The 47,316-nt window shown below is 38.2% G+C and carries 24 protein-coding genes and 2 pseudogenes (1 of these 26 only partly in view); 24 read left to right on the top strand and 2 right to left on the bottom strand.

Translation table 11 applies throughout. The features are described 5' to 3' along the window. From DWZ44_RS06120 to DWZ44_RS06135, 5 genes are all read left to right on the top strand, one after another. Positions 1–5,845, top strand: partial view of a SpaA isopeptide-forming pilin-related protein gene (locus DWZ44_RS06120; protein ID WP_117804413.1) — the 3' portion only. Its footprint begins 449 nt before the window's first position; the window shows 5,845 of its 6,294 coding nt (coding positions 450–6,294); its start codon lies off the left edge, out of view; the stop codon is at positions 5,843–5,845. A gap of 85 nt (positions 5,846–5,930) precedes the next feature. Next, positions 5,931–6,071, top strand: a complete 141-nt coding sequence (locus DWZ44_RS18405) for a hypothetical protein (RefSeq protein ID WP_015528458.1) — start codon at positions 5,931–5,933, stop codon at positions 6,069–6,071. A 6-nt stretch (positions 6,072–6,077) separates the two neighbouring features. Then, complete coding sequence (locus tag DWZ44_RS06125; RefSeq protein ID WP_015528459.1) at positions 6,078–7,166, top strand: DUF5688 family protein; 1,089 nt, start codon at positions 6,078–6,080, stop codon at positions 7,164–7,166. Between the two features lie 68 nt (positions 7,167–7,234). Then, a complete protein-coding gene (locus DWZ44_RS06130) occupies positions 7,235–14,917 on the top strand; it encodes a DEAD/DEAH box helicase family protein (RefSeq protein WP_074108857.1) in 7,683 nt (2,560 codons plus the stop codon). Positions 14,918–14,998: 81 nt separating this feature from the next. Continuing rightward, a complete protein-coding gene (locus DWZ44_RS06135) occupies positions 14,999–17,755 on the top strand; it encodes a YodL domain-containing protein (RefSeq protein ID WP_074108855.1) in 2,757 nt (918 codons plus the stop codon). A 1,092-nt stretch (positions 17,756–18,847) separates the two neighbouring features. Here DWZ44_RS06135 and DWZ44_RS06140 read toward each other — a convergent pair. After that, positions 18,848–19,366 (bottom strand): nitroreductase family protein, encoded by a 519-nt coding sequence (locus tag DWZ44_RS06140; protein WP_015528463.1) that lies wholly within the window; start codon positions 19,364–19,366, stop codon positions 18,848–18,850. A 219-nt stretch (positions 19,367–19,585) separates the two neighbouring features. Between DWZ44_RS06140 and DWZ44_RS06145 the strand changes: the two genes are divergently transcribed. The 10 genes and pseudogenes from DWZ44_RS06145 to DWZ44_RS06185 all read left to right on the top strand — a co-directional run bounded on the left by DWZ44_RS06145 (position 19,586) and on the right by DWZ44_RS06185 (position 26,997). Then, positions 19,586–19,918 (top strand): winged helix-turn-helix transcriptional regulator, encoded by a 333-nt coding sequence (locus DWZ44_RS06145; protein ID WP_015528464.1) that lies wholly within the window; start codon positions 19,586–19,588, stop codon positions 19,916–19,918. A 337-nt stretch (positions 19,919–20,255) separates the two neighbouring features. Further along, positions 20,256–20,600, top strand: coding sequence for a cupin domain-containing protein (locus DWZ44_RS06150; RefSeq protein ID WP_015528465.1), 345 nt, complete (start codon positions 20,256–20,258; stop codon positions 20,598–20,600). Positions 20,601–20,610: 10 nt separating this feature from the next. Further along, positions 20,611–21,087 carry a sugar O-acetyltransferase gene (locus DWZ44_RS06155; protein ID WP_117804414.1) on the top strand — a complete coding sequence of 159 codons (477 nt, stop codon included), beginning with the start codon at positions 20,611–20,613 and terminating at the stop codon, positions 21,085–21,087. 85 nt (positions 21,088–21,172) lie between these two features. Continuing rightward, positions 21,173–22,345, top strand: coding sequence for an IS256-like element IS256 family transposase (locus DWZ44_RS06160; protein WP_000195429.1), 1,173 nt, complete (start codon positions 21,173–21,175; stop codon positions 22,343–22,345). Positions 22,346–22,389: 44 nt separating this feature from the next. Then, positions 22,390–22,782 carry a GNAT family N-acetyltransferase gene (locus DWZ44_RS06165; RefSeq protein ID WP_053019407.1) on the top strand — a complete coding sequence of 131 codons (393 nt, stop codon included), beginning with the start codon at positions 22,390–22,392 and terminating at the stop codon, positions 22,780–22,782. After that, the gene (locus DWZ44_RS06170) at positions 22,783–24,222 is read left to right on the top strand and encodes a bifunctional aminoglycoside N-acetyltransferase AAC(6')-Ie/aminoglycoside O-phosphotransferase APH(2'')-Ia (RefSeq protein WP_001028144.1); all 1,440 of its coding nucleotides are present in this window, start codon (positions 22,783–22,785) and stop codon (positions 24,220–24,222) included. It abuts the gene before it with no gap. 72 nt (positions 24,223–24,294) lie between these two features. After that, a pseudogene (locus tag DWZ44_RS19280) lies at positions 24,295–24,405 on the top strand (sugar O-acetyltransferase); the annotation flags it as partial. Positions 24,406–24,423: 18 nt separating this feature from the next. Beyond that, on the top strand, positions 24,424–24,987 hold the full coding sequence (locus DWZ44_RS06175; protein ID WP_092073436.1) for a VOC family protein: 564 nt from the start codon (positions 24,424–24,426) through the stop codon (positions 24,985–24,987). Positions 24,988–25,007: 20 nt separating this feature from the next. Next, positions 25,008–25,841, top strand: coding sequence for a Cof-type HAD-IIB family hydrolase (locus tag DWZ44_RS06180; RefSeq protein ID WP_092073430.1), 834 nt, complete (start codon positions 25,008–25,010; stop codon positions 25,839–25,841). A 127-nt stretch (positions 25,842–25,968) separates the two neighbouring features. Further along, positions 25,969–26,997 (top strand): radical SAM protein, encoded by a 1,029-nt coding sequence (locus tag DWZ44_RS06185; RefSeq protein WP_181986590.1) that lies wholly within the window; start codon positions 25,969–25,971, stop codon positions 26,995–26,997. Positions 26,998–27,040: 43 nt separating this feature from the next. Here the strand turns inward: DWZ44_RS06185 and DWZ44_RS06190 are convergent, their stop codons facing one another. Further along, positions 27,041–27,748 carry a LytR/AlgR family response regulator transcription factor gene (locus tag DWZ44_RS06190; protein WP_015528469.1) on the bottom strand — a complete coding sequence of 236 codons (708 nt, stop codon included), beginning with the start codon at positions 27,746–27,748 and terminating at the stop codon, positions 27,041–27,043. 415 nt (positions 27,749–28,163) lie between these two features. Between DWZ44_RS06190 and DWZ44_RS06195 the strand changes: the two genes are divergently transcribed. The 9 genes and pseudogenes from DWZ44_RS06195 (at position 28,164) to DWZ44_RS06235 (ending at position 47,211) form a co-directional block, all read left to right on the top strand. Continuing rightward, positions 28,164–29,357 carry a dicarboxylate/amino acid:cation symporter gene (locus tag DWZ44_RS06195; RefSeq protein ID WP_117804416.1) on the top strand — a complete coding sequence of 398 codons (1,194 nt, stop codon included), beginning with the start codon at positions 28,164–28,166 and terminating at the stop codon, positions 29,355–29,357. Between the two features lie 68 nt (positions 29,358–29,425). Then, positions 29,426–29,886: pseudogene (epsC, locus tag DWZ44_RS06200) on the top strand (serine O-acetyltransferase EpsC); the annotation flags it as partial. Positions 29,887–29,939: 53 nt separating this feature from the next. Continuing rightward, positions 29,940–30,686 carry a thioesterase II family protein gene (locus DWZ44_RS06205; protein ID WP_109273668.1) on the top strand — a complete coding sequence of 249 codons (747 nt, stop codon included), beginning with the start codon at positions 29,940–29,942 and terminating at the stop codon, positions 30,684–30,686. Next, positions 30,679–31,392: a 4'-phosphopantetheinyl transferase family protein gene (locus DWZ44_RS06210; protein ID WP_015528472.1), complete on the top strand. Its 714-nt coding sequence runs from the start codon at positions 30,679–30,681 to the stop codon at positions 31,390–31,392. The genes DWZ44_RS06205 and DWZ44_RS06210 overlap by 8 nt, the downstream gene beginning before the upstream one ends. Before the next feature lie 21 nt (positions 31,393–31,413). Further along, positions 31,414–32,949 carry an AMP-binding protein gene (locus tag DWZ44_RS06215; protein ID WP_015528473.1) on the top strand — a complete coding sequence of 512 codons (1,536 nt, stop codon included), beginning with the start codon at positions 31,414–31,416 and terminating at the stop codon, positions 32,947–32,949. 10 nt (positions 32,950–32,959) lie between these two features. Beyond that, complete coding sequence (locus DWZ44_RS06220) at positions 32,960–40,822, top strand: non-ribosomal peptide synthetase (protein ID WP_117804417.1); 7,863 nt, start codon at positions 32,960–32,962, stop codon at positions 40,820–40,822. Further along, positions 40,822–45,147, top strand: coding sequence for a non-ribosomal peptide synthetase (locus tag DWZ44_RS06225; protein ID WP_117804418.1), 4,326 nt, complete (start codon positions 40,822–40,824; stop codon positions 45,145–45,147). Before DWZ44_RS06220 ends, DWZ44_RS06225 begins: the two co-directional genes overlap by 1 nt. Next, on the top strand, positions 45,144–46,220 hold the full coding sequence (locus DWZ44_RS06230) for a Gfo/Idh/MocA family oxidoreductase (RefSeq protein ID WP_015528476.1): 1,077 nt from the start codon (positions 45,144–45,146) through the stop codon (positions 46,218–46,220). The genes DWZ44_RS06225 and DWZ44_RS06230 overlap by 4 nt, the downstream gene beginning before the upstream one ends. 133 nt (positions 46,221–46,353) lie before the next feature. Further along, positions 46,354–47,211 (top strand): hypothetical protein, encoded by an 858-nt coding sequence (locus DWZ44_RS06235; protein ID WP_117804419.1) that lies wholly within the window; start codon positions 46,354–46,356, stop codon positions 47,209–47,211. Positions 47,212–47,316 lie beyond the last annotated feature (105 nt).

Below are 47,316 nucleotides of genomic sequence, written 5' to 3' on the forward strand. Positions count from 1 at the left end.
GGTAACCGAATCCGAAACAGCTGGCAGTGAACAGCAGACAGAAGAAGCGGAGGATTCCGAAGCAGACTCGGAGATTACCGATATTGATGCTGATGAATTTGATGATTTAGTCGAGCAGGCACAGAATCAGGACACCTATGATGAAGAATCAGGGTTAGAGCTTCACGATGTTTTGGAACAGGCAGGAGACGAAGGTGTGGATCTTGATTCTATGGAAGAGGGAGAGATTGCAACATTTGAAGCAGTTTCGGCTTATTCAGCAAGAACTACACAGCAGGTAACGATTGAAAAAGGACCTCTGTATAGATATGCAGATTATAATCTTGGAACCTATCTGACAGAGCCGTACTATATCAGCTACGGAAGCGTCAGAGCAACTGCGTATTGTGTACAGCCAGCAAAACCAGGACCAGGATCTGGAAATTATACAATCACAAAGATCGGGGACAATCAGGCGTTAGCAAAAGTGTGTTATTACGGTACAGATGCCGCAGGGAGCGAAAGTTTTTTTGCGAATAAACACACGGATTTCTCAGAAGGAAAAAGATTCATTATTATTCACATGGCTGCATCGTATGCCAATGGAAGCAGTGATGCATTCTATGGAACAAATGCTACAGGCGAGGCTTTGGCAAAAGAACTCTATAATTATTGTGTGAATAAGCCGGAAATACCAGATGTAGCGATGTCATTTTCAAAACCGAATGTAAAAGCTTATGTAGATGGAAATGTTCAGAGAACGGAGAACATTAAGTTCAATGCATCTTCCCAGCAGAAAATTACAATGGACTTACCAAAGGGTGTAAAGCTCCATAATGTATCTACTGGAAATGTAAGTGCGGCAGGTGCAAGCGTAACAATTGGAGGAGGAACTACGTTTTATCTTTCAGCACCTCTGACACAGACAAAAGATGTAAGTGCTACTTTTTCTGCAAAAATGAAGGGTAGTATTACAAAAGATTATTCAGCATATAAACTGACTACGAATGCAAGTGTTCAGGACCTGGCATTTGTGTTTGGAGAAGGTGTCGCTGATGAAAAATATGTAAGCTTAAAGGTGTCCTGGATTGAACAGGCTACGATCGAAATCGTAAAGAAAGACGATACAGATGATGTCAATCTTGCAGGTGCAGTATTCGGTGTATACAGCGATGAGGCTTGTACAAAGCTGATCACTCAGATGCCGGCAACAGATAAGAATGGAAAATCTTCTGTTACGATCATCAAGACACAGGATACCGTTTATCTGAAAGAGATCACAGCACCACAGGGATATGTAGTAAATGCAACGGCAACAAATGTAAAACTGGTAGCAAGTAAGACTTCCTCTGTGACTGTAGAAAATAAAGAACAGCTTGCAGAGCTTACCATTTACAAAGAAGGACAGGTGCTTTCTGGAGCAGATGTCAGTGAAAATGGAACGGTATTTCAGTATGAAAACCGCAGACAGAAAAATGCAGTGTATAACGTGTATGCCGGGGCAGATATCGTAACTGCTTATGGCACAAAAGTGTACAGCAAAGGAGACCTGGTAAAAGAAAATCTGACAACAGGTGAGAATGGTTCTGTTACACTGAAGAACCTGCATCTTGGAAGCTATGTGGTGAAAGAAGCAAAAGCACCGGACAATTTCTATAACGGCAGCGAAGAAAAGCCAGTGACTCTGACCTATGCCGGACAGAATAAAGAAGTTGTATTTGCAGATGTGACTTTTAACAACGAGAGACAGAAAGCAGATGTTTCCGTAGTAAAACAGGATAAAGATACCAAGAAACCACTGAATGGCGGTATTTTTGCTCTATATGCATCCGATGATATTAGAAATGCAGACGGAACCGTTGTTGTGAAAAAAGGAACATTGATTGAGAAAGCAACTACTGGAGCAGATGGAACTGCAAAATTCACAGCAGATCTTCCGATTCGATATTCCTATTCTGTAAAAGAAGATCAGGCGCCGGAAGGCTATGTAAGAAATACAGAAGATGTGTATACGTTCAAGTTTTCTTATACCAATGATAAAGAAGCAACCGTATCATTTGCCCATACCTTCAGCAATGACCGTGTGACAGCAAAGATCAATTTATTCAAAGTTGATAAAGAGACAGGAAAAGCAGTACCACAGGGAGATGCCACACTGAAAGGTGCAGTTTATGGTCTGTATGCCCGTGAAGATATCGTGCATCCGGACGGAGCAACTGGAACTATTTATAAAGCAGGAGAACAGGTAGCTTCTCTTACAACCGATGACAAAGGACAGGCTTCTGTAAATGGCTTATATCTTGGCAAATATTATATCAAAGAGATCACACCGCCGACCGGATACCTGGCAGATACAGAAGAGCATGATCTTACGTGCAGTTATGAAGGAGATATGACAGCAGAAGTGAAAAGAGAGTGCACTTCCAGTGAGCAGGTCATCAAACAGCCATTTCAGATCATCAAAGCAGCCAACAATGGAAAGACCGATGCAGATCTGTTATCCGGAGCCGGATTTACAGTTTATCTGAAATCTTCCCTTACAAAGAAAGCAGATGGAAGCTATGATTTTGATTCTGCCAAACCAGTAGTGAGTGGAGAAAATGGAGCAACTGAGATTTTCACAGATGAAAAAGGGTATGCCTGCAGTATTCCATTACCATTTGGAAGCTATATCGTGCGTGAAACTACAACACCGCACAATTACAAGCCAGTCGATGATTTTGAAGTGAATATCACAGAACATCATCCAAACGAGCCACAGATCTGGCGAGTGCTTCTGGATGAAGAGTTTAAGGCAAAACTGAAAATCGTGAAAAAAGACGATGAAACAAAGAAATCTGTATTGATTGCCGGAACAGAATTTAAGGTATATGACCTGGACAACAAGAAGTATGTGGAGCAGGTAACAACTTACCCAGTGACAACTACTCACAAGTCCTATTTTACGGACAGCCAGGGATATCTGATTATGCCGAAGAATCTGAAGATCGGACATTACCGGATTGAGGAAGTCAACGCACCGGAAGGGTACACAATCAATAAGAACTATGTAGAGATTGCGGTGGATGCAAATACAGCATACCAGATGGATTCTGAGAGCGGAGATGCCATTATTACGGTAGACTACGAGAACCATCCGGTAAAAGGAAAGCTGACGATCTATAAAAAAGGTGAGATGCTGACCGGATTTAAAAAGGATTTTGTTTATGAAGAAAGATACCTGAAGGGTGCATCATTTCATGTCTATGCAGCTGAAAATATCTATACACCGGATTATCAGAAAGATGAAAACGGAAACAGACAGCTGATCTATGCAAAAGATGCACTGGTAACAACGGTAACGACCGGGGAAGACGGAAAAGCAGTTGCTGATAATCTGCCGCTTGGTTCTTACTATGTAGTAGAAAAGACTGCACCGGAAGGATTTGTCCTGAACCATGACAGATCGGATGTCGCATTTGTCTATGCAGATCAGGATACACCTGTAATCGAACAGGAAGTGACTGTTGGCGATGACCGCCAGAAAGTTGTAATCCAGGTAGAAAAACAGGATGCAGAAAATGGTGCAACCGTAGCAGGAGCTGTCTTTGGTATCTATAACAAAGCGGATATTAAGGCAGATGGAAAAGTGATCGTGAAAGCAGACACACTCTTACAGGAAATGACTTCTGATAACGATGGTCTTGCAACATGTACGCTGGATCTGCCACTTGGACAGTATTATGTGAAAGAGTTAAAAGCACCGGCGGGATTTGTATCCTCTGATGAAGTTCTGAATCTGGATGCTTCTTACCAGGGACAGGATGTGAAGACAGTAAAACTGAAAACAGTGAAAAAGAACCAGCCGACAACAGTAGAAATTACAAAATCTGATGTAACAACAGGTGTGGAACTGGATGGAGCAAAACTCACTGTTCTTGATAAAGAAGGAAATGTTGTGGATCAGTGGACTTCTGTAAAAGATCAGCCACATGTGATCAAACGACTGACAGTTGGAGAGGAATACACTCTTCGTGAGGAAATGGCACCGTATGGATATCTGAAAGCAACGGATGTGAAGTTCACGCTGGAAGATAGAGCCGAGATTCAGAAAGTAGAGATGAAAGATGAAGTTCCAACAGGACTTCTGATCATCAACAAAAATGGAGAATTTCTGGATAAGATAACACTTCTGGATCATGTAAAAGGTACCGTGGAGCATCTCTTTGAGTATGTAACCGGAAGCCTTTCAGATGTGACGTTCGATGTATTTGCTGCGGAAGATATCAAAGCGGCAGATGGTGTCAGTGAAGATTATTTCAAAGCAGATGAAAAAGTGGGAACCATTACCACAGATTCCAATGGTATTGCACAGATGGGAGATCTCCCGGCTGGAAAATACTATGTGAAGGAAGTGAAAACAGCCCATGGTTATGTGCTGGACAAAGAGCCGAGATATGTTGACCTTTCCTACCGTGATCAGGACACACCAGTCATCACTTATGATGAGAAATGGCAGAATGCCCGTCAGAAAGTAAAGGTTACGGTTCTGAAGAAAGAAAAAGATACAGACCGTGTTCTTGCAGGTGGTGTCTTCGGTCTTTATACCAGTGAAGATATCAAAAATGCAAAGGGCGAGGTACTTCTTGAGAAAGACAGTCTGATCGAGCAGCGGGTAACGGATGAAAAAGGACAGATTATTTTTACGGCAGATCTTCCGGTAGACGGAAAATACTATGTGAAAGAAATCTTTGCGCCGGACGGATTTGTTACAACAGAAGAAGTACAGGAATTTACCTTTGAATATGCCGGAGAAGACCAGGCAGAAGTAAGCTACGACTTTACTTTTGAAAATCAGCCAACCACAGTGGAGCTGTCCAAAACAGACCTGACAACAGGTAAAGAACTTCCAGGTGCACACCTGAAAGTAACGGATTCAGATGGCAATACAGTAGATGAATGGACTTCTACGGAAGAATCCCATGTGATCAAAGAACTGGTTGTTGGTAAGAAATACACCATGACAGAGACAAAACCGGCAGATGGATATGTCACTGCAGAAAGTATTACTTTCACAGTAGAGAATACAGCAGAGGTTCAGAAGCATGAGATGAAAGATGATGTGACAAAAGTAGAGATCAGTAAGACGGATATCACAGGAGAAACTGAGATTCCAGGTGCGAAACTGACGATTCTCGATAAGGATGATCAGGTAGTAGAGAGCTGGACTTCCACAGAGGAAGCACACTATATCGAAAAACTTCCAATCGGTAAATATACCTTACGTGAAGAGCAGGCACCGAAAGGATATATTCTGACATCGGATGTTAGTTTTGAAGTAAAGGATACTGGAGAGATCCAGAAAGTAGCTATGAAAGATGACACTGCCAAGGGAAAAGTGATTCTCAATAAGACAGATAAATCATCAGGAGAACCGCTGAAAGGGGTAGAATTTGAACTTCGTGACAGCAAAGGAAAAGTTCTGGAAACCTTAAAGACAGATGCTGCCGGTCATGCAGAAAGTAAGCTGTATGAGATTGCCACATTTAAGAACGGCAAATATGATACCGCTATCAAGTATTATCTGGTGGAAACAAAGACACTGGACGGATACACACTGGATCAGACCAAGCATGAAGTGACATTTGCCTATGCAGATGACAGTACACCGGTTGTAGAAGTTACCTTTAATCTGACAAATGAGAAACCGGAAGTTCCAGAAACACCGAAAACACCGGATACACCACAGTCCCATGAAGAGACAAAGGTATCAAATGCACCGAAAACAGGTGACAGCACGAATATTTGGCTGCCGATTCTTCTTCTGGTAATCTCCACAGGAGGTATGGCAGGACTTTATATCAGAAAAAAGAAAAACAGAAAATAGTAAAGTAATTAATTTGTAGTAAAGGGGGGCCCTGAATCAGGGCTCCCTTTTCAATACAACTAATAAAAGAAAGGAACAGAAAACTATGATGAAAACAATGGGAAAAAGACAGGAAGCAAAAAAGAACCAGGAGAAAACTTTAAAGAGAATGATGGCTTATCAGAAGAAAGCCGAGCAGATGGTCAGTAGAAAAAGAATGAACCATCACATGATCAGAAAGGGGTAAAAGCGTATGATGAACAGAAAAGAATTTTATGAATATGTCAAAGACAATGTAAAGGAGTATCTGCCAAAGTCTTATAAGGACGCAGAAATTAAACTGCAGGAAGTAGAAAAAAACAACGGTTTGAAGCTGACAGGTATTACGATTCCAAACGGAGATCAGAGAATCGTACCGACAGTCTATCTGGATTCCCTCTACCAGGAATATATCCATGGAAAAGATGTAGACTCTTGTGTTGGCGATGTGGCTGATATGCGTATTGAGGCACAGGGAAAAGCAGAATTTTTTGATATGGGAGTTCCAGATATTCTGGATTATGAAAAGATGAAGGACAAATTACAGATGAGAATTTGTGATAAGGAATGGAATACCGATCTTCTTGCAGATAAAGTAGTCACAGAACACGGAGATTTTGCAGCTTATTATGCAGTAAATCTGGAGGAAAATGGAGAAGGGATCAGCAGTATTCCGGTAACTGTTTCTCTGATGAACGAGTGGGGAGTATCTGCCGAACAGATTCAAGCGGATGCGATGGTGGCAGACCGAAAACGTGGTGTCACACTTATGGATATGAATGAGATTATCAAATCTATGATTTTTGGTGAAGAACCAGAAAACCTGCTGAATGAAAAAATGGATATGGAAGCCATGGAAAACCCAATGTTCTGTCTGACAAACAAAGCTAAGATGAATGGAGCTTCCCTGTTACTGCAGGAAGATATTCGTAAACAGATTGGGGAATGCCTGGGAAGTGATTACTTTGTCATCCCATCTTCCATTCATGAAGTGCTGATTCTTCCTGATAACGGCATTTTTCAGGTTCCGGAATTAAATGCGATGGTACAGGAAGTCAATGAGACAAAGGTGGAGAGACAGGAGCAGCTTTCCGATAAAGTTCAGTTTTGTGATGGGAAAACGGCAGTTATGGAAAATGCTGAGCGTAGGGAAGCTCGTTTGGAGAAAGAAAAAGCAGCCGAAAAAGCGGAAGTAAAAGGTGGAATCCATGGAAGACTGGAGAAAGCTAAGGCAGAAATCAAGGCAAAAGAGGGAGACAAAGTGCCAAAGAATAAGTCAAAAGAGCTTGCCACAGCATTATAAAGAGTAACAACGATGATTTTAAGGGGACTGTGCTAAGCAGTCCCTGATTTTATGAAAAGGAGTAGCGCATGGCAAATAAATTATATGCAATGGAACAGCTGACGGAAGAGGTGGCAAAAGATGTAGCTGCCAGTCCGCAGGAATGGATGCGGTTCCTAAACACTGCATCCAGACTGTACAAATACACTTTTCCAGAACAGCTTTTAATTTATGCACAGCGACCGGAAGCAACTGCCGTAGCATCCATGGAAATCTGGAATCAGAAGATGTACCGCTGGATCAAAAAGGGATCCAAAGGGATTGCCTTGATTGACAATACTTCCGGACCGAAAACGAAACTTCGGTATGTATTTGATGTGCAGGACACTTATAAAGTGCGGAATCTTGGAAAGGATCCTCAGTTATGGAATCTTCCGGTGGAAGGAGAACAGCTGGTGGCAGATTATCTGCAGGAGCAGTTATCACTGGAAGATACAGAAGGAGGACTTGCTGAAAGTCTGTATCAGGCAGCGAAGGAGAGTATGCAAGAATGGCTTCCAGATGCATTGGAAGAACTGAGACTGGACGTAACAGGGACATTTCTGGAAGAACTGGACGAACAGAATCAGGAAGTCGAATTTCGGGAACTGATGACCAATAGTGTCTGGTATGTATTACTAAACCGGTGTGGACTGGATGCACAGGAATATCTGGATGCAGAGGATTTTCGGCATATTACGGACTTTAATCAGCTGATAGTATTAGGACATCTGGGAAGTGCAGTCAATGAGATCAGCAGACCAGTCCTGATGCAGATTGGACGATATGTGCTGAATAATCTGGAAAATGACCTGAAAACGGTTGCAAAAGAAAAAGAAGTAGTCTATAATGAATTTAACACGTTAATTCGTGAAAGCGGTACAAATAAAACAGAAGATAGAGAAGAAAATAAGGAGGAAACAGACTATGAGAGAGATCACTTACAGCCAGAACGGAGAGTATCAGATTCCAGATATCAGCCTGGAAGAGACGAGAGGAACCATCGGGAAGTATGGAATGATGAGGAAAGAGTATCTGAGAAATCACAAGGTAGCAAGGTTCAACATTCTGACTCTGCAGAACCGTCTGGACAGTCATCTGATGGAGATCGACAGTCAGGCAAGACAGAGAGTAGACAACCTGATGAACGAACTTCTGGAGAAAGATCCGGCACCGGACAAGATGGCAGACACAATGGCGTGGACCAGACACATGAACCAGATCAAAGCACAGGCAGAGGAACTGGTGATTCAGGAGATTATTTACAGTTAAGCCTGTTCCCAACAGAAGAGGAACAGTTAGGGGAAATAAGGAAAGCGGCAGCTGCATTAGAACAGCCAGCCGCTTTTCTTATTTCTGATGAAGTGGTAGACGATATTCTCCGAACAGGAAGCGGACAGAAAAATACGCTGTTTCACATTACTGCAAGATTGATTGAGGGTCTGGACAATGAAGAAATGCAAAGCTTCCTGAAAGATGAATATAGAACTGGAGGAAAAGGATTTACCATAGATGGTCAGAAAATCAGTATCTGGTACGACAACGATGGTATCCGTATCCGGAGAGGTGATTCTGCAAGAAGAAACTTTGACCGTATCGTTACGTGGGAAGAAGCCGCTGACAGAATCCGAGATATGTATGAGGAGGGAAATTACGTTGATAATCTTATCTCCAATAATGCTATCGAGCAGGAACAGAAAGAAATGACAGATCTTCTGGCACTCCATTTCCGTGATACGAGCAGAAACAGAGAAGAACTGTTGTCTTATTCTGACTGGCAGGATGTAGTAGGGGCGGCTTGGACAGATTCGGAAGAAGCAGCTGCGACAGCCTATCGTTTTGAATGGCTTCAGGAAGATATGGAAAAGAATCCAGAAGATTATCATCGCTGGGAAATACAGCATAATCCTGAATATTTCCAACGTTATAAAGATCTCCAGAGGGAGCGTTCCTGGGTGGATCAACAGTTTAAAGTAGAGCGACCGGCTCTATCCTTTATCACACAGGATGAAATTGATGCAGTGTTAAGAAGAGGCGGTATTACTGCCGGAGGACGTAACCGAATCTATGAGTATTTCATGGAGCACCATGATATGAAAGATGCAGCTGAGTTCCTGAAAAATGAATATGGAACAGGTGGTTCTTCACCCGGAATACCAGGAGCAGATGCTTCTGACGCATCCCACGATGCAAAAGGATTAAAGCTTGGAAAAGGGAAGATTGGCAATCCAGAGGTAGAAGTTTTATTAAAGTGGAATAAGGTTGCAGAACGTGTTCGCCAGTTAATCCGCACAGATGATTATTTGTCACCGGAAGAAATGGAAAAGTACGAAGAGCGACAGGAAGCACAAAGACTGGCAGACCTGGAAGAAGCACAGCAGATATTAGGAGAACAGCTGGAACAGGATACTTTTACAGCGGAAGATATAACGGATCTGCGACTAGTTGATTCAGAATATATGTCCGGTACCAGAACAAAAATCTATGATTTTGCTTGCAAAGTTAAGGGAGAAGAGAATCGACTTCAATACACATTAGAATATCATGATGATGGAGAAGGTTTCACGATTCATACGGAAAAAGATGATATTTGGGAGCGGATGTCAACACAAGAATTGGAACGTCTGGATGTAAAACTTGGACAAGAAGTACTTTATTATCATTATCACAACAAAACAGTAAATGCGGATACCTTAGATAAATTACGGGAAATCAAGGAAGAAATCATGGAGGAAGAGTCTTCCTATTTTACTGCTATTTCTAAACGTGTGTGGACAGATTATGATAAAAAAGAAAAAGAACTGTCGGGAGAAGTTGAGGTATCGGAAGAAAAAGAATCATTGGAAGAGATTAACGGAATAGCAGAACTGATTCCAGCAACGAACTTCCATATCACAGATGATGAACTTGGACAGGGAACACCGAAGGAGAAATTCCGAGCCAATATTATGGCTATTCAGCTGTTAAAAAAATGTGAGGATGAGAACCGCAATGCGACACCAGAGGAACAGGAAATCTTATCCAGGTACGTCGGCTGGGGAGGTCTTGCAGATGCATTTGATGAGACAAAATCTGCATGGGAGACAGAATATCTGGAATTAAAGACCGTCCTTACACCGGAAGAATATGCTGCAGCCAGAGCTTCCACATTAAATGCTCATTATACACAGCCGATTGTGATTGAAAGTATGTATCAGGTGTTGGAGAATCTGGGATTTACAAAGGGAAATATCCTGGAGCCATCTATGGGAGTCGGGAACTTCTTTGGAAAGCTTCCGGAGAATCTAAACCAGTCCAAACTCTATGGAGTGGAACTGGACAGCATCAGTGGTAGAATTGCTAAACTTCTCTATCCAGATGCCAATATCCAGATCAAAGGCTTTGAGAAGACGGATTATCCCAATGATTTCTTTGACGTGGCAATCGGAAATGTGCCATTCGGTGCATATAAGGTCAATGACCGTCAGTATGACCGCTACAATTTTATGATTCATGATTACTTTCTTGCCAAGACTATAGATCAGTTACGTCCAGGTGGTGTAGCTGCGTTGATCACAACAAAGGGAACTATGGATAAGGCATCACCGGAAGTCCGGAAATATTTGGCAGAGCGTGCAGACTTGCTGGGGGCAATCCGACTGCCGAACACAGCTTTTAAGGCAAATGCAGGAACAGAAGTCAGTGCTGATATTTTGTTTTTCCAGAAGCGTGAGAGTTTCACAAAAGAGATGCCAGACTGGGTGAATTTGGAGAGTGATGCAAAAGGGATTACCATTAACAAGTATTTTGTTCAGCATCCGGGAATGATTCTTGGTGAGATGAAAGAAGTGTCCGGTCCGTATGGTATGGAAACAACCTGTGCTCCAATGGAAGGAGCTGTTCTGGAATTACAGTTACAAGAAGCTGTAAAACACATCAAGGGAAGCATGGTAGCGGCAGTAGATATAGAGGCAGAACTGGATGAGATGCCAGAGAGTATTCCGGCAGATCCGAATGTCCGAAATTACAGCTATACGGTGGTAGATGATCAGGTATATTACCGTGTTAATTCTTTGATGAATCAGGTGAAAATGCCTGCAGCCACTGCAGAACGTGTAAAAGGCATGGTTGCAATCCGTGATACCGTTCGTGAACTGATCGCCATGCAGATGGAAGAATTTGTCACAGACGAAGAAATCCAGAAACAGCAGAAAAAACTGAATCAGGTGTATGATACCTACACAGCAAAGTATGGAGTTATTGGAAGTAATGCTAACAAACGTGCATTTTCTGATGACTCTTCTTATTGTCTGCTGTGTTCCCTGGAAGACTTGAATGAAGATGGAACATTGAAGCGGAAAGCGGACATGTTCACCAAACGAACCATTAAAAAGGCGGTCGCTGTGACAAGTGTGGAGACAGCCACAGAAGCACTTGCTCTGTCCCTAAATGAAAAGGCTCAAGTAGATCTCCCATATATGGCACAGTTGACCGGAAAGACCGAAGAGAAAATCACAGAAGAGCTGGTTGGAGTTATCTTCAAAAATCCACTGACAGACCAGTGGGAAAGCGGAGATGAATATCTGTCTGGAAACGTCAGAGACAAATTAAATACAGCGAGAACTTTTGCAGAGAATCATCCAGAATTCACACCGAATGTGCGTGCATTGGAGGCAGTTCAGCCAAGAGATCTGGAAGCGTCGGAGATTGAAGTGCGTATTGGAGCCACCTGGATTGAACCTTCGGATTATCAGGATTTTATGGTGGAACTGCTTCATACACCGAGGTATCTTGCACAGAAGGAAATACAGGTAAAATTCTCTGAGGTAAATGGTGAGTGGAGGATTACAGGAAAGAACGCCGACAGTCCAAGAAATGCGTTTGCCTATGCAACGTATGGAACGGAGAGAGCAAATGCCTACCGGATTCTGGAAGATACCTTGAATCTAAAAGATGTTAGAATCTATGATAAAGTTGTAAATGACAATGGGGATGAAGTGCGAGTTTTGAATAAAAAAGAAACTATGTTGGCATCACAAAAGCAGGATGCCTTAAAGGCTGCATTCCAAGATTGGATTTTTAAGGATCAGCAGAGGAGAGAAAGACTGGTAAGCGTGTACAATGAACGTTTTAATAGTATCCGTCCCCGTGAATACGATGGAAGTCATCTGACTTTCCCAGGGATGAATCCGGAAATAGAACTTCGACCGCATCAGAAAAATGCAGTCGCACATCAGCTATATGGTGATAATGTGCTTCTTGCTCATGTGGTAGGTGCTGGGAAGACCTACGAAATGGTAGCGGCGGCAATGGAGAGCAAACGTCTGGGATTATCTCAGAAAAATCTTTTTGTAGTTCCGAACCATCTGACAGAGCAGTGGGGAGCTGAGTTCCTACAGCTATATCCAGGGGCGAACATTCTGGTAGCAACCAAAAAAGATTTTGAACCGGCAAACCGGAAAAAGTTCTGTGCCAGGATCGCTATGGGAAACTATGATGCCATTATTATCGGTCATTCTCAGTTTGAGCGTATTCCAATCTCTGATGAGAAACAAGAAGCCATGCTTCAGAGGCAGATTGATGATCTGGAAATGGCAATCCAGAGTGCAAGATATGAACAGGATGGTGGACGTTATACCGTCAAACAGATTGAAAAGACAAGAAAAACACTGCAGACAAGGCTGGAGAAACTGAATCAGAAAGAGAAAAAAGATCAGGTAGTTACTTTTGAAGAACTGGGAGTGGATCACTTGTATGTAGATGAAGCACACAGCTATAAAAATGCGTTTCTTTATACAAAAATGAGAAACGTAGCCGGGATTGCACAGAACGAAGCACAGAAATCCGCAGATATGTTCAATAAATGTCAGTATCTGGATGAGATTACCGGAGGAAAAGGCATTACCTTTGCTACGGGCACACCAATCAGCAATAGTATGACGGAATTATATGTTATGCAGCGGTATCTGCAGAACAGCAAATTACAAAATATGGGACTTGGACTGTTTGATTCCTGGGCCTCCACCTTTGGAGAGGTAGTCACGAGCATTGAGCTTGCACCGGAAGGAACAGGCTACCGTGCAAAATCAAGATTTGCAAGATTTTATAATATTCCGGAACTGATGAATATGTTTAAGGAGATTGCAGATATCAAGACTTCCGATCAGTTAAAACTTCCTGTGCCGGAAGCAGAATATGAAACAGTGGTGCTGAAACCAACGGAACAGCAGAAAGAAATCGTAGAAAGTCTGGGGGAACGTGCAGAAGTTGTCAGAAGCGGAGGGGTAGATGCCTCAGTTGATAATATGCTGAAAATCACCAATGATGGAAGAAAATTAGCATTGGATCAGCGTTTGGTGAACGAATTATTGCCAGATAATCCAGAAAGCAAAATATCAGTCTGTGCAGAGAAAAGCTATGAGATCTGGAAAGACACAGCAGCACAGAAATCGGCACAGCTGATTTTTTGTGACTTGAGCACACCGAAAGGTGATGGCAGTTTCAATGTTTATGACGACTTGAAGCAGAAACTGATGGAAAAAGGTGTACCGGAAAAAGAGATTGCATTCATTCATGATGCAAATACAGAAGCAAAGAAGACGGAGTTGTTTGGAAAAGTGAAATCCGGGCAGGTTCGTTTTTTGATTGGTTCGACAGCAAAGATGGGTGCCGGGACCAACGTGCAGGATCGTCTGATTGCGTTGCACCATCTGGATATTGGCTGGAAACCATCTGACTTGGAACAGAGGGAAGGGCGTATTATCCGCCAGGGAAATCATAATAAAAAGGTTCATATCTTCCGATATGTAACAGAATCCACATTCGACAGCTACATGTGGCAGCTGATCGAGAATAAGCAGAAATTCATTTCTCAGATTATGACCAGCAAAGCACCTGTGCGAAGCTGTGAAGATGTGGACGAAGCGGCACTTTCCTATGCAGAGGTCAAAGCTCTTGCAACCGGAAATCCAGCAGTAAAAGAGAAGATGGCATTGGATGTTGATGTGGCAAAATTAAAACTTTTAAAAGCCAACCACATGAATAACCAGTACCGCCTGGAAGATGATATTGCAAGAAATTTTCCACAACAGATTGCAAAACTGACAGAAATCATTGACAGCTACAAGGCAGACATCGCTCATTACTCAGAGCATAAAATCACAGATCCAGAGCAGTTTACTATGGAGATTGGTGGCAAAGAGTTCACAGAAAAGAAAGAGGCAGGAGTAGCACTTCTGGCGGTATGTAAAGATATTAAAGCTGTAGATGCTGCGATGGATATCGGAAACTATCAGGGATTCAATATGAGGATTCAGTTTGATGGATGGAGTAAAGAATTTATTCTATCTGTCAAACATGAGTCTGTCTCGAAAGTTCATCTTGGAGCAGATGCACTTGGAAATATTACTCGTATCAACAATCTGTTGGACAGTTATCCAGAGAAGCTTTCAGAAGCACAACAAAGACTGGAAACAGTATATGAACAGCTTGCAAATGCAAAAGAAGAGGTTGGAAAGCCATTTCCAAAAGAAGAGGAGTTGAACCAGAAACTGGAGCGACTGTCAGAATTAAATGCATTGCTCAATATGGATGAACGGGAAGATGCAGAAGCAGAGGTGTCTGAATCAGATGAGAAAGAAGAAAGACCGACACGTGGTTCTATCCATGAAAAACTGCAGATTTATAAAGAAAAGAGTCAGCGGGAAAGTGAAACTGGCAAGGATAACAGAAAACGGGACTTCGGTCTGGAATAAGTAAACAGGAAAGATGGCATAATCTGGCAGAAAGAATGTTCTGTGGGTTATGCCATTTTTCAGAATACAGGAGGAACTTATATGGCAAGAAATAGGATAACAGGTAGAGAAACACAGAAAATGCAGGAATATACGCAGGAACGGATCGCTCAGGCAGAGCGTAGAGATATAGAATTTCCAACAGATGTAAAAGAACAGATTTTTGAATATGCGAATCTGATCGGCGAGGAAGAGAAAGTTAGGACTTTGGTAAGAAATCTGGCAGATGCATTTAGCCAGGCGGATCAAGAAGGTGTAGAGGATTTGCTGGATGACGTAAGAATGGATATTCAGGAACTGCCAGATCCAACCATAGGTAAGCTGGAATTACGTGACTATGGATATATGGAAGAAGATATGGTACCACTTAGAAAAGAAGCAGCCTTGGATTATCACAGAATGGGTTCTAAGATTTATTGCCTTGGCAGTGATGGCATTAAAGGTGAATATGCGAGTAAAGAAATGATACAGGCACACGACGGTTTGTTTGGAATGGAATCGCAGATGTGGGAACGGATTAAGGATAACAACCTGGATTATGCAGAAGAAAATTTAGGAGCATTTCAGGAGCCTATGAGTGTCATTGAGCAGGAAGAAGCACTGAAATTATACGATGCCGGAGCAGATATCTATCTGATTACTAATTTTTCATCACCGATGTATGTCACAGAACGCATGGAAATTGAACGAGGACCGGAGCATTATCAGATGTCTATGACAGAACTGGAGCGTTTCCGTAATCTGGAATGGGAAATGCAGAAATATCCACAGATTCAGTCTTTGAAAGAAGCAAACCTGTTGTTAGGAACAAGAAGGACATTTGGAATTTATCAGATCTGGGCTGATTCACCGGGCGAAAACTATGCATTTATGAATATGAGTTTTATTGAAAGTCATGGTATGCAGATAAAAAAAGAAGATTATAAACTGGTCTATGTTGGTGAATTATCAGGAAATATGTCACTGGATGATATTTTTGAAAGGTTCAACATTGACAGACCGGAAGACTTCCGTGGTCACTCCCTGTCTGTCAGTGATATCGTAGTTCTGAATGACGGGGAAAAGGTAACTGCCCATTTTGTAGATAGTATCAGTTTTGAACAGCTGGATTCCTTCCTGAATCTGGAAGAACAGGTTCTTAGTGAACTGGCATATGAGGTAGGAGAACGTTACTTTGCTATTCAGAGAACAGAAGAAGGATATGATTATTCTTTTTACGATGAAGATTTCCGCTTGATGGATGGGGGCATTTATGAGAATGATGAAATTTCTATTGAAGAAGCGGCGGAGGAACTTTTGGAAGACGAAGGCTGGACGGGAGAACGCATCCGTGGGGATTATGATCAGTTGATGGAAAAAGTAGAAGAAATGGATGAGATTGTAATGGCAGAGATTCAGAACAGCCAGGGCGAATATAAGCCACTGGCAAAGGTGGAAGAACTGGAAGAAGCAAATTACAACATGATTGATAACGTCCTCAACAATATGCCACCGAAGAAAGAACCGTATCTGGAATATTTCGCCACAGAATGCGATGAGTTCCATGATATGGGGGCTTATGAAAAAAGTACCGATGTTAATCAGATAGCTGCTATCTATGAAAAATATAGGGAGAATCCAGAAACTGCATATCTTGGATGCTCGATGGGAATTATTTATCGTGATCCGGAAGACAGTTACTATGATGAAGCTGAATTTGCAATCGTTAAAGGAAATACTGTATTTGGAAATCTAATGGATGATGTTCGGTTTTATGGGGAGCTTGCACTGGTAAGGGAAGGAATTGAGAAAATTCATGAAGCATTACCTGACTATAAGTACGTTCCGATGCGGGATGTTCGAGAAGCTATGTATCCAGAGAAGATGACCACAGAACAGTTAGCAGAGGCACTGGATGAGATTGCAGAAGCATTTGATCCGTATGAGTATCGAGATAATGTGGAGATGGGAGAAAATACGGTACAGGAAGTAATGCTGGATTTGCGAAGTGGGAATATTCATTCCTATATTTCGTATCTGAAGGATATTGTAGATGAAGAATGTGACCAGTCTGTGCGTGCAGGTGTATTGATTGAAAGACTGAAAGCCTATGAACCTGAACTTCCAAAGGATATGGAACCAATGGTGTATGTAAACTATTGTGAAGAAAGTGATCTCATGAATCCAAGATGTCAGAAGTTGTCCGAGCTGGATGCAAAAACAGCAGAAATGGATAAAGAATGGTATACAAAACGTGATCCGAAGACAGACGAACCTGCGAAAATCGCAAAGATATATGTGACTGTATATTATGCTGAAAAAGGTGAACAGAAGCTGCATCATTTCAAGAAGTCAATGGATATTGGAAATGGACATGGCGGTATTGTAAGTCAGTTGAAGTATAACAATGAAATGAAGCTTACAGATGAGTATTGGATCAATTACCAGAAAGGCAAAGGAAGTGAAGAGTTCCAAAAGTATATGGAAGATCTGACAGACATGCAGAATCATGTACTTCCGTATCTGCAGAGCTTTTGCAACCTGGAAGAAAAAGGTGTGAAGGAGAGACGAGAACAGCAGATAGCAGAAAGAAATGAAGGAAGAGTAGATGAGCGTGGAACAAGTACCGAAGCGAATGCAGTGGTTAAGGATACAGGAAAAGCAGATAGAAAACTGGTACAGCAGAAGCAGGCGGTAGCTGGAAAAGATAAGAAATTATCCATTCATGAACGCCTTGAGATTAATAAGAAGATTATTCAAGAAAAGCAGGGAAAAGATAAGCCGGAGAGAGGGGCTGATTTGGGTGTAAGGACGGTGTAGTATTAAGATAGAATGGAGTCGGAGGTCACGGATAACAATGTGGCTTTCGGCTTTTTGTTTTGAATGATTTGTGCTTCAAAGTTTTATGTGACAAATGAAACAACCTATGATATTATAATTGCTACAGTAGATATAAGGATCGTGACCTGTGTATCAAATTCGCAACAGATTATGAGAATCTCTACGGATATGCTCATGGTGTTGTAAAAACTAAGAAACAGAAAAAAGAAGCAGATAACAACAGGCGGTATGCTGCATATTATAATCAAATATGTATGATTTAAGCGTCAAAATCCCTTTTTGCCGAATTTAGTCATAATATATTGTTGTAATATGTGAAGAAAATATACTAAATACAGTATCCTTGGTTATTAAATTACCCTTTTGACGCTCTAATCATATGTATGGGAACTGTATATCCTATTGAAATAGTGCGTTAAGTTAAAAAGTATATTCATAATAAGAATACATACCTGAAATCTGAAATTGATAATAAATATATTCCAAACCGTACTACACCATTATCATATAGTGAGCGAGAGTATGTCGAAAAATTGAAATTTCAACTTAGAGATGAAGCACCAATTGGTAAACTTCTGGAATCGTTGGGAGTTATAGCGGAACAATGGGGAGAATCTGATCCACTGGATATGGATGAGAACTTAGTTCACGAAGAAACAGCATTTGTGAAATCTGATACTATCAGTGCATAACTTCTGTTAATCAGAAACATGAACGGAGGTCTTTTTATAAGACTTCCGTATAACCATCCCTATCCCTCACAGAATCAATTTTATGCTGAGAATCCTTATATATAACCTTAAATTTCCAACGAAAACCATGCACCCTAACAACTTTACCCTTAAAGTATTTGCGTTGAAATTTGATGGTAATTTCTCTTATATATAATGAAGAAACGAGTATAAGATGACTGCTGCAGATACCGATGTTTATATAAATTAAAATATCCTGAACAAGTTGCAGAGCCGGAAAGCCCTATAACTGTCAGGATATTTTTGTTTGATGCTGTCAGCTTTAAAAAACGTTATTTACCGACAGCCCCTTTATAATAATTTGTAGTAAGGGGAAGAATTAGAGAGTTTCGAATGTAACAGTCTGATTCAGAGCCTTTCTAGTCTGTGTATGTCTATCCGGAGACTGTGGTTTATCTGCCGCGTAACCAATGGCAAGGATATTAACCGGTACAAGGTTTTCCGGCAGATTAAAAGCGGCGCGGATAGCTTCAGGATCAAAGTAAGTAATCCAGCAGGAACCTAAACCTAACTCGGTAGCTGTCAGCATCATATGGTCTGTAACGATAGAAGCATCGATGTCTACCATATTTTTACCATCAAATGGACGCACCCATGCTGTATCAAGATCAGCGCATACAAGCATTACAAGGGGAGCGTTATAGGTGTTAGCGCCTGCACTGAATTTCTCCAGATTTTCGGGATTTTGTACAACCAGGATTTTCTGAGGCTGCATATTTGCTGCAGTTGGCGCACAATGTGCGGCTTCGAGGATTGCATTAACCTTTCCCTGCTCAACAGATCTTTTTTCATATTTACGTACAGAATATCTTGTCTTAATAGTATCTAAAATTGTCATGATAATTCTCCTTTTTTGATTTTGATAAATATAAAATTGTAAACCAGCAACTATATATTGGCCAATTAGAAATATCCTTGCAAGAATAAATTGAAGTTGTTGGAAACTTATGCTATTATTATAACAACAATTGTTCGACTGACAAGTACGCACTTTAAAGTGAAATAATATGAAAAAAGTAAATTGGTATAAAAAAGATACTGTGGAGGTGATTTGTTTATGAATACATGTTGTAGTAGCAGTTATCACTGTCCGGTTGAAGCAACTTTGGATTTAATCGGAGGAAAATATAAATCACTAATATTGTGGCATCTTATAGGTAAGACATTACGCTTTAGCGAAATCCGTGCATTAATTCCCCAAGCAACACCGAAAATGCTGACGCAACAGTTAAGGTTATTGGAAGAAGATGGATTGGTAAACAGAAAGGTATATCCTGTTGTGCCGCCTAAAGTGGAGTATAGTTTAACAGAATTTGGAGAAAGCATTATCCCGATTTTGAATGCTATGTGTGATTGGGGAAATGATTATCTTAATAACAGCAAAAAATAGATAGGGAATATTTGAAGAAGTATAAGAAAAGCCTCTCGCTTTACTTATACTTCTTTTTTATGGCGCGAGATTGTTAAAATCGTAGATCAGACAAAAAAAATCGTAGAAGAATCAAAACATCTTGAAATTAAATATTTTTCAGTTATATAATCCGTGTCGAAAATACGGAGGGAACTGATAGATGTATTTTGGATTATCAAGTGGCAAGATATATTCAAAATGATATAACCGATGCGCATGGGTAAGTATTTATATAGGTCAGCTCTTAGTTGTATTTATATTATTACAAATTAAAAGTAAGCTATAACTGTTTTACTGAAAATTGGAGGAAAGTATTATGGTAGTGAAATTGAATAATATGGAAAAGCAGGTAAGGTCTGAATTGAAAGGTGGAAAAGGGGATATTCATTTTCTCAATTGCGTAAGCAAAGATACTATCCCGAACTGCCGGCTCTTGTCCTATATGACAATTCCACCGGAAGGTAGCATTGGAGAGCATGAACATGTAGAAGAGACTGAATGCTATGTTATCAAATCTGGAAAAGGTGTGGTTATCGACAATGGCAAGAAGATTGACATTTCTGCTGGTGATGTAGTGATAACAGGAAATGGAGATGTTCATAGTGTTATCAATACGGAAAATGAAGACTTAGAAATTCTTGCATTTATTGTTTTGAATTAGGAGGCAGAATATGAAAACAGAAAAAGAAAAGATGCTGTCTAATGAATTGTATAATCATAAGGACGCGGAACTTACAAAGGAACGTAATCATGCATATGAGTTAACCTTACGTTATAACCAGACGAAGGATGACGAAACAGAGCTGAGAACATCTATCTTGCAGCAATTAGCCGGCAAACTTGGTAATAATGTAGTAATAAAACCGCCTTTCCAGTGCGACTACGGATATAATCTTATCTTGGGCGATAATGTTTTCATGAATTATGGCTGCTCAATTTTAGATTGTAATGTGGTGGAAATTGGAAACAATGTACTGATGGCGCCAAATGTACAGATTTATGCCGCATATCATCCGACAGATCATACACTACGGTTAAAAGATTTAGAATATGCAGACAGAGTGAAAATTGGCGATAATACCTGGATAGGTGGGGGCAGTATCATTTTGAATGGAGTTACCATAGGAAAAAAGATAAAGTCCGTATAATTGTGTAAAAGTAAAAAGGCCATATAACAGTCCTTTTACGGTACAATGTTTTTAACGACAAAAACATACCCAGGAGGACTTTTACATGACCCAAGTACATTTTACACTGAAAAGCGAAGAGATTCAAAGCATTATTGAATATTCTGTAAAGGATGACGTTTCTAAAAATATTTTAACAACGGTATTTAATCAACTAATGGAAAATCAACGAACAGAATATATTCAAGCAAAAGAATATGAACGAACAGAAAACCGACAAAGTCAACGAAATGGCTATTATGAGCGCAGCTTTACGACACGTGTAGGCACGCTAGAATTAAAAGTACCCAGAACACGTGATGGCCATTTTTCACCCACAGTGTTTGAACGTTATCAACGAAACGAAAAAGCCCTCATGGCTTCAATGTTGGAAATGTATGTATCAGGCGTTTCAACTCGTAAAGTATCAAAAATTGTGGAAGAACTTTGTGGTAAATCCGTCTCTAAGTCCTTCGTTTCTAGCTTAACAGAACAGCTAGAACCTATGGTTAACGAGTGGCAGAATCGTTTATTATCAGAAAAAAATTATCCTTACTTAATGACCGATGTACTCTATATAAAAGTACGAGAAGAAAATCGAGTACTCTCAAAAAGCTGTCATATAGCGATTGGAATAACCAAAGATGGCGACCGTGAAATTATCGGCTTCATGATTCAAAGTGGCGAAAGCGAAGAGACCTGGACAACATTTTTTGAATACCTAAAAGAACGCGGTTTACAAGGTACGGAACTCGTTATTTCTGATGCGCACAAAGGATTAGTCTCTGCCATTAGAAAATCCTTCACCAACGTAAGTTGGCAAAGATGCCAAGTTCACTTCCTAAGAAATATCTTTACCACCATTCCTAAAAAAAATTCAAAATCTTTCAGAGAAGCTGTTAAAGGAATTTTTAAGTTCACAGATATTAACTTAGCGCGTGAGGCTAAAAATCGATTGATTCATGATTATATCGATCAACCAAAATATTCAAAAGCTTGCGCATCATTGGATGATGGATTCGAAGACGCCTTTCAATATACCGTACAAGGAAATTCCCACAATCGACTAAAGAGTACCAATCTAATTGAACGACTGAATCAAGAAGTACGCAGAAGAGAAAAGATTATTCGCATCTTCCCCAATCAAACATCAGCCAATCGCTTAATTGGAGCCGTTCTTATGGACCTACATGATGAATGGATTTATTCTTCAAGAAAATACATCAATTTTGATAAGTAGAAATGGTAAAAACATTGTATAGCATTTTACACAGGAGTCTGGACTTGACTGAGTTTTTAATTGATGATAATATGGTTTTTGATATTGATAATTTAAAAGGATTTCTTAATGATACCAGTTCATTTGGGTTTATAGCTAAAGAAAATAATAAAATTATAGGATTTGCATATTGCTATACACTTTTAAGACCTGATGGAAAAACAATGTTTTATTTACACTCAATAGGAATGTTACCTAACTATCAAGACAAAGGTTATGGTTCAAAATTATTATCTTTTATTAAGGAATATTCTAAAGAGATTGGTTGTTCTGAAATGTTTTTAATAACTGATAAAGGTAATCCTAGAGCTTGCCATGTATATGAAAAATTAGGTGGTAAAAATGATTATAAAGATGAAATAGTATATGTATATGATTATGAAAAAGGTGATAAATAAATGAATATAGTTGAAAATGAAATATGTATAAGAACTTTAATAGATGATGATTTTCCTTTGATGTTAAAATGGTTAACTGATGAAAGAGTATTAGAATTTTATGGTGGTAGAGATAAAAAATATACATTAGAATCATTAAAAAAACATTATACAGAGCCTTGGGAAGATGAAGTTTTTAGAGTAATTATTGAATATAACAATGTTCCTATTGGATATGGACAAATATATAAAATGTATGATGAGTTATATACTGATTATCATTATCCAAAAACTGATGAGATAGTCTATGGTATGGATCAATTTATAGGAGAGCCAAATTATTGGAGTAAAGGAATTGGTACAAGATATATTAAATTGATTTTTGAATTTTTGAAAAAAGAAAGAAATGCTAATGCAGTTATTTTAGACCCTCATAAAAATAATCCAAGAGCAATAAGGGCATACCAAAAATCTGGTTTTAGAATTATTGAAGATTTGCCAGAACATGAATTACACGAGGGCAAAAAAGAAGATTGTTATTTAATGGAATATAGATATGATGATAATGCCACAAATGTTAAGGCAATGAAATATTTAATTGAGCATTACTTTGATAATTTCAAAGTAGATAGTATTGAAATAATCGGTAGTGGTTATGATAGTGTGGCATATTTAGTTAATAATGAATACATTTTTAAAACAAAATTTAGTACTAATAAGAAAAAAGGTTATGCAAAAGAAAAAGCAATATATAATTTTTTAAATACAAATTTAGAAACTAATGTAAAAATTCCTAATATTGAATATTCGTATATTAGTGATGAATTATCTATACTAGGTTATAAAGAAATTAAAGGAACTTTTTTAACACCAGAAATTTATTCTACTATGTCAGAAGAAGAACAAAATTTGTTAAAACGAGATATTGCCAGTTTTTTAAGACAAATGCACGGTTTAGATTATACAGATATTAGTGAATGTACTATTGATAATAAACAAAATGTATTAGAAGAGTATATATTGTTGCGTGAAACTATTTATAATGATTTAACTGATATAGAAAAAGATTATATAGAAAGTTTTATGGAAAGACTAAATGCAACAACAGTTTTTGAGGGTAAAAAGTGTTTATGCCATAATGATTTTAGTTGTAATCATCTATTGTTAGATGGCAATAATAGATTAACTGGAATAATTGATTTTGGAGATTCTGGAATTATAGATGAATATTGTGATTTTATATACTTACTTGAAGATAGTGAAGAAGAAATAGGAACAAATTTTGGAGAAGATATATTAAGAATGTATGGAAATATAGATATTGAGAAAGCAAAAGAATATCAAGATATAGTTGAAGAATATTATCCTATTGAAACTATTGTTTATGGAATTAAAAATATTAAACAGGAATTTATCGAAAATGGTAGAAAAGAAATTTATAAAAGGACTTATAAAGATTGATTATATAATATATGAAAAGCTATTATAAAAGACATTAGTATTAAATAGTTTAAAAAAATGAAAAATAATAAAGGAAAAAATACTGTAATTGGAGCAGGAAGCGTAGTTACAAAAGACATTCCTGATAATGTTGTAGCAGTAGGAAATCCGTGTAGAGTTATTAAGCGGCTGGATAAAGAGAATGTCGAGAACGGAAAACGTTTGAAATTTACAGACTTTGCGCACATTAATATTGTTGTAGACGATATTGATGAAGGGATAAAATATTACGAACAGCTTTTAGAAGCAAAGCCTATACAGATTTTCCGAGAGTTCAGTAATATTGGATTTGCTAAGGCAGCAGGTTTCCTCGAACATCCTGAACTTGTGAAATTGAGTATTGCGTTTATGGAAATTCCGGGAACTAAGCTCACACTGGAGTTAATGGAATATTATGAACCGGTAACAACAGATGCTAAGCATCGAGAGGATGTTAATAAGATTAATGGTGTAAGGCATGTTGCATTAGAAATTCAGAATATTGATGAAGCCTTTAAATATATCAAGACATGTCCGGATATTACATTGATCAACCCATCGGAGCAGTACGGACCATATAAGATTGATGATATTACTGCTGATGAAGTGCAGTTTTTTGAAGCTGATATGGAAGCAGACGGTAATATTAAAAAGCAGCTCTGTCAGACGATTAGCAATACATATTATTTCTATTTCATTGACAAATATGGTGTACAGTGGGAATTTGAACAGGGACATGATTATTAAGATATGAGGAGTGTTTGATTATGATTGAATACAAAGCAGTAGCAATGGATTTGGATGATACATTGTTGACAAGTGACTTGCAGATTTCTGAAGAAACTAAGCAGACTTTGCTGCAATGTCAGAAAGATGGGATGCATGTAATTTTGGCATCAGGAAGACCAATTTATGCAATTGAGAAATATGCAAAAGAGTTGGAACTGGAGAAATATGGCGGCTATATTGTGGGCTTTAATGGGGCGGCTGTCAGGGATTGTAAAGCAAAACGTATGATTATGCAGCGCAACCTTCCTATGGAATATATTAAAATGCTGTATAATTTAAGTGTAGAGAATGGAGTTTACATTCATACATATGTTGGGGATGAGATTGTTACTCCGCAGAACAACCAATATACAGAGGTTGAGGGAGAACTGACTGGAATGCCTATCAGAGAAACAGAAGATTTTGTAAAAGCTGTAAATCAGGAAGTAGTCAAAGTGCTTATGCTCGAAAATCCGGAATATTTAAGGAATGTTTATGAGAAACTCAGCCATGAATTAGGGGACAAACTTAGCCTTACTATTTCAAAACCGTATTTTCTCGAAATTATGGATAAGGGCATTGAGAAAAGTGCAGCTTTGCTTCATATCTGCAATAAGCTTGGAATAAAGACAGAACAGCTGATCGCTTTTGGCGACAGCTATAATGATTTGTCTATGTTGACCGCGGCCGGACTTGGTATTGCGATGGGAAATGCGCGAGAAGATGTAAAAAAACAGTCAGACTATGTAACAGATGGGAACAATGAAGATGGCATTGCAAAGGCGTTATGGAGATTTGTTTATAAAGAAACGCAGTGTTCTTTGATCGCTTAGTATTGCAAAAGTGCATTACTTTCTGTGAGGGAGTAATGCACTTTTGGTATATAAATATACTTTAAAGTGCGTTCTTCTTTTTAGAAATGCAATAAATTATAATTGATTTGAAAGGATGTGTTTAAGAATGATAGATATGGAATTAGGCCCGATCAGACCACCTTCAGAAGCGGAAAGTCTGATGCTGCGGGTAACACGAGGTTGCCATTGGAATAAGTGTTATTTTTGTGATCTGTATAAGAAATACAAATTTTCAAGAAGAAGATATGAAGAGATTGAAGAAGATTTGAAAAAAGCGGCTGATTCTGAATATGCACAAAATTATACAACTTGTTTCCTACAGGATGGAGATGCATTTGTACTACAGACGGAATTTCTGATGCAGATTTTGGAAGGTATTCATAAATACTTACCCAATATAAAACATGTAACCACTTATGCGCGTGCTGATAGTATTGCCAGAAAAAGTGTGTCAGAATTGCGGGAATTAAAGACAGCAGGTATAGAACATTTGTACTGTGGTATGGAAACTGGATCGGACCTTATTTTAAGAAAAATCAATAAAGGTTTTGATACAGCCACAATTATCATTAGTGGTACGAAAGCAAAAGAAGCTGGAATGGTGTTATCAGAGTTTACACTGTTTGGGATTGGAGGGAAGGAACTGGCAGAAGAAAATGCGGTTGAAACTGCAAAAGTTTTAAATGTAATAAAGCCTGATTTTGTACGTGTCCATGCAACGGGAATAAAGCTTTCATCAGAGATGTGGAATTATGTAAAAAACAAAGAGTTGACGCTTCAATCTGAGGAAGAAATTGTATCAGAGCAGAAAATTATGTTAGAGTTATTAGCAGATGATATGGATTGCATTTATATGAATGAACATATTGTTAATCTGCTGTTGGAAGTTCGGGGAAATATTAGGACAGATAAGCAGAATATGTTGGAAACAATTAATACATATCTGCAGTTGCCGAAACAAGAGCAGGAATTGTTTAATTTGGGTCGCAGATTGAATATTATGTTCTTTTTGGCTGATTTAAATAATAGAGCCAAGCGGAAGCAAACAGAAGAGGGATTAAGAAAAATCAAGACTCAAAATCCTGATTTGGATTTAGCATTTGTTTGTAACTATGTTAGACAAACACAAATATAAAAGCAGAGCAGTTGTTCACTTTGAGATGACAACTGCTCTATTTTTATATGATTTCTAATCTCTTTTCTTGAAATTGCTGAAACAATGATTTGAAATATACAGCTTTTTTTTGTGCCAGAGGAAGTATTGTGCCAGAATCTAAATATATGTCAAAACCTTTTATATATCGGATATGATTTAAGTTTACAAGGTAACTCTTATGTGGTGAATCAAAAAAATAAGGCCGAAACTTAGAAGACAATTCTTTTAGCGTATAGTTGCCCAGGTATTCGCCTTGATCCGTAGAGATTATTACTTTACGGGAATTGTGTTCAAAATAATGAATTTGGCTTGGCTTGACATTTAGTATTCCTGTATCTGTGCGAAGAGAAAAAGTGTTTTCTGCGGAGGAATTTGCAATATAGTATAAAGCATCATCCAAAGTGTGAAAAATGTTTTGTTCACGGATCGGCAGTGGTATAAAATCAAATGCATGAAATTGAAATGCATATCTGTAATCAGGTATATTTGCAACTATTATAATTTTGCTTTCCGAATTTTCTAGGCAAAATTTGCGGATGATTTCTGTCTTGACAGAATCGCAAACGCATAAAAAGGCAATATCCGTATTAGGTTTATTCGATAATATGACTTCGTTTCCATGAAAAGAATTTATAGAAAAACATATCTTTTTAATCTCTTCGTATTTTTTCAGAAGGTATACTAATTGTTTGTTAATATAAAGGCTATTGTCGTAAATTGCAATTCTCATTTTTGGTGATTCCTTTGTTCTAAAATTATATACACAAAATTTCAAATCCGATGTTACCATAGAATTTATTTAAAAAATTAAAGTCCATAAAAATGTGGGCGAACTCGCTAAAATTCATTTTTTTACTGTAAATAAGCAAATAATGCGAAAAAATCATTTTACAAACGGAAAAATGGATTTTTAACGAGCAGTTTGGTTTTTTTACCGAGTTGCAAAAAAAGTAGACATTTGATGATAGAATACAGTCGTTCATTCGATATCAAGAAATTTTTATGTATAAAGGGGGAAACTTATGCAGTAAAGATTGTAATAGTAATCAAAAATCAATACAAAAATCGCAATGTATAGGATATATATTGATGATTTTTGGCTAATCGGCGACATAATTATTCTAAAAACAAAAAAGGAGATCAAGATGAAACGAATAACAAAGAGTTTACCTTTCAAGCTATTGCTTGGCGTATGTATCGGAATTATTGTGGGACTTTTGGCCGGAGAAGGCTTGATGAACATTATCGTAACCGTTAAATATATCTTAGGTCAGTATATAAATTTCTGTGTACCTTTGATTGTAATCGGCTTTATTGCCCCTTCAATTCCTAAACTGGGAAATAATGCATCAAAAATGTTAGCAGTGGCATTGGTTATTGCGTATGTGTCTTCACTGGGCGCAGCAGTTTTTTCCGTATTGACAGGAAATGTTATTATTCCATATTTATCAATAGCATTTAGCGTGGGAGATTTGAAAGTCTTACCAGAAGTAGTATTTAAATTGGATATTCCTCAAATTATGGGGGTAATGAGTGCACTTGTTTTTTCCTTATTGGTTGGTCTGGCGGCAACGTGGACAAGGGCAGTAACGGTTATAAACTTGTTGGATGAATTTCAGGAAATTGTTTTGAAAATAGTAACAAATACGGTTATTCCCGTTTTACCAGTTTTCATTGCTACAACATTTTGTACATTGGCTTATGAGGGAACAATTACAAAACAGTTGCCAGTATTCATTCAGGTTGTTGTGATCGTTATGGTAGGCCACTATATATGGCTGGCAATGCTTTACCTGATTGCCGGCGCTTATGCTGGAAGAAATCCATTGGAAGTTCTTAAACATTACGGCGCTGCTTATATTACGGCTGTTGGAACCATGTCATCAGCCGCTACTCTTGCCGTTGCTTTGAGATGCGCAAGAAAATCAAAGGTTTTAAGAAATGATATGATTGATTTTGGTATTCCGCTGTTTGCCAATATACATTTATGTGGTTCGGTTTTAACGGAAACATTTTTTGTAATGGTGGTGTCTAAAATATTGTACGGAGATATTCCGGATATGAAAATGATGGTACTTTTCTGCATCCTGCTGGGGATTTTTGCAATAGGCGCTCCGGGAGTTCCGGGGGGAACTGTAATGGCATCTTTAGGATTAATTACTGGGATTTTAGGATTTAACGAAACTGGTACAGCATTAATTCTTACCGTTTTTGCACTACAGGATAGTTTTGGTACTGCCTGCAATATAACCGGGGATGGTGCGTTGACACTTATACTAACTGGATATGCGAATAGACATGGAATCTCAGAAAAAACGGTAAAGAATTCTGATTGCTAAAAGGGTAGATTGTGGGGTGGAATATTCTTATAGATGAAATTATTTTAGATGTAAAAACTGCAAAAAAGATGGACCCTGCAGCGAAAAGCTATGCGGAAATACTATTTTTATATCAGGGGGGTCATGCGCTGATTACTTATCGGATTGCACACTGGTTATATATAAGAAAACACTTTTTCTTGGCAAGATGGATTTCTCAGCACTCACGAAAGAGAACATTGATTGAAATCCATTCAGGAGCTATTTTAGGACATGGCATTTTTATTGATCATGGAGCCGGCGTAGTAATTGGAGAAACTGCTGAAGTGGGCGATAATTGCCTGATCTATCAATGTGTCACATTAGGTGGAACAGGAAAGGATATAGGGAAACGGCATCCGACGTTGGGAAAGAATGTTATGGTTGGAGCCAGCGCACAGGTTTTGGGTCCTATTTATATTGGAGATAATTGCAAGGTTGCATCAAATGCCGTAGTGTTAATTCTGTACCTGCTGGTACTACAGAAGCGGGAATGCCTGCTAAATCAGTGGTAAAGAGAAAAAAAGTAACCGCATGTGCTGTATGATGACAAGGAGATCAATAATGATGGAACGAACACAATCATTTTTTTTAAAAGAACCTAATTCTAATGATAAAATAAGGATTTTTTGCTTCCCATATGCAGGAGGCGGAGCTTCAGCATATAGAAATTGGGGAACGTATTTACCAAATTATGTTGGGGTATATCCGATACAAATTCCTGGGAGAGAAAACCGTATTACTGAAAAAGCATTAACTGATATGTGTAAGCTTACTGACAAAATTGTAAGTGCAATACATCCGTATTTGGATACACCATATCTGGTATTTGGACATAGCTTAGGGGCAAAAATATCTTACGAAGTGTGTAATGAACTGAGAGAAAAGCAAGACAATGCGCCATGTCATTTGATTGTTTCGGGCAGCAGAGCGCCACATATTCCCGAACCGGAGCCATTACATCATTTACAGGATGTTGATTTCATTGAGGCGATGAAGAGATACTCAGGAATGAGTAAGGAATTTCTTGAAAACAGAGATTTGTTGAATTTATTTTTGCCGATTTTTAGAGCTGATTTTATTTTGGACGAGACGTATTGCTTTACAAAGTATGAGAAATTTGATTTTCCGATAACTGCTCTATATGGAGATCAGGACCAGGATTCTGAAATAGATACGGTAGAGGCATGGAGTGAATATACAAATACGTCTTTTAATAAAAAAGTATTTCATGGAGAACACTTTTTTATTAAAACATCAGAAAAGGAAGTATTGGCCTATATTAAGGACATTGTCTCGCGGTATGTTTAAATCAGAACGGGTTTTTGATGATAATTTGTTGTTAAGCTATTTTGATGATGGTTACATATCAGACAGAATAGCGATTAAAGACAGTGAAATCCATGTATGGTTCCTAGATATTGGAAATTATGATGAATATCATATGAAAAGTCTGTTCGATATATTGACATTAGATGAAAAAGCGAAAATGTCACATTATGTGCATGTGGCAGATCAGAAGCGCTTTCTAGTAGGGCATAGTATGCTGCGCATATTATTATCGCGGTATTTAGCGAGAGAGCCAGACGATATTATATTATTGAACAGTAAACATGGAAAACTATATATGCCGCAATCTAATGTATCTTTTAATATTTCTCATTCCGGGAACAGGGTTGCGCTTGCTTTTGTAAAAGAGAAAAAGATTGGTGTAGACATTGAACGGATGAATAGTTTAGATGATTATTCGCAGATCGCTAAAAATTTTTTTTTGCCACCAGAAAGTGAACGGATTTGTGCTCAAACAGATGCGGCGAAAGGTATGGAAAAATTTTATGAAATATGGACGGTAAAAGAAGCCTTTGTAAAAGCTCTTGGACATGGCTTGAGTAGATCGCTAAAATCTTTTGAAGTCTTAGAACAAGGAACTATAAATGACTATACAAATAACAGCAGATATAACTATTATACAAAGCAACTAAGTGATAATTATTTATGTTCTTTAGTTGTTGTGTGAAAGGAAGTGTAAAGAATATTAATGGATGGAAAAAAAGTCTATAAGAGTATGTATGAATGGCTGAATATGTGGGCTGAACAATATGGAAGCCATGAAGCACTGTGTGATAATAAAGGCAGTTATTCCTATGAATCTCTTAATACCAGCGTAAAAAACTTATCTATCGGGTTTGCAGATATGGGATTGCGAAAAAGCGACAAAGTAATTCTGCAGTTGGATAATTGTAATGAGTTTGTTATTGTGTGTTTTGCGTTAATGTCAATGGGTGTAATTCCTATTCTGGCAGTTCCAGGACTCAGAGTGAACGATTTGGATATAATAGCCAAAAAAGCAAACCCAGTTATGTATATCAGACCGGATGAATATATGGGTTTTATTTATGCTGAAACGGGAAGAAAATTGCAGATAATGAATCCAAGCATCAAATATGTTTTGGGAACAAGCGACATCAATAAAATGATGGAGCAATCAAATAACAGTGCAGTAGAAATTGAACAACCCAAAGCGGAAGATATTGGTTTGATTTTACTGTCAGGTGGAACTACTAATATACCCAAACTGATTCCTGTTACACATTATGCTTTTGCTTATCATGCAAGCGAAGCTGGTAAAACGTGCCGGTTTAATAGAGAGACTATCTATATGGCAGTTATGCCAGTAGAGCATAAATTAACGTTGTTTAGTCCGGGCATTATGGGAACATTATTCTGCGGTGGTAAGGTTGTTATGTGTTCTGACAGTAGTTGTGAAACAGCCTTCTCGCTTATCGAGGAAGAACAAGTAAACGTGGTCAGCTTAGTCCCTTCGGTAGCCAAAATGTGGGTGGAAGATTTGGAATGGGATGATTCTTATGATTTTTCTTCGCTTAAATATTGTATGTTGGGTGGGGCAAAGCTTGAAGAGACAGACGCTCGCAAAATAATGGATTCATTGAACTGCGATATTATTCAGGGATATGGGATGTCAGAGGGATTTTTGAGTTTAAGCACATGGAAAGATTCCGTTTATGAACGTATTAACTATCAAGGCAAGCCTATGTCAGATGAGGATCAAGTGATTATTGTAGATGATGATGGAAAAGAACAACCCTATGGAATCGAGGGGGAAATTCTTGTTAAAGGACCATATTTATTCTCTGGCTATTATGAAATGGATAGTTCTGAATGCTTTAATGCGGATGGATTCTATCATACTGGAGACTTGGGATACATTACTGCTGATGGATATATAAAAATCACAGGCAGAAAGAGTGACCAAATCAATCGGATGGGTGAAAAAATAATGCCTTCGGAAATCGAGAGCTATTTGGCTGAACACGAGAAAATTATGGAAGTGGTAGTAATGGGGATACCTGACACTATATTGGGTGAAAGAAGCTGTGCATTTTTAAGAATGGCTAAGGGTAATGTGAAACCGGAAGAACTGAGGGAACATTTGAGCAAAAAAGGAGTTGCTCAATATAAAGTACCGGATCAGATGATTCTTTTAGATGAGTTTCCCCATACTGCAACCGGGAAGATAAATAAAAGAATGCTACTTACAATGGCAAATAAATAAAGGAGATACAATGATGAACAATGAAGCAACTCATGTAAAAACTCAGGAGGATTACTCCAAATTTAGTTCAATTGTAAATGAGTTTTTGCAGGAACAAATGAATGAAGATTTTATGGAAAAAAATCTGCTTGAAGCGGGAGTAACATCTCTGCAGATGATGAGAATTTCAAATGCACTCAGAAAGCATGGGTATAAGATTTCGTTTGCAAAAATGATTTCGGACCCTTATGTAAAACATTGGTGGGATAACGCAGATATAAATGTGAAAAGAAAATCTGTTCCACCATTGGAAACATCCAATAATAGTCCTAAACAGTTCCCTTTGACAGATGTTCAATATGCATACTGGGTTGGACGGAAAGAAGGCCAGGTTCTTGGGGGAAATGCTTGTCATGCGTATTTTGAGTTTGATCCAGACACGGTAAATTTGGAGAGACTACAGGAAGCATGGGAAGAACTGCAGGCGCGGCATCCTATGTTAAGGGCGAAGTTCAATAACAATGGTACGCAGGAGATTATGGAAAAACCATATTCGGCAAAATTACAAATCTATGATTTTAGAAAATCAGATGATTTTGAACATGATTTGTTGGCCGTTCGGGAAAAACTTTCTCATCGGAAGCTGGATATTGCTAATGGACAAGTAGCTGAATTGGGAATCAGCCTTCTTCCAGAGGACAAATTAAGAATGCATTTTGACATTGATCTGCTTGTAGCCGATATGCAAAGCTTACAGATTATTTTTAGGGATTTAGCCGCGATCTACAATTCAGAATACAGACCAGCAATACCTGAAAATTGGGATTTTGGTATTTACCTGGAAAATGAAAAAAACAATAAAATAAATGATTATCGTAAAGCTGAAAAATATTGGAAAAGTGAAATAGAATCATTACCTTTAGGACCAGCTTTGACGTTAAGAACACAACCGGAAACGATTGCTGCTCCTAAGTTTAGCAGAAGAAAATATCTGTTGGAGCATAAAAAATGGGAAAAGTTAAAATCTTTAGCAGCGCAATATTGTACAACACCGGCAATGGTGTTATTGACATTGTATGCAGCGGTGCTTGATAGATGGAGTACAAATCAGTCTTTCCTTATTAACATGCCGTTGTTTGACAGAAACACGGAAATTGAAAATATTGATAACGTGATTGCTGATTTTACCAATGTTTTACTGTTCCATGCTGATTGTAAGGAAAACTGTACATTTTATGAACAGTTGCAAAAGGTGCAGAACCAGTTCCGGGAGTCTGTTGATAATTCAGAGTATTCAGGGGTACAGGTAGTAAGAGAATTATCAAAACTTCATCCCGGAGAAAAATGTATTGCACCGGTTGTATTTTCATGTAATTATGGTACTCCATTTGTTGACGACAAATTTGAGAAAACTTTTGGCAGCCTGAACTATATGGTTTCTCAAACACCGCAGGTATGGATTGATTTTCAGATTTTTGAAATAAATAATGGTCTGAACCTTTCGTGGGATGCTGTAGATGAACTTTTCCCGGACGGAATGTTAGATAAGATGTTTGCAGCATTTGTGGCCATGTTAAATGAGTTGGTATCCGTTAAAGATTGGAATAAATATGTGGAACTATTGCCAGATTTAGCCCAAGAGCGCGGAATAGATAATATTACAGAATATTATGGCAATGGGCAACTATTACATTCTGCTTTCTTTGTTAATGCAGTAAAAAAGAAAAATCAAATTGCGATTATTGATGAAAATGACGGTAGAAACTATACATATGAAGAGGTAGCCAATAAAGCGAAAAGAGTTTCTTCCTATTTAAAAGAGCAGGGTGTTGCGCCGGGGGACTTACTTGCTGTCTCATTGTCTAGAGGTATAAATCAGATTATTTCTATTTTGGGTATTTTGGCTGCAGGAGCTGGATATATACCTATCAATGTTAATCAGCCTTTGAGCAGACGGGAAAGGATTTATAGTAAGTCAGATATAAAGTTTGCTATTACAGATACAAGACTGAAAAAGGAACTGGAGTGGCCAGAAACTGTTACGGTGTTGGATGTTATGGAGGCAGATGCATATGAACCGCTAAATACTATTGAAAATTATCCGGATAGTAATACTGCTTATGTAATTTTTACTTCTGGCTCTACAGGAGAACCTAAAGGAGTGGAAATTGCTCACTTTGCTGCTGTCAATACAATTGAGACAATTAATAAACAGTACAGGGTATCTGCTGACGATAAAATCATTGCTGTTTCATCCTATGATTTTGACTTATCAGTATATGACATTTTTGGAATCTTGAGTGCGGGTGGTACATTGATTTTAATTAAAGACAGTAATAGTAGAGATGCAGAAGTATGGTTGGATATTGCTGAGCGCCATAGTGTGACATTGTGGAATTCTGTTCCGACTTTATTGAATATGCTGTTAATCGTAGCGGAAGGAAAGGGAAAAGAAATTCCTTCATTAAGATTGGCTATGCTTTCTGGTGACTGGATTGGCATGGATATTCCAGAAAGATTAAATCACGTTGCAAAAAATTCTCATCTTTTATCTATGGGTGGAGCCACGGAAGCTTCAATTTGGTCCAATTTTTTTGATGTAGAATTGCCAGTACCAGAGGAATGGAGTTCTATACCATATGGAAAACCGTTGAAAAATCAGTATTACAGAGTAGTGGATTCAAAAGGAAGAGATTGCCCAACATGGGTACCAGGAGAATTATGGATTGGAGGTACCGGTGTAGCAAAAGGATATATCGGGGACTCCGAAATTACAGATAAAAGTTTCGTTAATTGGAATGAAAATCGCTGGTATAAGACTGGAGATCTTGGGCGTTATTGGGCTGATGGAAATATTGAATTTCTTGGAAGAAAAGATTTTCAGGTAAAAATTCGTGGACACAGGATTGAATTGGGAGAAATTGAAGCTGCGATGAATAAATACCCTGGTGTTAAGAAATCGGTAGCAGCAGCTGTTGGTGATGTTCAGGGGAATAAATACTTGGCAGGATATATTATTCCAGAAAACGGGTACCCGGAAAGTCTTTTTGATGTCAATAAAGTGTCGGATACTGATTTGATGTATAAATGGGATAGACTTTGGGCTGATTTAAAAGAAGGTGTGGCAGAAGTAACTGCAGAAAATAACGTGCAGGAATATTTGACACTTGCAAACTGCCTTGATGAAGTCAGCAGAGAGTATATGTATTCTCTTATGCGTACATTAGGTATTTGGGTGGAACCTGGAACAAAATATAAACTTTCGGCGCTGCTTATGAGTGCGGGAATAGATTTATCCTATCAGGAGTTAATTCAGCAATGGGTAAATGAATTGGTAAAAATTGGGCGAATACTCGCGGAAGAAGATTATTTTGTAAATTGTTCTAGTCCAAAAGAAATGGATAGAGTTGCGTTTATTGAAAAATATCCGGAGTGGAAACATGAAATCGACGATGCGTTGAAGTATTTAGAACAGTTCAAAAAATACTGCCATGCGATTATGACAGGAAATATGGATACGCCACAGCTTCTTGCAAAAGAAGATTATATATCTCCAGATGCCTATATGGCAACACTGCCTGGAGCTATTGAATGCAAGCGGACAATAAAAAATATATTGTCCTTTCAGAAAAAAGAGGGTACTGCTGGTCAGACCGTTAGAATTATGGAATTAGGTGCAAGAAATTTGGGGCTGACTTCGGAATTATTGGATTGTATGGATGGTATAGAATATGAATATGTGTGTACAGACGCATCTTCTTATTATCTTAACCAAGCAAAAGAAAAATTCAAAAATAATTCCAGAGTACATTATGAGAATCTGGATATAAATTCAGCTCCTAATACACAAGGACTTGCAATGCATTATTTTGATGTAGTTCTTGCAGTAAGTACATTGCATCGTTGCAGAGATATTAAAGCATCCTTAAAACATGCAGGCGAATATCTGCGAGCAGGCGGATTGTTAATTCTTCTTGAAACTACAGAGAATACAATTTTACAACATGTAAGTACCGGAATATTAGAAAAAGGTTTTTCAACTGTTACAGATGAGAGGAAAGGCACTGGAAAACCATTATTAACAAAAGACCAATGGAGTGATGCGGTTCTTAAATGCGGATTTGCAAAGGTTAATACAGCCCCAAATGATCAGCTTGATTTACCGATTTATAATCAGGGAGTTATTGTAGCGTTGGCTCAACCAGAAACATATGCTTTTAATTCTACAAAATTGAAAGCATATTTAGAGAACATGATCCCATCGTATATGATTCCTACAGCATTTATGGAAATAGATAAATTTCCATTATCTGCAAATGGTAAAGTTGATAGAAAGGCCCTCCCTGTTCCAGTCGGTGAGACGAGAGAAAATGCAAAGGATCAATTTCAGGAACCGGAAACTGCTGTAGAAAAAGAATTGGCTGCAATTTGGAAAACAGTATTACATACTGAAAATATTAGCAGGAATGACAATTACTTTGAATTGGGAGGAGACTCTCTTCTTGCTACGCAGTTAAATGCAGAAATTAACAAAAAGTTCAACATTAACTTATCGCTGGAAAAGATTTTCTCAAATCCAATTTTTGCAGAACAGGCAATAAGTATTGCATCCATGTTAGAAGATTGTGAAGTAAAAAATATGAATGCAGAAAAACTTGAAATGGTTTCTCCGAAACCAAAGGAATGGGGAGAACCGTTCCCATTGACGGATGTTCAGCAGTCATACTGGCTGGGAAGAAACGGTGGATTTGCTTTAGGAGATGTATCAACGCATTGCTATTTTGAAATGGATTGTGGTGGATTAGATACGGATTTGGCGGAAGAAAAATGGAGAAGATTGATTTTGCGCCATGGAATGATGCGAGCAGTATTTTTGAATGACGGTCAGAATCAGAAAATATTGAGTAATGTTCCAGAGTATGAAATAAAAGTATATGATTTGGCCTCACAGGAAGAGACTGTAGACGAGAAACTCGAATCAATCAGGAAAGAGATGGCATATCAGATTTTTGATACTTCTAAGTGGCCGTTATTTGATGTAAGATTTTCAAAACTTCCGGGAGGAAATGTACGCTTACATATTAGTTTTGACAACATTATTTTTGATGGCTGGAGTATGTTCCTGATTTTACGGGAATGGAAAATGTTATATGACAATCCGGAAAAGGAAGTTGAACCGCTTGATTTATCTTTTAGAGATTATGTTCTGGCATATGAAGATATTAAGAAAACTGAGTTTTATAAGAGAGATGAAGAATATTGGCAGAAGAGACTTCCAGATATTTTCCCGGCTCCCGAATTGCCAGTTATAAAAGAAAATGGGAATACGGCAGTACAGAAATTTATTCGTTATGAGTCAAAATTGACTGGTAGCCAATGGTCAGCGATTAAAAATATGGCTTCTCAGAATGGCCTGACAGCCTCCGGAGTATTGATGACAGCTTATGCCGAAGTGCTTGGAAGATGGAGCAAATCTCAAAAATTTACAATTAATTTGACGAGATTTAATCGGTTGCCTATTCATAATCAAATCATGGATGTGGTTGGAGACTTTACTTCGCTTACATTGTTATCTATAGATAATACAGCAGGGAAATCATTCTTAGAACGGTGTAAGAATCTGCAGCAACAGCTATGGTCTGATCTGGCACATCCATATTACAGTGGCGTGGAGTTGGAACGGGAAATTAGCAAAAAGCAGGAAATACGCAACGCGGCCATCATGCCTATCGTATTTACAAGCGGGCTTGGAATTAAACAGGGTGGCAGCAATGAACAAGAAGAATATTTTGGCGAAATGGTTTATGGCCTTTCACAAACACCACAGGTATGGATTGACCATCAGGTAACAGAACAAAATGAGCGCCTTGTTTTGACTTGGGATGCCGTACAGGATATTTTCCCGGCAGGTGTGTTAGATGAAATGTTTGCGGCATATATTTCACTTTTAGAAGTGCTTTCTACAGAACAGGAAGCATGGAATCGTGAATCAAATTCTCTTGTTCAAATTCCAAATATGGAAAATAGGGAATTGGCAAATTCCGTAAATGGTAAGATTCCGGATGAAACATTAATCTCTTTAGTTGAAAAAAGCATGAAAGAGAATCCAGAGCGGATTGCGATTATTAATAATGAAAGAAAATTATCCTATGGTGAACTGGAACGGTATTCTACCGGGATCGGACATATTTTACAGCGTGAAAATGTGGAAAGAAACTCTTTGGTGGCTATTGTGATGGAAAAAGGCTGGGAACAAATTGTAGCGGCAATCTCCATATTAAAGGCAGGAGCAGCATACTTACCAATTGATCCTTCATTCCCGGAGGAAAGAGTACATCTTCTTTTGAAAAATGCATCTGTCAAGGTAGTATTGACACAGGAAAAAGTAAACAGAGAGGTAAACTGGCCGGAAGATACAACAATAATCTGTGTTGATGGTGTGGATGTAGAGAGCATAGATACTACAGATTTTGAGAGTATTGCAACGGGTAATGATTTGGCTTATGTAATTTATACATCAGGTTCAACAGGAATGCCGAAAGGTGTAATGATCGAACATCGGGCTGCCGTTAATACAATTATAGATGTAAATGAACGCTTCGCAGTTGGGAAGGATGATAAATGTATTGCACTATCAAATCTGAATTTTGATTTGTCAGTCTATGATATTTTTGGACTTTTGATTGCAGGAGGTACAGTGGTAATTCCTGATGCAAAACAGGTAAAAGAACCGCAGCACTGGTTGGAAATCATGCAGGAAAATAAAATCACTGTTTGGAACAGCGTACCGGCATTCATGCAGATGTTCATGGAATTTCTTTCAACAAAACCGGATACAAAATTACCATTGCGGGTAGTTATTATGAGCGGAGACTGGATTCCTATGGAATTGCCAGAAATGATAAAAATGCATTCAGAATCTGTAAGAATGATAAGTATGGGTGGAGCAACTGAAGCATCTATTTGGTCTAATTACTATGAAGTTGAATCCGTAAAGGATGGTTGGACAAGTATTCCTTATGGAAAGCCATTAACTAATCAGAAATTTTATGTTCTGGATCAGGAAATGAATGACTGCCCGAACTGGGTGGCAGGCAGATTGTTTATTGCCGGCGAAGGATTGGCTCGTGGTTATTGGAAGGACCGTAAAAGAACGGAGGAAAGATTCATCAATCATCCAGTTACTCATGAGAGATTGTATTATACCGGTGATTTAGGACGTTACTGGCCTGATGGAAACATTGAATTCTTAGGAAGGGAAGACACTCAAGTTAAGGTTAGAGGACACCGTATTGAACTGGGAGAAGCAGAAAATGTTTTATTAACACATGAGCTTATCAAGAGTGCTGTTGTGGTTGTAGAAGAAGATAAAAGCGGATTGGCAGCGGCAGTTGTTTTGAATGAGGATTCTGATTGTTGCGATAATAAGAACGTGGAAAAGATTCTTCACGAATACTTAGGCAAGAAACTTCCTGAATATATGGTTCCGGGAAAAATACTTGTGATGGAGCAGTTGCCTTTGAGTGTTAATGGTAAGGTTGATAGAAAAGCTTTAAGAAAAATTCTTGGAGGCTATCAGGGACAGATCTCGGAAGAAAAGAAAAAGGAAGCACCGCAGGGAGAATTAGAAGTGAAGATTGCTGCTATATGGGAAAGAGTTTTAGGAACTAAGGAAATTTCACGAGATGATGATTTCTTTATGTGCGGGGGAGATTCTTTGAAGGCAGTGAAGATTATTTCTGAATTAAATGCGACAGAAGGCCTGCCGAATGACTTGGCTATTCAAACGTTATTTGCGTTACCAACTGTTGCACTTCTCGCAGAACAGATTGAAAAGTTGGTTTCTTTATTAGACGTAGAAGAAAATACAGAATACGAAGAAGGAGTTTTATAATGATGGAGGATTTAATTAAAGCATATGAAGACCGGGGTGTGAAATTCTGGGTTGAAAATGGTCAGTTAAAATTTAAAGCGCCGTCAGGAACATTAAATGCTGAAGATAAAGTAAAACTGCGAAATGTGAAAGAAAAATTGATTGAATATTATGAGAGAAAGGATAAGTCCGCGCTTAAAGCGGACTTATCCAAACGATATGAACCGTTTCCTCTTACAGGTATTCAGTCTGCCTATTTACTTGGCAGAAATCATAATTATGAATATGGCGGTGTTGGATGCCATGCATATTTTGAATTGTCAATGCCTCATATGGATGCAGAAAGGTTGGAGAGTGCTTGGCATAAAGTGATTATGCGGCATGATATGTTACGTGCTGTTTTTCTTCAAAATGGTACACAGAAGATTTTGGAGCATGTTGACTTGCCGAAACTTACCTATTTTAATATGAAGGAAGCTGGAGCCGAAACTACGGATTCAAAACTTAATGAAATCAGGGCTGAGTTGGCGCATAAGCAGTATCAGGCGGACTGTTGGCCACTTTTTGATCTGTATCTGACAGACACGATTGATAAGAGTATTCTTCATTTTTCTATTGATATGCTGTTATCTGATTTTATTAGTATGAAGACTATATTGAATGATTTGGATGCATTCTATTACGAAGATGGAAAAAATCTGAAACCTCTGCAGGTATCATTCAGGGATGTACTGGTATATCAAAAAGAACATGAAAATGATGAAGAAGTGCGTACGAAAAAAGATCGGGATTGTGAGTATTGGAAAAAGCGGTTGCAGAACTTCCCAGATGCACCGGAACTGCCGATTTTACCAGAATCGAAATGTGAAAAAGTTACTTTTACACAATACAGACATTTCATTACGCCGGAAAATTGGAGCAAATTATGTGAAAAGGCGAGAATGCAGAGGCTTACTCCCTCGGGAGTAGTTTTATCCGCATATGCAGAGATTATTGGACGTTGGTCAAAAAGAAAAGATTTCTGTATAGACATTACCATATTAAACAGACCGTCAATACATTCTCAAATTAATGAAATCGTGGGAGACTTTACTGAGGTAGATATTTTGGAAATCAGTCCCGAATATCCAAGTAATTTTGTTGAAAGGACACGCAAAATTCAAAATCAGTTATGGGAAGATCTTAGTCACAGCGCATTTACCGGTATTGATGTATTGCGGGAAATTAACAGGCAAAGCGAAAAGAAAGCTATTATTCCGGTTGTATACACAAGCACAGTGGGAGCGGCTGATTCCGAACAGCAGGAAAACTGGGAGTTTATGAGAAATTCCCGTATTACTTATAAAATAAGTCAAACGCCTCAAGTATGGATAGACTGTCAGGTGTCAGAAGATAATGGTGGAGTTTTAATCAATTGGGATGTAAGGGATGGTGTATTTCCTGAAGGATTTGTTAATGATGCTTTCGAAGCTTTTTCCCTGCTTATTGAACGGTTATGTACAAATTTGAAGGTATGGGAACAGGTACATCCGGTAGAATTACCTTTGAAGACCGGAAAAGTAAGAAAATCCGTAAATAAAACAGAAAAAGACCTGCCTGATAAAATGCTTCATGAGGGATTTTACAACTGTTTACAGAATTGTCCGGATGAGATTGCGTTGATTGCAGCCGAGGGAACATTTTCTTATAAAGAATTAGGATCATATGTTGCCGGAATTCAAAATGAACTGTGTAAGTCTGGATTCCGTAAAGGGGATTTTGTTGCAATATCTGCTGATAAAGGGATGTGGCAGATTGCAGCAGTATTGGCTGTTTTATTTTCTGGAGGAGTCTATTTACCCTTTGATGTGTCACAGCCAATTGCAAGGCAGAATAAAATTTTGGAAAAGTCCGGAACAAAATATTTGATTACGAATAAAAAGTATCAATCGCTTGAGTGGAAAGAGCACATTGTCGTTTTGGCAGCAGAAGATATTAACAGAACGGAACAAGCACTTACTATAGTTGAAATTCCATTGGAAAATCCGGCCTATATTATACATACATCAGGGACCACCGGTGACCCCAAGGGGGTTGTCATTAGTCATAAAGCAGCAGTTAATACAATTGAGGATATTAATTCCAGATTTGATATTAACAGTGCTGACAGAATGTTTGGTTTGGCCAATTTAGCATTTGATCTTTCTGTTTATGACATTTTTGGTGCATTTAATGCGGGAGCAGCGTTGGTACTTCCTGATCCTGAAAAGCAAAAAGATCCATATTACTGGGTTGAAACTATTAAAAAGAATGAAATTACTGTATGGAACTCGGTTCCGGCTCAAATGCAGATGTTAGTCTCTGTATTGGAAAGCAGAGGTGTTTCAGGCGATTTCCCATTAAAGGTGGTTCTGTTATCAGGAGACTGGATTCCTGTAACCCTTCCGGATCAGATTCATACATCTTGTAAAAAAGCTAAAGTTGTTAGTCTGGGTGGTGCTACAGAAGCTGCAATTTGGTCAATTTATCATGAAATAGAGGAAGTACCGGATGGCGCAGTAAGTATACCTTATGGAAAGCCGCTTGCAAATCAGAAATTCTATGTGTTGAATGAAAAAATGGAACAATGCCCGGATTGGGTACCTGGAGATTTATATATCGGTGGTAAGGGTCTTGCTCTTGAGTATTTGAATAAACCGGAAGAAACGAATGCACACTTTATGTATGATGAACAGTTACAGGAAAGAATATATAAAACTGGAGATATTGGTCGATATTGGCCAGATGGAACAATTGAATTTATGGGGAGGGAAGATACCCAGGTAAAAATTCATGGACATAGGATCGAATTGAGTGAGATTGAGAGTGCATTATTAAGTAATACATTAGTGAAGACGGCTGTTGCCGTGATTGTTGGTAAACGTCCGCAAGATTATAAGATCGTCGCTTTTGTTGAGGGGAATATTGAAGTTTCGGAACTTACTGAATATATTAAAACACAGGTGCCGGAATATATGGTTCCATCAAGATTTGAAGTAAACGAGAAAATTCCGTTGTCTGCAAATGGAAAAGTTGAAAGGAAAGCTTTGAAAAAATTAGCAGAGACATACTTCCAAAATACTGGTAAATGTGAAATGCCGCCACATGAAGGATTGGAGAAAGAGATAGCTGAATTATGGAAAACTCTATTAAAGATTGATAGAGTAAATCGAACAGATAATTTCTATGACATTGGTGGCGATTCATTATTAGTTGCTCAGGCTGTGTCAAAAACAAAGGAAGCTATTAATGTGGCCAAGGATGTAGAATGGGATAGATTAATGATTGGAATGCTTCAAAATCCAACTATTATGGATTTTGCACAATTTTTAAATTCTGTTCAAATAGGTACTTCGCATGAGGAAAACGAAATATCTGAAACACCATTGAATATCATCGCAGATATTCCAGAAGGTGGAGAAGTGATGAAAGTTTTCTTCCCGGGTGGAATTGGCTTCCTTCAGCAATTTAATACTTTATTCCAAATTCTTGTGAATAATCCGGAGCGAACAGAAGGCATTGCAGCATTTAACTATACAGAGGATAAGGAATACCTGGATTCTGAAGAAAAAGATCATATTGTAACAATTGGAAGACGCTATGCAGATTTACTTTTGAATAGTGGTTATAGAAAATTTAAGTTAATTGGATACTGTATGGGTGGATTAGTTGCAATTGAAGCTGCAAGAGCTCTTTTAGAAGCAGGCGCAGAGGTTTTACCGGTAGTAACGATTGATACAATTCCGATTGTTCTCGAAATGGAGGGCGACTTGTTGATGGAACGAAGCTATGGATTAATGGTCGGTGCGGATGTATCAAAAGCAGGTCATGTTAAGCGTGATGAATTAGTACAGATGGCACTTGAATTATTGAAGGATCATAACAATGGTTTTATTGAAGAGGATGCAATATTAGGTCTGACAGGAGAGTTGCCGGAACTGGCAGCTTGCTATAAAAAACAAAAAACACTTTCAAAAAGAGAGCGTATGGAGAACTTAAAAAATGCAATTCCAGAAAATAGTATGCAGCTATCCAGTGAGGATATGAACCGATTTGATGAACTTTTTGAAATTTACAAGAGGAATTATCGGTGTGCGATTGGTTATACACCGAAACCGTTCGCGGGAGATTTACAGGCATTGAGTTGTATGGATGACCATTCTCCATTTGTTCCTGTAATGAAACCGGGAACAGAGGCATTTCTTAGTAAATGTGCACTTGGAAATTTAGAGGTTCTGCCAATAGGAGGAAATCATTTAAGCTGTTTAATGACACCTAATGTTGAAGGAATGGCGAATTTGTTGGATGGGAAAGGAGAAAGGGTATGAATACATATGAGAAACCATTAAAAGTGCTTGTATGCGGAACTAACTTCGGTAGAGTATATTTAAAAGGGCTGGAGCGATGTGGCGACAAATTTAAGATTGCAGGTATTTTTTCTCATGGAAGCACACAATCAAAGCAAGAAGCAGAAAAATATGGAGTTCCATTGATTACAGATCTTAATGAGGTAAGCAAAAAAGATTTTGATATGGCTTGTGTTGTCATTCGTTCTACTGCAGTTGGAGGAAAAGGGACAGAGATTGCCGGTGCGTTACTTGAAAAGGGAATACATGTAATACAGGAGCATCCGGTGCATTATAATGATATTGTGAAACTTCTTAAAGTAGCAAAGGAGAATAACTGTGTATATCAGGTTAATAGTTTTTATCCCAATGTGAAGAATGTACAGGAATTCATCGTCAAGTCAAATAAATTACTTAAAAAGAGCAGACCGACATATATTGATGCGACTTGTAGTACTCAGGTATTATTCCCGATGATCAGTATTCTTGGAAAAGCATTAAGTGGATTCCATACATGGAAATTGCAGACAATCGATTCAGTAAATAGCAAATTTCCGTTTAAAGTTCTTAGTGGAGAAATCAGAGGGATTCCCGCTATTGTAAAGATTCAGAATCAGCTTGACCCGAAGGACCCGGACAATAATGGGTTTCTATTACATAGAATTGTATTAGGAACGACAGAAGGAAGTTTATGCTTGGATAATTCAAATGGCCTCGTTATTTGGAATCCTCAAATGTATGTGCCACATGCAGAGGGTGTTTTGGATATGTATGGAAATAATAGTTACGTAGAGCTTCCAGTAAGTGAAGTTGCGGACGGAGTTAGAAATACAACATATGCAGAAGTATATAAAGAATTGTGGCCTGAGGGAATCGTATGCGCATTAAATGATTTTGCAAGAGCTATTACAGATAATTCTCAAAAGAATATAATGGCGCAGCAGATGTTGACTATAAGTGAAATCTGGAAAGACTTATCAGAAAAAATCGGCAGTCCTCAATTAATAGTAACTCCGGAGAGAAATGGGATTCGCTTAGCTGATATTGCAGAATAATTATTATAATTTGATTTAGGTAAGAACAGCATTGAATATATGCACTTGGTGGTAATTCAATGCTGTTCTTTTTTTGGAAAAAATGTTATAATATTTTTAATTTATTAATTGTTATCGTAAGTGGGAAATTGATATGAAAATATTATCGGATCGATTGGCGTTAGTACTTGCGGAATATAGTGAATTACCTTCAAGTGTTCAAAAAGTTATAGACGGGAATAATAAAAAGGACATAAATATGAAAGGAGTTTTACGTCTTTATAAATGTGGAGACAAATATCTATACGTGTTACCAGAATTATTTGAAAAATCGGAATTAACCTCAATATATGGCAATCGAATAGATCGATGCAATGAAGATAGTTTTGATACATTACTGTATCATTATTTTTCTTGGTTGAATCTTCCTATGGATGAGACATCTCTAACAACATATGTAAAGGGGCTCGAAACCTATACAAAGAGTATGTGCATCGAAGATACTTGGCACATATTAAATCTTGCAATACAATGTTTGGAGAATTCTTACAATTTTAATTTTAGTGCAGTATTAACGTTTTATGCATTAATCGAAATTTTGATTTTGACCGATAAAGAAAAAAGAGGTAAAGGGAATTTTATTCGTGAAGAGTGTAGTAGAAAGCTGCCACAATTTTTAAAAAAGGATAGTATAACATATTTAGGATTACAACCATTCATCAATAAAGATCTGTCAGAAAAAGATATTTTTGATAAGTTGACGCATATAAGGCATAAAGTAATTCATGGTATTCTTAAAGAGGCCAGAGAAATTTTGAGAGAATTATTTCCTATGCGGAAGGGGGAATATGGTGGAGCTACTGAAGATGCTGAGAGTTCAGTATTTCAAGATCAATTGAGGTGTTTAAATTGCCTAATCAGATTAGTGCTTGTTAATATTTTGATGGAATGGATGCATGATCCGAACAATCTGTTGCAAATAAAGAATAGAGATTATATCGAGACCGATTAAGAAAATGAAGGGCTGCGTTTTATAGCAGCCCTTATATCTCTCAATATGCTTTATTGAGACTGTGAGAAAAAGTCTGTAAATAAGATTCTTCTATGATATGCAAGG

The organism is Blautia sp. AF32-4BH, from assembly GCF_003460565.1.
GTDB lineage: Bacteria > Bacillota > Clostridia > Lachnospirales > Lachnospiraceae > Fusicatenibacter > Fusicatenibacter saccharivorans.

Coding starts and splice junctions, on each gene's coding strand:
- DWZ44_RS18405 (WP_015528458.1), top strand. CDS start 5,931: ATGATGAAAACAATGGGAAAAAGACAGGAAGCAAAAAAGAACCAGGAG.
- DWZ44_RS06125 (WP_015528459.1), top strand. CDS start 6,078: ATGATGAACAGAAAAGAATTTTATGAATATGTCAAAGACAATGTAAAG.
- DWZ44_RS06130 (WP_074108857.1), top strand. CDS start 7,235: ATGGCAAATAAATTATATGCAATGGAACAGCTGACGGAAGAGGTGGCA.
- DWZ44_RS06135 (WP_074108855.1), top strand. CDS start 14,999: ATGGCAAGAAATAGGATAACAGGTAGAGAAACACAGAAAATGCAGGAA.
- DWZ44_RS06140 (WP_015528463.1), bottom strand. CDS start 19,366: ATGACAATTTTAGATACTATTAAGACAAGATATTCTGTACGTAAATAT.
- DWZ44_RS06145 (WP_015528464.1), top strand. CDS start 19,586: ATGAATACATGTTGTAGTAGCAGTTATCACTGTCCGGTTGAAGCAACT.
- DWZ44_RS06150 (WP_015528465.1), top strand. CDS start 20,256: ATGGTAGTGAAATTGAATAATATGGAAAAGCAGGTAAGGTCTGAATTG.
- DWZ44_RS06155 (WP_117804414.1), top strand. CDS start 20,611: ATGAAAACAGAAAAAGAAAAGATGCTGTCTAATGAATTGTATAATCAT.
- DWZ44_RS06160 (WP_000195429.1), top strand. CDS start 21,173: ATGACCCAAGTACATTTTACACTGAAAAGCGAAGAGATTCAAAGCATT.
- DWZ44_RS06170 (WP_001028144.1), top strand. CDS start 22,783: ATGAATATAGTTGAAAATGAAATATGTATAAGAACTTTAATAGATGAT.
- DWZ44_RS06180 (WP_092073430.1), top strand. CDS start 25,008: ATGATTGAATACAAAGCAGTAGCAATGGATTTGGATGATACATTGTTG.
- DWZ44_RS06185 (WP_181986590.1), top strand. CDS start 25,969: ATGATAGATATGGAATTAGGCCCGATCAGACCACCTTCAGAAGCGGAA.
- DWZ44_RS06190 (WP_015528469.1), bottom strand. CDS start 27,748: ATGAGAATTGCAATTTACGACAATAGCCTTTATATTAACAAACAATTA.
- DWZ44_RS06195 (WP_117804416.1), top strand. CDS start 28,164: ATGAAACGAATAACAAAGAGTTTACCTTTCAAGCTATTGCTTGGCGTA.
- DWZ44_RS06205 (WP_109273668.1), top strand. CDS start 29,940: ATGATGGAACGAACACAATCATTTTTTTTAAAAGAACCTAATTCTAAT.
- DWZ44_RS06210 (WP_015528472.1), top strand. CDS start 30,679: ATGTTTAAATCAGAACGGGTTTTTGATGATAATTTGTTGTTAAGCTAT.
- DWZ44_RS06215 (WP_015528473.1), top strand. CDS start 31,414: ATGGATGGAAAAAAAGTCTATAAGAGTATGTATGAATGGCTGAATATG.
- DWZ44_RS06220 (WP_117804417.1), top strand. CDS start 32,960: ATGATGAACAATGAAGCAACTCATGTAAAAACTCAGGAGGATTACTCC.
- DWZ44_RS06225 (WP_117804418.1), top strand. CDS start 40,822: ATGATGGAGGATTTAATTAAAGCATATGAAGACCGGGGTGTGAAATTC.
- DWZ44_RS06230 (WP_015528476.1), top strand. CDS start 45,144: ATGAATACATATGAGAAACCATTAAAAGTGCTTGTATGCGGAACTAAC.
- DWZ44_RS06235 (WP_117804419.1), top strand. CDS start 46,354: ATGAAAATATTATCGGATCGATTGGCGTTAGTACTTGCGGAATATAGT.